The sequence below is a fragment of the Streptomyces sp. NPDC088707 genome (genome assembly GCF_044752725.1).
Lineage (GTDB): Bacteria > Actinomycetota > Actinomycetes > Streptomycetales > Streptomycetaceae > Streptomyces.
Window position 1 is genome coordinate 1,541,989 of sequence record NZ_JBIVLV010000001.1, and the last position, 55,981, is coordinate 1,597,969.

Below are 55,981 nucleotides of genomic sequence, written 5' to 3' on the forward strand. Positions count from 1 at the left end.
CGAGCTGGTGGCAGTGGTAGACGTACTGGCCGGTGTAGTCGCCCCAGGTCATGGCGATCCGTACGGTGTCGCCGGGGGCGATGACGACGGTGTCCTTGAGTCCCGCCTCGCCGGGGCCCACGGGCACGCCGTTGCGGTCCAGCACCCGGAACTGCACGAGGTGGGTGTGGAAGCTGTGGTGGATGTGGAAGTTCGGGGGCGGGATCGGGGCGTCGCCGTTGCGGATGGTCCAGATCTCGGTGCTGCCGACCACGGTCTCGACGTCGACGCGCTCGGGGTCGTACTGCAGTCCGTTGATCTGCGGCCGGGGTGCGAGGTCGAGCACGAACGCCCGCTCGGTGCCGGAGGTGGGGACCGGGGGGAGTTCGCTCAGCCGGCGGGGGACGCCGCTGAGGTCGAGCGCCTTGCGGACGACGTCGAAGCGCAGCACCTCGGGGCGTTCGGTGGCGGTGGCCGCGGTGTTCTCCAGGACGAGGGACGAGCCGACCCGGTAGCGGGAGAAGTCGACGACGATCTCGGCGCGCTCGGCACCGGCGAGGGTGATCTCGGTCCGCTCCACGGGCGCTTCGAGGAGGCCGCCGTCGGTGGCGATCTGCTGGAAGGCGGAGCCGTCGGCGAGGCGGAGGGTGATGTGCCGGTTGACGGAGACGTTGTAGAGCCGGAAGCGGTACCTGCGGGCGGCGACCTCGAAGTACGGCCGTTCCTTGCCGTTGACCAGCAGGTGGGGGCAGAGGTCCGGTCGCGTGTAGATGAGGGTGCCGTCCGCCTCGACGCGGGCGTCGCGGATGACCAGCGGCACGTCGTACCGGCCCCGGGGCAGCGGGAGCGCCGACTCCTCAGTGTCGCCCAGGAGGTAGGTGCCGTGCAGTCCCCGGTAGACGTTCTCCGCCTCCAGGTGGTGGGCATGGTCGTGGTACCAGAGGGAGGCGGCCCGCTGGGTGTTGGGGTAGCGGTACTCGCGGTGCGCGCCCGGCTCGATCACGTCCATCGGGAGGCCGTCGTGGGCCGAGGGCACGTGACCGCCGTGGAGGTGGACGGCGGCCCGCACGGGCAGGTCGTTGTACTGACGGATGATCACCTCCCGGTCGCGGAAGGCACGGAGGGTCGGTCCGGGGAGGCTGCCGTCGTACGTCCGCACCCGGGTCCTGACGCCCTTGACGAGCTCCGTCTCCGCCTCGCGCATGCGCATCGCGTAGACGTCCGCCCGCGCGGTGACCGAGACCGGCCGCAGCACACGGGGCAGCGGCATCGGGTGGGCGAAGACCTCGGACTCGGCGAGGGCGCCGAGGGCCGCGGGCGCCTGCTGACCCGCCGCGCCGTGCTCCCCGGCAGCCGCGTGGCCGCTGTGGCTGCCGGCAGCCGCGTGGCCGGCGACGGTCTGCCCGCCCTCCGGTCCGCCGATGGCGAACCCGGCGGGGACGAGGGCGACGGCGCCGCCCGCGACGGCGGCCTTCAGAAGGACTCTGCGATTCGGCTTCACAGGGCGGGAAGTTAGGCAGAAGTCCTCAACTGCCGCTCGACGGGCGCTAGAAGAGCCCTCACCTGGTGCGGAGCGGGGTGGCCGTTCTCCCTTGGCGGGAGCCCCGCGTCGGACCCCTTCGCCAGACGCTGCGGGCTGATTATGATCACCGGGTGAGAAGGGGGACTCATGATTCGCATACTCCTCGCCGAGGACATGCACATGGTGCGGGGGGCCCTTGCGGCCCTGCTGAGCCTCGAACCCGATCTGCTGGTCGTGGCCCAGGTCGAGCGCGGTGACTGCATCGTCTCGATGGCGGAGCGGCACCGCCCCGACGTGGCCGTGATTGACGTGGACCTGCCGGGAATGGACGGTATCGCCGCGTCCGAGGAGCTTCGGGAGCGGCTGCCGTCCTGTCGGACCCTGATCCTGACGAGCCTGGACCAGCCGGGCACCCTGCGGCGGGCGATGGCGGCCGGGGTCGGCGGCTATCTGCTGAAGGACGCCCCGCCCCACGAACTGGCAGCGGGGGTACGGCGGGTGGCGGCCGGACATCTGGCGGTCGCACCGGAGCTCGCGATGTCGGCATGGGAGAGCGGGGGGCAGCAGCCGCTGACGCCCCGGGAGACGACGGTGCTGCGGCTGGCCGCGGACGGCGCGGACGTGACCCAGATCGCCGAGCAGCTCCATCTGTCGGCGGGCACGGTCCGCAACTACCTGACGTCGATCGTCTCGAAACTCCACGCGCGTAACCGCCTGGACGCGGTGCGCATCGCGCGCGACGCCGGCTGGCTGTAGGGGGCGGGCGGGGGCTCGTCGGAGGGCGTCCCGCCCGCCGGACGTCTCAGCAGGCGCCCCGGGCCAGCGGCGGGGCCGGCACCCTCGGGGCGGTGTCGGCGGGGCTGCCGACGGGGCACTCGGCGATCAGATGGAACCAGCCCTCGCCGTCCTGCGAGGAGTCGAGCGTTCCGTCGACACCGGCCAGCCGCTCGGCGAGGTTGGCGAGACCGCTGCCGTTGCCCCCGTCGAACGGCACCGCCGCGAGTCCGCGGCCCGGGTGGGATCCGTCGTTGGAGACGGTGAGGGTGACGGCCCCCCTGCGCCGGCGCAGGGAGATCCGGCAGTGCCGGACCGTGGAGTGCCGCAGCATGTTGGTGACGGCCTCGCGCAGGACGGTGGCGAGGACCGCCTCCCGCCGCTTCCCCAGTTCTCCGACGAACGACTTCTCGACCGTGACGTCCACGTCGGCGGTGGTCAGGACCTTCTGGACGGCGACGAGTTCGTCGTCGAACACCATGTCGCGGTAGCCGCGCGCCACGGTCCGGACGTCGGCGAGGGCCTCCCGGGAGATGTCGAGCACCTCGACGATCTCGTCCCGGGCGCGGTCGTCGTGCAGGCCGATGAGCCGGTGGACGAGCTCGCTCTTGAGCGTGATCGCGGAGAGGCTGTAGCCGAGGAGGTCGTGCAGGTCGCGGGCGATGCGGAGGCGTTCCTCCGTGGCGGCGAGCCAGGCGGACTCGGCGCGCTTGCGTTCGAGTTCGATGATGAGGTCGACCAGCCGGGAGAGGCAGAAGACGATCAGCCCGGTCAGCAGGGTGGAGATCACGATGTACGTGAGGTCGACCGGACCGTAGCCGGAGGCGAGGGCGCTCCCCCCGTTGACGAGGGCGACCGAGACGAAGAGGACCCAGGCCAGCCTCCCGCGCACCAGGAGCAGGATCGAGCCGGCGAGGAAGCCCGCCATGCCGCCCCACATCACTCCGTAGAGGGGCAGCGGGCCGAAGGTGAGGACCGCCTGGAGTCCGAGCGTGAGTCTGCCGTACCGCTCCCGCAGCGCCCGGGTGCGCTGTGCGGAGTGGAACAGCTGGAGTAAGAAGAGGCAGCCGAAGGTCGCCAGTGAGGCGCCCAGGACCCCCTCGCTCTGGTGGGCGTCGAGGATGTTGAGCATCCCCATCACCCCGAAACCGGTCAGCACCGCCATCAGCATGCCGATGGCGAGGCGCTGCGGCAGGTGCTGCCATCTGGTCGCCGGCGGCTCCCCGCTCACGTCTCCCCCGGACCGCCTGTGGCCGCCGATCATGTCGCCCCCTCGACTCGATGGTGTTTCCGGTCGAAAGCCTAAGCCCCCGCGATTGAAGGGAGGTTACGGATTTCGAGCGCTCCGTGACCCCCCTCCGCCGGGCGGCGACACGTCGATCACCCGGGATGACAGCCGGGCGATCGAAGTCAAACAAACAGAGGAATCGGATTGAGTTCCTCGAATCGGGTCGGTTCGGACAGCCTGCCGAGCGACACGGGGACGTCGAAAAGACGACCTGGTGCGAAACGGGCCCAGAAATGTCTCATTCCGGGGACCACGACTTTCACCACCGGCAATCCGATATCCGGACGGGTCTGGTCGAGGACGAGAAGATCCATGCCCCTGGCCCGGACGGTTTCCTCGGCCCATGTCACGTCCGCCCGAAGATCCGTCGTGCGAATGGCGGGAAACGCCCCTGGACGGGCCGGTTCCGCGTGGCGGTCGGGGAGCAGGTACGGCTGGCCGGCCACCGTCGCTCCGCCCCACCAGCGCAGGAGTTCCGGGTCCCGCACCGCGTATCCCTCCCCCTCCCCCGCCCCGGCCACGGCCGGCATCAGCTGGTTCATCTCCGTGAGGGCCCGGCGCAGCGCGATGTGCGGGTCGCGGTGGGCCCCGAAGCCGAACATGATGTCCTCGGACCTCTTGTCGGTACGCCTGGACAGTGCGGCGAAGACCGGGACGCCGAAGTCCGAGGTGAGGTCGAGGGCCCAGACCTCGCGGCGCAGCTCCCGGTAGACGCCGATCAGTTCCTCGGCCCACCGGTCTCCGAACGAGGCGATGTCGACGGCGGGCATCCGGGTGCGGTTGTACCACCACAGTGCGACCGCGTCCCGCTCGACGACCTCGAGGAAGCCCTGGAGGACCGCGTCCTCCAGGCTGCTGCCGGCCGCGCTGCCGTTGGAGTCGGCGCGGACCGAAGCGCTCCCGGCGACGGGCGCCACCCCGGCCTCCATACCGGGGTCGAAGTAGAGGAGTCCGGTCGGCAGCAGGCGGTGACGCCGCTCGGTGAGGGACCAGACGGGCGTCCAGTCCACCGGCGCCGCGGGGTCGAAGGGCTCGGGGATCTGCTGGAACGCGCCCTGCCGGGCGTTCCAGTCGTGCCGGTCGCGGTACTGGCGGGGGTCGAAGAGCAGCATGCGGTCCGGGGTGACGGCCTCGTCGCCCAGCGCGCGGGCGCTGTCCCGCACCCGGGCCTCGTCGCCCTGGAGCGTGCCCGAGTACCGTTCGAGCGCCTCGCACAGCGCGCTGACCTCGGCCTCCAGGGCCGTCGTCCCCTTGCCACCGCTCACCGCCCGCAGGCCCGCGCGGAGTTCGGCGAGACGGGAGCCGCCGAGCGCCAGGTTGCGGCCGGAGGTGTAGCAGTGGAGGAAGGAGGGCGCCCGGGTGTCCCGGCGGATCTCCTTGACCACACCGGTCACCGGGCTCACCAGATGCCCCCAGCGGTCAAGGACCTCCTGGGGGCCGAGGGCGCGGTGACCGCCGCCGCTGAACGCCGCCTTCGGTCGGGAGCGCGGCTCGACCGGGCGCCGGGCCAGCGCCGCGACGAGGCCCGGGTCCCCGCAGGACGGGCACTGCGGGCGCCGCTCGACGGCGTGGTCGGCGGTGCTGAGGGCCAGTCCGTCGAGGGTGCGGACGGCGGACTGTCCTGCGGAGCGGTGCCCGGCCAGCCACTTGGCGGCCTCCAGCGCGACCAGCTGGAGCGCCGCGCCGCGGAAGGCCGGGTGCGAGACGCGGGGCCTGGGCACGGGGCCGGCGAGTCCGAGGGCCCGGCGCACAGGCTGCTCAGAGATCCGATGGGGGCGCAGGCGGTGGGCGAGACAGTGCCAGCAGGGGCCTTCGCCGGGTCGGAGGACGGGCCCGAGCCAGGCGGTGGCACCGTCGGGGCGCGCGAGGAGCCAGGGCAGGCCGAGGCGTCTCGACCGTGCGTCCACCTCGGCGAGTCCGGGTGCGAGGTAGTCGTCGGTGACCACGACGAGGAGGCCGACCGCGTTTCCTTCGGCGGTCGCTCCCCCGTCGGTGTCGCTCACCGTCAGTCCCGCGGTACGGAGGGCCTCCCGCAGCCCTCGGTCGTCCGCGCCGGCCACGGCGAGGACGGCGACCGCGGCCGGGGTTCCGTCGGCCGTCACTCCCGCCAGGTCCCAGTAGGCCGCCTGCTCCGGGGCGGGCGCGGAGCCGCGGGCGGGCCGGTCGTCGACCAGGCCCGCCCGCCGCAGGGCCGCCACCAGGGTGGCGACCTCGTCCCCCGTGAGGGCCGTCGTCAGCTCTCGCTGCAGAGCGGCCAGATCACGGGTGCCGTCCAGGAGCGGGGCGAGGGCCTCGAGACCGGGGGCTCTCAGGGCCGTCACCTCGCGCTCGGACAGCAGGTAGGTGGCGTCGTCGGGCACCACCTCGACCCTCAGGTGGCGCTTGAAGCCCAGGGGTCGGGGAGTGGTGCCGTCCGCCGTCGGGGTCGTCACACGCCGGCCGGAGCACCGTCGTGACCGGGGACCGGGCCCCACGTGAAGGTGACGAGGGCGACGGCCTCGTCGCCGGGGCGGTCGAGGTGGTCGATCCGAAGACCGGAGGTGTCAGGAACCGAGTTCGCGGAGATAACACCCTTGAAGGTGCCTGAATTTCTGTCCATGATAATTCTCCGTTAATTGTCGGACGCGCTCGGAGGATGCCGGGGACGGCACCGATGGCAGCGATTCTTCCGGCGGGCGACACGGTGGGACCAGTGTCCCCGTCACGGCCTGCGCCATGAATTCCTCACCCCTCTGACGGGGTATGAAGGCTTCATACCCGGGGCCGTGAATCAGGCACTGGGGCGGCGGGCTTTCTCCGTGCGATGCTCCTCGTGCCCCATTCCCCTGCGGAGGAAGAGCATGGACATCGAAATACTGGGACCCCTGGACGTACGGATGTCCGGCGAGTCCATCGTTCCAACCGCCGGCAAACCCCGTCAGATCCTCACGCTCCTCGCCCTGCGGGCCGGCTCCGTCGTGCCGGTCGCCACGCTCATGGACGAGGTGTGGGGTGATGCCATTCCGCGCAGCGCCAACACCACCCTGCAGACCTACATCCTCCAGGTGCGGCGGCGCATCGCCAGGGCCCTCGGTCCTGACGCCGCGGCCTCCGCCAAGGACGTGCTGGCCACGAGCTTCGGCGGCTACCGTCTGACCGCCCGCCCGGTGCACTGCGACATGACCGACTTCCACGATCTGGTGGCCCGGGGCGACGCCCGGCTCGCCGAGGACGACGCCAGGGCGGCCGCCGCCAGTCTGCGGCAGGCCCTCGCCCTGTGGCGCGGCCCCGCGCTCGTCGACGTTCCCATGGGCCGGGTCCTGGCCACCGAGGTGCTGGGCATGGACGAGGCCCGCACCCGGGCCCAGGAGTTGCGGATCGAGGCGGACCTCCGGCTCGGCCGGCACACGGCCCTGGTGGGCGAGCTCCGGATGCTCGTGTCCCAGCAGCCGCTGCACGAGAACCTGCGCGGCCAGCTGATGCTCGCCCTGTACCGCTCCGGTCACGCCTGGCGTGCGCTGGAGGCGTACCAGCATCTGCGCGAGACGCTCGTGGACGAGCTGGGCGTCGATCCCTCGCCGCGGCTGCAGAAGCTGCACCAGGCGGTGCTCGCCGGCGATCCCCGCCTGGAGAGCCTGGAGACCACCGCGGCCGGGGACTTCCTGCAGCACGCCGTGGGGTGAGCGGGTCGCGGCGGCCGTCCCCACCGCTGCCGCGACCCGCTCGTCGGTGGGCCGGGTCAGTTCTCCCGGGCTATCCGCGCGTACCGCACGTCGATCGACGCGCCCTGGCCCCACAAGCGGCTCTCCGGCCGGCTCTCCTCGTCGACGAAGGTCTGCGGCGTGGGCGAGCCGACCCGGGGCGCGTAGTAGAAGTCCGGCGTGGAGTCGAGCCTCACCAGCGCCTTGCCCTGCGGGCCCGCGGCCGCGTCGAGGACGGTGAACAGACCGAAGCCGCAGGTCAGCTGCTTCAGCTTGAGGCGCTCCTCGGTGCCGCCGTGGTCCAGGATCATGTACTTGCGGTCGAAGGCACGGGTGCCGATGCGGTCCGTGGACAGCACGGTCTTCCCGTTGACCTTCCAGCTGACCCGGGTGCCGCCGCCCTCCAGCCTGACCTGGAGCGTGGCGTACTCGCCGGGGGTGCGCTCGGCGACCGGGATCGCGTACGAGTAGGCGGCGTAGGTCTTGCCGGCCTCGGGCAGCCGCTCGTAGATGGCGAAGATCCGGTTGTTGATCACCGAGAAGTCGAAGATCGCCTTGGTGTCGAAGTCGGCGGTGACCACGGCGGCGGAGGCGAGCCGGACGTCGGTGTCCGGATGGGCCACGGCGGCGCCGAAGGGGTGCCGATCGGTGCCGTAGGTCCGGCCGCTCACCCGGGTCGTGCAGGTGAGGGCGCCGGTCGCCGGGACGTCGAAGCCGGGGGTGCCGGAGCTGGCGGTGGCGCGCGGGAAGGCGAGCCACTTGCCGTGGTCGCCGCTGCCGTGTCCGCCGTCGTCCTGCTGGCCGGTGGTGGTGCGGAAGGCGGGCTCGCCGGTGACGGCGTTCCGGCCGGCCGGGGTGACGTCGAGCCCCTCGGCCGAGGTGGTGACGACACCGTCGCCCTGCGGGAACTCGCCGCCGGCCTCGCCCAGGATCTGCCAGGTGTTCGTGGTGTCGAAACCGGTGCGGAAGTCGTCGGAGAGGAGCGTCCGCACGCCCCGGTCCTTCGCCTGGGCCGCCGGGTTGAACACCAGCGCGACCAGCGCCGCCGCCGCGGCGGCGGCGGCCGCCCTGCTTCTGATCCGTCGTGCCATGTCATCTCCCGTGAGGTGCGTGGATGTCCGGCACATCCTGGGCAGCGGCCCCTGAATTTCGCTCGAGAGGGCGCTCGACGTGCACTCGACCGGGCTTCGAGGGTGCGGGCCGAGCCTGAGCACCGTCAGTCCCGGAGGTACGGAGAGACACGGAGAGGAACCCGGTATGGATTCGTTGCTCGAGGTCAGCGACGAGGTCGCCACCGCGCTCGCGGAGCGGCGCCCTGTGGTCGCCCTGGAGTCCTCCCTCATCACCACCGACCCGTCGTCCGAGACCGCCTCGCTCATCGAGAAGGCGGTCCGGGACACGGGTGCGGTCCCCGCGACGGTCGGTGTGGCCGGCGGGCGTTTCGTGGTCGGTATGGACGAGTCCGTGATCGAGCGGTTCGCCACGACGAAGGGCATCCCCAAGATCAGTGCGCGGGACCTCGGTCCGGCGCTGGCCGGCGGCGGTCTCGGCGCCACCACGGTGGCCGGCACGATCGTCATCGCCGAGCGGGCCGGGATCGAGGTGTTCACCACCGCCGGCATCGGCGGTGTGCACCGGCGCGCGCAGGAGTCCTTCGACATCTCGGCGGACCTGCTGCAGTTCACCCGTACCCGGATCACGGTCGTCTCGGGCGGCGCCAAGTCCATCCTGGACGCGAAGCTGACGGCCGAGTACCTGGAGACCGCCGGCGTACCGGTGTTCGGCTACGGCACCGACCGGCTGCCCGCCTTCGTGGTGCGCGAGGCCGACGTGCCGGTGACCCGGGTCGACGACCTGGCGGTCGCCGCCCGCGCGGTCGACTTCCACTGGGAGGTCAACGGCGACTCCACGGTGCTGCTCACCTCCCCGATCGCGCGCGAGGACGCGCTCGACGGCGAGGAGCTGGAGCGGGTCATCGCCGAGGCGCTTGAACAGGCCGACCGGGACGGGGTGGTGGGGAACGCCATCAGCCCGTATCTGATGAAGGCGGTGGCGCGGTCGACCGGTGGGTCGATCGCGGCGGCGGGCCGCTCGCTGCTGCTCAGCACGGCGCGGGTGGCGGGCGAGTTCGCCGTCGAGCTGAGCAAGGTGCGGACGGGCGGCCGGTGACCGGTCCGGTGCGTGCCGTCCTGTTCGACCTGGACGGCACCCTGGCCGACACCCCTGGCGTCATCGCCCGGCTCACCGTCGAGGTCCTCGCAGGGCACGGCTTCTCGCCCGGCGAGGACGAGGTCCGGGCCACCGTGGGCCGGCCGCTCGACCGGAGCCTGGCGCGACTGACCGGGCTGCCCGCCGAGGATCCGGTCGTCCGGGACGCGAGGGCGGAGTACGGCCGTCGCTTCGGCGAGCATGTGCGTGCCGCCGGGCCCGACCTGCTGTATCCCGGCGTGGCCGCGCTGCTCGACCGACTGCGGGACGAGGGGCTCGCGCTGGCCGTGGCCACCTCGAAGGTGTACGCGGCGGCCGCCGCGATCGTGAGACTGACCGGTGTCGACGACCGCTTCGACGCCCTCGCCGGCGACGACACGGCGGCCCGCGGCAAGCCGCACCCCGACATGGCGCTGCATCTCGCCTCGGTGCTCTCCGTCGACCCGGCCTCCTGTGTGGTCGTGGGCGACGGGCTGCCCGACGTGGAGATGGGGCGGGCCGCGGGGATGCGGGTGGTCGGCGTCTCGTACGGGGTGACCGGGGCCGCGGAGCTGACCCGGGCCGGCGCGCACACCGTGGTGCACAGCCCCGCGGAGATCGCGGCGGCCGTCCTCGGCCGGCCGTGAGCCCTCCGACCGGGTCCGGACGGGCGCGCAGCCTGCCCGGACCGGCATGCCCCCCGCCCGGACGGGCGTGAATCCTCCCCGGGCGGCCGTGAATCCGAAGAACCTCCAGAAGGGTCCGTCATGGCGCGCAAGCGCATCCTCACCACACTGCTCCTGAGTGCCGCGCTGAGCGCGGCCACCCTGGCCGCGCCCTCCGCCCCGGCGGGCGCGGCGGAGACCGCGAAGGGCGGCCCGCGCCCCTACCGGGTCGTCTGGGACGACTTCCGGCACGGCTTCCGCACCACGGGCGCGGACGCCCCCTGGTTCCAGGTCGCGGGCGGCGGCTACAGGGCCGACGACGGGATCGTCACCACCTCGGGCCGCGGCCTGCGGGTGCGCTCACGGGGCGTCAACCCCCGTACCGGCGAGCCCGCGTTCACCCAGACGATCCCGCAGACCACCCCGAGCGGGGCGCCCGGCTCCGGCGACCACGCCAAGTGGCTCGCCTACACCAGCCACACCTCCTCGCACGGCTTCCCGGGCTTCGACGCGGTGCCCGGCCAGGTGCTGTCCTGCGAGACCACGCTGTCCGGCCGCACCTACGGAACCGCCGGCCATCCCTTCGGCGACGCGGTCGCGGACGGCGAGGACGATCCCCGGCTCGCCTCGGTGATGCTGAACACCATCGACAACGAGACGTCGACCGCCTTCGACTTCGTCGTCACCAACAAGCGCATCTACGCCTTCTACGGACGGCCGACGTTCGGGCGGGCGACGCTGGGCGACTACGCCTCGTTCGCCCACACGGTGCCGCTGGCGACCCGCAGGCCGGGCGCCGTCCACCGGCTCAAGATCGCCTACGACCGTTCCGCGGGTCTCGTCCGCTGGCTGATCGACGGCCGGGAGGTGCTGCGCGTCGACCGCATCGGCTTCCGTCTGGACCGCAGGACGCTGACGCTCGACGAGGGCGGTGTCGAGGGCCGGGTCGCGCCGCGCCAGCTCAACTGCGGGATGGGGCTGCTGTCCCTGCTCGACGGCTCGTACCCGACGGGCAAGGGTCTCGTCCGGCTCTCCGTCCAGACGAACTACTTCGAGCCGTCGGTCGGCGAACCGCGCCAGGAGTCCTTCGTCGACGAGCGGAGCGCCGAGACCAGCCGGATCTACGGGCAGGGCGGCGAGTTCCGGATGAAGAACCTCGTCGTGTCGAGCGTCAGGAACCGGCGATGACCCCGCTGTGGGAGGACGACTTCCAGGACCCGGCGGCCACCGCGGGCCGCTGGGCGCCGATGACCCTGGGCCCCTTCGTGCCGGACGACGCCGACATCCACGTCACGCCGTCGGAGGGGCTCAAGGTGACCGCCCGGGCCACCCACCCGGTGACCGGGGAGCCGGCGTTCGCCAACACCCTCGGGCAGGAGGACGCGCCCGGCGCGCTGCCCGGCGCCCTGGACGCCGTCAAGTGGCTGGTCTACGCGGACGTCACGACCCCGGGCGGGCTGCCCGGTTTCGGGGCTCCCGAGGACGGTGAACTCCGCTTCGACGCCTGGCTCTCGGCCCGTACGTACGGCACCGGGGGTCACCCCTTCGGCACGGCGGTCGAGGAGCCCCGGGCCGACTTCCGACTGGCGACGGCGGCGATGAACGCCGCCGACGTCGAGACCGGCCTCGCCTTCGACTTCTTCGTCACCGACCGGCGCATCTACGCGGTGCACGAGCGGCTCCCCATGCTGCGCCCGCACCTCGGCGGGTACGCCGCCTTCACGGCCGTGGTCCCGGTCGGCGACCGGGAGCCGGGCGACACCCACCGGCTGACCCTCGCGTACGACCGCTCCGCGGGCCGGGTGCGCTGGCTCGTCGACGGCGAGGAGCGGCACCGCGCCGAGCACCTCGGCCGGGTGCCGGACCGCCGGTACGTCGTGCTCGACCACGGCGGCGAGGACACCGATGTGACACCTCGTCAACTCAACGGCGGCCTGGGGATGTTCACCGCGCTCGACTGCGCCTCGCCGGGCGGCGGCCCGGCGCTCGTCCGGCTCACCACGGCCGACGGGCTGTACCGCGCGACGGACGGCGGCGGCCGGCCGCAGGTCTTCCTGGACGACAAGAGCCTGCCGGGCAACCGGCTGTTCGGCCAGGGCGCGGCGCTGAACGTCCGCCGGTTCACCGTCTCCGCCGTCCCGGCGGGCCGGTGAACGCCGGCGGGCCGGTGGACGCCGCCGGGCCGGGGGACGCCGCCGGGCCGGTGGACGCCGCCGGGCCGGGGGACGCCGCCGGGCCGGGGGACGCCCTCGGGCCGGGGGACGCCGTCAGGGCGGTCGACGTCGTCGGGGCCTGGACCCTCGTCTCGTATCTGGACGTGGACGGCGCGGGCGGCACCACGGAGGGCCCGCTCGGCCCCGCGCCGAGCGGGCTGCTGCTCTACAGCCCCACCGGTCACATGTCGGTCAGCATGGGACGGAAGGACGCCCCGCCTTCCGGTGACTCCTTCATGGGGTACGCGGGCCGCTGGCGGCTGGCGGACGGAGTGATGGTCCACGAGACAGACGTCAGCTCGCACGCGCACATGAGGGGCACCACCCAGCTGCGGGACGTGTCCCTGGCCGGCGACCTGCTCACGCTCGGCGGGACGGCGCAGGTGGGCGGACGCCCCCGGCGGCGCGTCCTGACCTGGCGCCGCGGCTGAACGGAACACCGGACGAAGAGAGTCGAGGAGGATCGGCATGCCCACGTACAAGGACGCCCCCGAGGGCTGGTGGCGCGAGTTCATCATGGCGGACCCGCCGCGGACGGCGAAGGCCGCCGTCGTACGCAAGGACGGCAGCCCGCACGTCGTGCCGGTCGGGGTGATCCTCGACGGCGACGAGATCGTCTACACGATGCAGAAGGACAGCGTGAAGGGCCGCTCGCTCCTGCGGGACGGGCGGATCGCGCTGCTCTGGGACGACGAGCGGCCCCCGTTCTCCTTCGTGCTCGTGCGGGGCCGGGCGACGCTCGACGAGAACGTGGACGAGCTGCGCCGCTGGACCGCCCGGATCGGCGGCCGGTACCACGGCCAGGCGCGCGAGGAGGAGTTCTCCGACCGCTTCACCATCCCGAACGGGGTCGTGGTCCGGGTGAAGATCGAGCAGGTCGTCGCCCGGGTCGACCTGTCGGACACGGTGAACGTCAAGCCGGAGGACTGACCGCCGTTAGCGGCGAAGGGCCGGACCCGCGGGAGAGCGGGTCCGGCCCTTCGCCGTGCAGCGCCGGCGGGTCAGCCGCCGAACAGGTCGTCGGCGACGGCCCGGCGCACCGTGGTGCGGCGGTCGTCCGTCTCCCGCCAGCGGTCGCCGTAGATGGCGTCGGTCATCGCCGGGAAGCGGAGGAAGTCGTGCGGGAAGCCGGCCGGGATCCGGCTGGCCTCCTCCAGCTCCGCCAGGTGGGCCGCGTCCAGGGAGACCTCGCAGGCGGCGAGGTTGTCGACGAGCTGGGACTCCTTGGTGGCGCCGATCAGCGGCACGACCGTGCCGGGCCGTGAGCGGAGCCAGGCGAGCGCCACCCGGGCCGGGCTCCAGCCGCCCTCCTTGGCGATCCGTACGACCTTCTCGACGATCTCGTCGCCGGGTCCCCGCCCCTCGCCCCAGGGCACGTGGTCGAGCCGGCCCGGCTCGCCGGCCAGGTACTTGCCGGTGAGCCGCCCGTCGGCGAGCGGCCCCCAGGCGAGCACCGGCAGGTCGAAGGCGTGCGCCATGGGGAGCAGTTCGCGCTCAGGGGTGCGCTCCAGGAGGTTGTAGCGGATCTGGAGCCCGGCGAACGCGGACCAGCCGCGCAGCTCCGCGAGGGTGTTGGCCTGGGCCACCTCCCAGGCCGGCCAGTCGGAGACGCCCACGTAGAGCACCTTGCCGGCGCGGACCTGGTCGTCCAGGGCGCGCATCACCTCGGGGACCGGGGTGAGGGTGTCACGGGCGTGCACCCACAGCAGGTCGATGCGGTCGGTGCCGAGCCGGCGCAGCGAGGCGTCGAGCGAGGCGACCAGGTTCTTGCGGTGGTTGCCCGCCGAGTTGGGGTCGCCCGGCCGCATCTGCATCGTGTACTTGGTGGAGAGGACGAACTCGTCCCGCCGACCGGCCAGCAGCTCGCCGAGGGTGGTCTCGGCGGAGCCCCGGCCGTACTCGTTGGCCGTGTCGAGGACATTGCCTCCGGCCTCGGCGTACCGGTCGAGGATGCCGGCGAGGGTGGTCCTCGGCAGCTTCCAGTCGTCGCCGAAGGTGAGGGTGCCGAGGGCGATCTCCGATATCCGCACCCCGGTCCTGCCCAGCAGTGTGTACCGCATCAGTCCGCCAGGCGCCGCACGGCGACGACGGGGATGCGGCGCTCGGTCTTGGACTGGTAGTCGGCGAGGGCCGGGACCTTCTCCGCGGACTCGGCGTAGAGCCGGTCGCGCTCGGCGCCCTCGACGACGACGGCGGTGGCCCGGTAGACCTCGGTGCCGGTCTCCACGGTCACCTCGGAGTTGACCAGGACGTTGTGGTACCAGGAGGGGTTCTGGGGGCCGCCGGCGTTGGTGGCGAAGACGAGGGTGCGGCCGTCCTCCTCCACGTACATGACGGGGCAGACGCGGCGACGGCCGCTCTTGGCCCCGGTGTGGGTGAGGAGGACGAGCGGCGCGCCCTCGAACATGCCGCCGACCTTGCCTCCGTTCGTCCGGAACTCCTGCACGACGGGGATGTTGTAGTCGCCGGGCTCGCCGGCGACGGGGGTGATCAGCTCTGTGTTCGACATGACGTCTTCCTTTTCAGGAGCTCGCTGGTTCTCGGAGGTTGTGCCACAGAAGACTCGAAGGTGACTCAAGCCGGGGTCTCGACGGGCGTCCTCCCGGCCGGTTCGGGCGCCCGCACGGCGACCAGGACCGTGACGGCGACCCCGGCTACGAGCAGCGTGCCGACCCCGGCGCCGAGCCGGAAGCCGGCGGTGCCGCTGTCGGCGGTGGTCCAGACGAGGGCGCCGAGGGCGGAGCCGAAGGCGACGCCCAGCTGGCGGACGAGGTTGGTGGTGCCGGCTGTCATGCCGAGCCGGTCGGGCGGTGTGTTGCCCATGGCGAGCACCTGGTTCTGGCCGTTGAACAGGCCGAATCCGAAGCCGAGGACGGCGAGCCGCCAGGCCAGGGAACCGGCCCCCGAGGAGCCGTCGACGGTCAGCATCAGGGCGGCGCCCGCGGTCGTCAGGAGGGCCCCGGTCAGCGCCACGCCCCTGGCTCCGAGCCGGTCGGCGGCCCGGCCGCCGAGGAGTCCGGCGACGGCCGTGGAGACGGCGAGCGCGATCAGGGCGAGCCCGGTCGTGCCGGCCGTGACGCCGAGGGTGTCCTGGAGCAGGAACGGCACCATGAACATGATCAGGAAGATGCCGAGGTAGGCCAGGATCAGGGCCAGATGGGGCCCGAGGACGCCCGGCGACCCGACGAGGCCGCGCACCGCGGCGGACTCCCTCTGCCGGCTCCAGGCGATGACCAGGGGCACCGCGAGAAGGGCCAACTGCCCCCAGGCCGCGCCTCGGTCGACCGCGGAGGTGAGGCCGAGGAGTACGGCGACGGCGGCGCCGCCCAGGGTGAGCGCCTCGACCAGCCAGCGGCGCTCCGGCCAGGGCAGCCGCTCCCCCTTGGGGAGTTCGCGGGCGGCCAGGGCGATGACGAGCGCGGCGGCGGGGACGCCGAGGTAGAAGATCCAGGGCCAGTCGGCGTGTTCGACGATCTGGCCGCCGAGGACGGGACCGGCGAGGCCGCCGAGCGTGCCGAAGAGCATGACGAGGCCGAAGGCGCGGCCGCGCGCCTCGGGGGCGACGGCGACCGTGGCGAGGACCGGGGTCAGCGCCATCATCACGACGGCGAAGCAGCCCTGGAGGGCCCGGGCGGCGATGAGCCAGCCGATGCTCGGGGCGAGCCCGCAGGCGACGGAGAAGAGGGCGAAGCCGCCGCACGCCAGGGTGAGGGCGCGCCGTGGGTCCGCCAGGTCGACCCAGCGTCCGGCGCACAGGCTGAGGCCGATGAGCGGGACGGCGTAGGCCAGGGAGACCCACTGGACGATCTCGGTGGTGGTGCCGAGACCGGAGCGGATGGTGGGCGCGGCGACACCGACGACGGAGGCGTCGAGCTGGGCGACGAAGACGGCGAGACCCGCGGCCGTCACGAGCCACCAGCGGCTCGGCGCGGGCGCGGCGGGCGTACTCATGGGGCCTCCTCGGACCTGGCGGTCGGTTGCGGGGGGGGAGCCGGAGCGCACGGGCGGGTACGGGCGGAACGCGGAGGCGGTAGGGCCGACAGCCGCGCGGCGGTCGGGCGGCGGTCGTTGCCGGGCCACGGCAACCGGGCCACGGCAGCCGGGCACCGCGCCCGGCGGACGGACCGCCGGGGCAGCGGCGGCCGACGATCGGCTCGTCGTGCAGCCCACCGGCCGGACCGCCGCCCCGCCCTTGAACCGGAGCGCCCTCCGCTTACGAGCGTATACGGAGGCTCCTCCGCTTCACAACTCGAAACGGAGAACTCTCCGATATGCTCGGGCCATGACCGAGCCGACCCCCGAGAGAGCCGACGCGGCCCGCAACCGCCGCAAGATCCTCGACGTCGCCGCCCGCATCGTGGCCGCGGAGGGCGCCGCCGATCTCTCCCTAGACGCCGTGGCCAAAGCCGCCGACGTCGGTGTCGGCACCGTCTACCGCCGCTTCGGCGACCGGGCCGGACTCGTCTTCGCCCTCCTGGAGGACCGCGAGCGCCGGTTCCGCGAGACGCTGTGCGGCCCCCCGCCGCTGGGCCCGGGGGCCCCTCCCCTGGAGCGGGCCCGCGCCTTCCTCCACGCCCTCGTCGACCTGGTCGTGGAACAGCGCGAGCTGCTGCTGCTCGCTGAGGCCAGCGCCCCGGCCGCCCGCTACGCGAGCGCTCCGTACGGCGCCCAGCACGCCCACCTCGCCGGTCTCCTCACCGAGCTGGCCCCGGACCGCGACGGCGACTGCCTCGCCGACGCGCTGCTCGCCCCCTTCACGCCCAGCCTCATCGCGTACCAACTCGACGAACGGGGCTTCGGCACCGACCGGATCAAGGCCGGCCTCGACGACCTGCTCCGCGGGCTCGCGGCCGGCGCCTGACGTCCGGGCCGCGAATCGATCCCTCCTCGAGCCCTGCGCGACCGCCGCCCGCCACCGTGGGCAGGACTGTGCGCAAGGCCGAAAAGGAGGCATCGACGATGCTGGACAATCTGCCCCCACGCCCGGAGTCGCCCCTCGACACCGGGGTCGCGGTGAGCGCCGTGCGCGCCGCCGAGGTGGCGGGCCGCCTCGCCGCCGAGACCGAGAGCCTGCGGCGGCTCCACCCCGAGGCGATGCGGGCCGTGCTGGACGCCGGCTTCGCCCGCCACTTCGTCCCCGTGGAACACGGCGGCCGGGCCGGGAACTTCGAGGAGCTGACCCGCGCGGTCGTCACCCTCGGCGAGTCGTGCACCGCCACCGCCTGGTGTGCCTCGCTGGCGGCGAACCTCGCCCGGATGGCCGCGTACCTTCCCGCGCAGGGCCGCAAGGACGTGTGGGACGAGGGGCCCGACACCCTCGTCGTCGGCTCCCTCTCCCCCTTCGGGACCGCCCAGCGGGCGCCGGGCGGCTACCGGCTGACCGGCCGCTGGCCGTACATCAGCGGTGTCGACTTCGCGGACTGGGCGCTGCTGTGCGGCACCCTCACCGGCGACGGCGCGCCGGTCCCGCTGGTCTTCGCCGTGCCCCGCGCCGAGTTCGACGTCGTCGAGAGCTGGGACAGCGTCGGCATGAGCGGCACCGGCAGCAACACCGTCGTGGTCGACCGGCTCCTCGTACCGGCGGAGCGCACCTTCCTCCGCGCCGACCTGCTCTCGGGCCGGCCGGCGGACTCCGAGGCCCCCTGTCACACCGTGCCCCTGGAAGCGGCGAACGGGCTGTCGTTCGCCGCCCCGCTGCTCGGCGCGGCCCGCGGCACCCAGCGGGCCTGGACGGAGCACGTGGCGGCGAAGACGGCGGCGACGGCCGGTCGGACCGGAGCCCCGGGCCCCAGCCGCGCGTCCTACGCCGACACCCTCGCCCGTTCGGTCGCCGAGATCGACTCCGCGCACCTGCTGCTCGAACGCTGCGCCGCCGTCGCCGACCGGGGCGCGGCGGTGACCCGTCTGGAGCGGACCCGGAACCTGCGCGACTGCGCGTACGCGGTGGAGCTGCTCGTCTCCGCCGTCGACCGGTTCTTCCGCACGGCCGGGACGAGCGGTCAGCTCACCGACCGACCGATCCAGCGTTTCTGGCGGGACGTGAACTCCGGCTCGACGCACATCGCGCTGCAGTTCGAGGCGGCGGCCGGTGCCTACGCGGAACAGCGGCTGTGAGCAGCACGACCAGCAGGCCGTCCGCCGCGGCGTAACCGCCCTCCAGCAGCGGCAGCCCCGCGGCGCCCCCCGGCACCGCGGGGCTGCCGGGCACTCCGGAGTCGCCGGGCACTCCGGGGTCGCCAGGTGCCACGCGGCCGCCAGGTGCCACCGCGCCGCCGGTTGCCGCGGCCCGCGGGTCCGCCGGTGCCGGCTCCGGCGACCCGGCCCGCGGAGACGGCTCCGCCGACCCGGCCGCCCCGTACGGCCGGCTGTTCGCCCGCTCGGGGGCCGGCGGCACCGCGACCGGTCGCACGGTGACCGCCGAGCGCTCCGGGTGGAATCGGACCTCGGCCGAGTGGAAACCCAGCGGGACGCGCGCCAGCGGATACCAGGCCTTGTACGCCGCCTCTTTGGCACAGAACAGCAGCGTGTCCCACGGCAGGCCGGGGACGGACGGCAGCGCGGCGAGACGGGCGTGCTCCGCCGGCAGGGCGATCCGGCGCAGCACCCCCGGACGCAGCGCGACGGCCGGCTCGGCGTCGATGCCGAGCGCGACCGTCGCATCCGCCGGGCCCACGACCGCCGCGCGGTAGCCCGCGCGGTGGGTGATGCTGCCGACGACCCCGGCCGGCCAGAGCGGTTCGCCGCGGCTGCCGCGCAGCAGCGGGCCGGGGGCGGCGCCGAGCCCGAGGAGTGCCCGGCGGGCGCACATCCGCGCGGTGGCGAACTCCGTCCAGCGCGCGTCGACGACACCCTCGGCGAGCTGCTCGTCCTCCTCCGCGTACAGCCAGGGCAGCGGCCCGGGACCGAGGGCCTCGGCCCCGGCCGCCCACGGGGGCAGCAGGCCGGCCAGCGGTCCCGGACGGCCGTCCCGACCGGGCGGGCCGGCGGTGTTCACGCGTAACAGGTGGGCAGCACACCGCCGTTGAACTCCACCAGCTCCCCGAAGATCCCCACCACGTCGAGCGGGCTCCCCAGGGGCTCGCCGGCCAGCTCCGCGTACGCCCGGTGGAGGTTTCCGACGAGCCGCTCCGGGTCCTGCCAGTGGCCGAACGGTCCGGGGGCGTACTCCCGCGCGGTCTGCAGCGGGGTCAGTCCCCCGGCCCGGCCCTGCTCGGCGATCCGGCGGACCCAGCGCAGGTACTCCGCCGTCTCCCGCAGCACCTCGGGACCGGAGACCGGACCGTGGCCGCCGACGATCACCCGCGGGCCGAGTTCGCCGAGCCGGTCGAGGGCGCGCAGGCTGCCCTCGATCGAGCCCATGAGGACGAACGGCGTGCAGCCGGGCATGACGACGTCGCCGGCGAAGAGGACCCGCTCACGGGCCAGCCAGACGAGGGTGTCGTTGGTGGTGTGCGCCGGGCCGGGGTGGAACAGCTCGGCCCGGTGCCCCTCCCCCAGGTGGAGGGTGAGGCGGTCCTTGTACGTGAGGTGGGGCAGGGTCACCGACACGTCGCCCCAGTGCACCCCTGGCCACAGGCCGGTGAGGCCGAGCCCGGCGGCGGCGGCCTCGTCGCGCAGCCGCTCGTGGGCGACGACGGCCGCCCGGCCGTCGCCGACGACGGCGTTCCCGAAGGTGTGGTCGCCGTGGAAGTGGGTGTTGACCACGAGGCGGACGGGCGCCGGAGTGAGCGCGCCGACGGCCGCGCGCAGCGCGCGCGCCCGGTCCTCGGTGGCGGTGGTGTCGACCACGGTGACCCCGTCGTCGCCGATCAGCACCCCGGAGTTGCTCACGCACCAGCCGCCGTCGGGCTGGATGTACGCGTACACCCCGGAGGCGAGTTCCTCCGTACGGGGCGGCCCCGGGGCCGCGCCGGGCCTCTCCGTACGGGGCGGCCCCGGCGGCGCGACGGGGGCCGACCGGTCCGGGGCCGCCCCGGGCAGGGTCTCCGTCACCGGACGGCCTCCCCGAGGCTCTCGACGTGCCGCCGGGCCTCACCGAGGGTGCGGCGGCTGTTGCCGCCGAGGGCGTCGCGCACCAGCCGGCGAGCCGACTCCAGGGTGGTTCCGGGGCCGAAGACCCCTTCCAGCGCGCCGGGATCGAGCGCCACCTGATGACGGGCGGTCACCAGGGTTCCCGCCGGTGTCTCCTCGAAGAGCCACTCGCCGGTGTGGCCGAGCAGCCCGCGGGGAACGGTGGTCTGCTTGTAGACGATCCGGCGGTCGGCGAAGCAGAGCCGCACGGACTGGGTGGCGTGCACCGAACCGTCGGCCCCCTTCGTCCTCATGTCCATGGTCTGCACCTCGACATCGGTGCCGGCCGGGGACTCGGGCGCGGTCTCCACGTCGAGCGCGGCCACGTGCGGCAGCCGGGCGGGCCACAGGTCGGCGCGGTAGAGGAAGTCGTACACCTCGCTCACCGGCCCGTCGACGAGCAGGGCGTCGCTGAAGGAGAAGATCAGCTCCTCGGGGGCCTGCGGGCGCTCGGCCCACGCCTTGACCGCCGCGATCTCCTCCCTGCTGTTGTGGTCGAGCGCCGCCTCGATGCGGTCGCCGACCTCCTGGCCGCCCTCGGTCGCCCACGCGTGGTGCAGCGCGAGCCGGTGCGTCGTCGCGGGGGTGCCGGGCTCCGTGCCGAAGGACCAGTGGCCGCTCATCCGGACGATCGGGGCCGCAGGCTCCTGCTGGGCGAAGTCCACCCGCAGGGCGGCCGGATCGAGGGTGCGGCGCGAGGTCCAGCTGCGGACCCCGGTGCCGACCACCGCCCAGAGCCGGATGCGCTCGTCGGTGGCGCCCAGGCCCGCGAACGGGCGCGGCGGCGCCCCGACGACGGGCTCGGCGCCGGTGGCGGACGGCGAGGCGGGCTCGGAGGCCGGCGCGACCTGCGCCGGGGCCGCGTCGAGCACCTGCGACCAGATGCACGGCGAGAAGAGCAGGGGCCAGTGCAGCACGTCGGCGACGAGCCGGTACGCGTTCTCCGGCGGGGCGTCCAGGTCGGCCGTGTGCACGGCGGAGCGGGCGTCGGGTCCGGGCATGGGGGCTCCCATCAGTAGTTCCCCAGTCCGCCGCAGACGTTGAGCGCCTGCGCGGTGATGGCGGCGGCGGTGTCCGAGACGAGGTAGCCGACGAGCCCGGCGACCTCTTCCGGTTCGGTGTAGCGGCCGAGCGGGATCTTGGCCTCGAAGCGCTCCAGGACGGCTTCCTCGGTGGTGTCCCAGATCCGCGCGTAGTGGCTGCGGACGTTCGCGGCCATCGGGGTCTCGACGTACCCCGGGCAGACGGCGTTGACGGTGATGCCGCTCTTGGCGAGCTCAAGGCCGAGGGCCTTGGTGAAGCCGACGACGGCGTGCTTGGACGCCGAGTACGGGGCCCCGAACACGACGCCCTGCTTGCCTCCGGTGGAGGCGATGTTGATGATCCGGCCGCTGGACAGCTCGCGCATCCGGCCGGTGGTGAGAACCTGCTTGGTCACCAGGAACACGCTGTTGAGGTTCGTGTCGATGACGGCGTACCAGAGCTCGTCGGGGATCTCCGCGGTGACACCGCCGCCGCTGCGGCCGGCGTTGTTCACCAGGACCTCGACCGGGCCGTACCGCTCGACGGCGGCCGCCACCCAGTCGCGCACACTCTCCGGCGAGGTCACGTCGCAGGCGGCGCCGTCCGCCTCGTAGCCGCGGCCGCGCAGATCCTTGACGGTGTCGGCGACGGCGGACGCGTCGCGGGCACAGAGGAAGACCGGGTGCCCGCGCTCGGCGAGCACCGAGGCGACCGAGAGACCGATGCCGCGGGTGGCTCCGGTGACGAGGGCGACACCGCGTCCGCCGGGTGCTGATGTGGTCATGGCTGCTGCTCCTCGTACGGGGAGAGGGAAAGGGGATACGGGGGGCCGGAACGGAAGGCGGCGCGCCCGCCGTCGCGTTCCCGTCCGCACAGTCCGGGAACGCGACGGCAGGCGGCGCGCGACCGCGACGGCCCCGCCGCGCCGCGCGTCACGCGGCGGTGGCGGGCACCACGTTGACGCGGTCCAGGAACTCGCGCGGCGTCACGATCGACGTGACCTCGTCGTCGGTGAGCTCGGCGCCGAAGCGCTGCCCGGCGAGGGCCGCCGCCTCCAGGAGGGCGAGGGAGTCGTAGCCGAGGTCGGTGAACGGGGTGTCGAGGGCGTCCGCCGCCAGGCCGGTCGTCTCGTCCTCCCCCGCGCACTCGGCAAGGATCTTCTTCAGGTCGTCGAAGGTCATCAGGCTCATGTCGGACCTCTCTGCGGTCTGGTCGGAGCGGGAAACGGTCGGAACAGCGGAACGGTGGGTGGTGGTTCAGCGGGCGGAGCGCGGCGCGCGGACCACGACGGCCGAGTTGAAGCCGCCGTACCCGCGGGCGAGGACCAGGGCGGTCCGCACCCGCGCCTCGCGCGGCACGTCCCGCACCAGGTCGAGGCGGTGCCGGGCGACCGGGCGCTCGATGTGGAAGGTGGGCGGCAGGACGCCGTCGCGGATGGCGAGCAGGGCCGCCGCCACGTCCAGCGGCGGGCCGCCTCCGGTCAGCCGGCCGGTGAGCGTCTTGGGCGCGGTCACGGGGACCCCGTACGGCCCGAAGATCTCCTCGACGGCGGCGGCCTCGGCGTCGTCCAGCTCGGGCACGGCCGCCGCGTCGGCGAAGACCACGTCCACCTCGCCGGGGGTGACACCGGCCCGTTCGAGGGCGGTGCGGGCGGCGCGCCCGAGACCGGCCGGCCGGCCGGAGCCCGGCTTCGGATCGAAGGTCGCCCCGTAGCCGGCGATCTCGCCGTACGGGGTGGCGCCGCGCGCGGCGGCGGAACCGGCGTCCTCCAGGACCAGGATGGCCCCGCCCTCGCCCGGCACGTACCCGGCCGCCCGGGTGTCGAAGGGCAGATAGGCGGCGCGCGGGTCGGTGGCGCGGGAGAGCCGTCCACTGGCGATGTGCGAGACCAGGCCCCACGGGTCGAGCGCGGACTCCACTCCCCCGGTGACGGAGAGGACTCCGCCGCCGCGCAGGGTGCGGCAGGCGTGGCCGATGGCGTCGAGGCCGCCGGCCTGCTCGCCGACCAGGACGCCGCTCGGGCCGCGCAGACCCTTGCGGATGGAGATCTGGCCGGTGTTGACCGCGTAGAACCAGGCGAAGGACTCGTAGACGCTGACCCGCTGCGGACCCTCCGTCCAGAGCTTGCGGATCTCCCGGTGGGTGAACTCGAAGCCGCCGGTGGCGTTGGAGGTGACGACTCCCATCCCGTACTCGGGCATCGACTCGAGGTCCGCGCCGGACTCGGCGAGGGCGCGGTCGGCCGCGGTCAGCGCGAGCCGGGTCACCCGGTCCGTCTGGGGCAGCAGCCGGCCGGGCAGGTGCTCGGCGGCGTCGAAGCCGGTGATCCGTCCGACGAGGGTGGTCGGGTACGAGGAGGCGTCGTAGTCCTCCACGGTCCTGATCCCGTGCTCGCCGCTCAGGGTGGCCCGCCACCAGCTCTCGGTGTCGAGGCCGTTGGGGGCGATCACCCCGATGCCGGTGACGACGGGAGCGGACCGCTCCGCGCCGGTCGACCCGGCGGCGGTCGTGGCGGGAAGGGTCGTGGCGGCGTCGGTGGTGGTGGGAGCGCTCATCGGCCCGCCTCCTCGCGGGTGAGGACCATCGCGGACTGGAAGCCTCCGAAGCCGCTGCCCACGCTGAGGACGGCGTCGACCTTCCGCTCGCGCGCCTCGTTCGGCACGTAGTCGAGGTCGCACTCGGGGTCGGGTTCATGCAGGTTGGCGGTGGGCGGGACCACTCCGTGCTCCATGGCGAGGGCGCAGGCCGCGATCTCGATCGACCCGATCGCGCCGAGGGAGTGGCCGACCATCGACTTGATGGAACTGATGGGGACGTCGTACGCGTGGGCGCCCAGGGTCTCCTTGAACGCGCCGGTCTCGTGCCGGTCGTTCTGCTTGGTTCCGGAGCCGTGCGCGTTGACGTAGTCCACGCCCTGCGGGGCGAGTCGCGCCTCGTTCATGGCGTGCCGGATCGCCTCGGCCATCTCGCGGCCGTCGGCCTTGAGACCGGTCATGTGGTACGCGTTGCAGCGCGTGGCGTAGCCGCCGATCACGCCGTAGATGTGCGCGCCCCGGGCCTTGGCGTGCTCGACCTCCTCCAGGACGAACATCGCGGCCCCCTCGGCGAGGACGAAGCCGTTGCGCGTGCGGTCGAAGGGCCGGGAGGCGTGCTCCGGGTCGTCGTTGCGCGGCGTCGTCGCCTTGATCGCGTCGAAGCAGGCCGCGGCGATCGGCGAGATCGGGGTGTCTGCGGCGCCGGCGATCATCACGTCGGCGCTGCCCTCCGCGATCAGGTCACGCGCGTAGCCCACGGAGTCGAGTCCCGAGGTGCAGCCGGTGGACACCACCGTCGCCGGGCCCTCGGCCCCGCACGCCCACGCCACCTCGGCCGCGAGCGAGCTCGGTACGAACGCGTCGTAGAGGTGCGGCGAGACGTAGCCGCTGTCCACCTCCCACAACCGTCCGCTGTCGCTGAGCACGAGGTACTCGCGCTCGAGGCCGGTCGTACCGCCGACCGCGCTGCCGACGCTGACCCCGACCCGGTGCGGGTCGAGTTCGGCGAAGTCCAGTCCGCTGTCGGCCAGGCACTCGTGGGCGCTGACGACGGCGAACTGCGCGGCCCGGTCCATCCGCCGTATCTCCCGCGGCCCCAGACCGTGCCGTTCCGGCACGAAGTCCACCTCCGCCGCCACCTGGGAGCGAAAGCGCGAGGCGTCGAAGAAGGAGATGGTCCGCGTCGCCGTGCGTCCGGCTGTCAGCTGCTCCCAGAAGGCCTTCTTGCCCACACCTCCCGGTGCCACTACTCCGATGCCGGTGATGGCCACACGTCGGTTCACTGGACGAGCCCCCTCCTGAGTGGACGATGTCGACGACTGTGTGCGGGCGCCCTCAAAGCCCGCTCGAGTCCCGCTGGCGCGAACTGCACTGCCCGGCAGAGGACTTGGGCGACCGCAGCGGGGCGCCCGCTCCCTCCAGCGCGGTTCCAGTCCCCGTCGAGGCGGCCCGGTGAGGCTGGGGTCGCCCCTCCGGGCCCGCCGGGTCCGGACGCCCGACCCGGGAGGCCGTGAAGTGATGTCCCGCCGCACCGTCCTGCTGCTGCCCGGCCAGGGTGCGCAGCGCGAACGCATGGCCGCCGGCCTGTACGAGGCGGTGCCGGAGTTCGCGGCGCCGATGGACTCGTTCCTGGCGGCCCTGGGGCCGGAGGGCGCCCGGCTGCGCGAGGAGTGGCTGCGGCCCGCGCCCAACCCGTCGCTCGACGACGCCCTGGTGTCGCAGCCCCTGCTCTTCGGGGTCGGACACGCGCTCGGCCGGTGCGTGACGGCACTGAGCGGTCACGCCCCCGACGTGCTGCTCGGCCACAGCGTCGGCGAGCTGGCCGCGGCCGCCCTCGCCGGGGTGTTCTCGCCCGGGGACGCGGCGCAGGTCATGGCCGCCCGCCGCAGGGCCCTCGCCGGCCGCACCGGCGGCGGCATGCTGGCCGTCGGCGCCGCCGTGGCCGATGTGGAGCCGCTGCTCACGCCGGGGGCGGCGGTCGCCGCGGTCAACGGACCGCGGCAGACCGTCCTCGCGGGACCCTCCGGCGCCCTCAGCCGGACCTCCGAACGACTCGCGGCGGCAGGAATGGTCGTCCGCGCGCTGCGCTCCGGACACGCCTTCCACTCACCGTCCCTCGCCGGGGCCGCCGAGACATACGCGCGGGCGCTGTCCCACGTACCGCTGCGCGCCCCGGCGAGGCCGCTGCTCTCGACCCGTACGGCGCGGTGGCTGCGTGCGGAGGAGGCGACCGATCCCGGCTTCTGGGCAGGCCAGTTGGCGCTGCCGGTGCTGTACTGGCCCGCGCTGCGGGCGCTGCTCGACGGCACGCCCGACGGACCCGACACGGGTCTGATCCTGCTCGACGCGAGCGCGGACCGATCGCTGACCGCCCCGGCACGCCGGCATCCGTCCGTCAGGTCGGGGACGAGCGTGGTCGTCCCGCTGCTGGCCGGACCGGCCGGCGGCGACGACCTCGGCGCGCTCGGGGAGGCCCTGGACGTCCTGGCGAGCCACCGGGTCCGGACGTCCCCACGCGTCCGGACCCGCGCGGCTCAGGCGACCGCGAGCTGATCGGAGACGTACGCGATGAGCGCGGCGGGCGTCTTCAGCTCGTCGAGCTTCTCGTCGGGGACGGTGACGGGGAAGTCGTCCTGGATGCGCACCACGATCTCGTAGACCGTGAGCGAGTCGTAGCCGAGATCGGCGAACTCCTTGTCCAGGACGGACTCCTCGAGCGCGGCGGCCTCGGCGCCGTCGAAGCAGGCGTCCACGATGGCGCGGAACTCGGCGAGGGTGAAGGCGGCGGTCATGGACGGTCCTCCAGAGAATGGGTGGCGATCGGCGCGTGTCACGGTCGTCGAGCCCCCTCGAAGCATGCTCGAACAGGGCTCGGACGGGCGGGGGCCCGGGGCGACGGGGGCGGGGCGGTCCGGGGCCACCGGGGCGCGGGCGGGCGGTGGGCTCAGCCGTCGCTCGACCACCTCTCCAGGCCGTCGGGGCAGGCTCGGTGCCCACGTCGAGCACCGCACCCGAGGGAGCACGCACCATGGCCGAGACCGTGTCCACGCCCGTGACCGCCGATGTGTACGTGGAGGTCCAGCAGTTCTACGCACGGCAGATGCGTCTGCTCGACGGCAACGACTTCGCGGGCTTCGGCGCCACGTTCACCGAGGACGGCGTGTTCACTCCCGCCGGCGCCGGCGCCCTGGAGGGCCCCGCGCTGATCGCCAAGGCCGCCGAGGCGGCCGCGGGCCGCTTCCACGGCGGTCAGCCGCGTCACTGGTTCGACATGCTCACGGTGGAGAGCGACGGTCACGAGGCCCTGCACACCGCCTACTACGCCGTCGTGAGCGTCACCTCCGCCGACGGCTCCAACCGGCTGGAGCAGAGCGTCACCGTCCAGGACGTCCTGGTCCGCACCGAGGCCGGGCTCCGCAACAGCTCCCGCGTCATCCGCCGCGACGACCACCTGGCCGCGGAGGCGGCCGCATAGGCGTCGCGAGCCGCCTCAGTCCTCCCTACCCGTACCGCAGAAAGGCCCTCAGTGAGCTCCTCGCACCCCGCCCCCACCGCGAATGCCATGCGCCGTGCTCTGAAGCGGGCCAGGGACGGGGTCGCGCTCGATGTCGGTGAGGCGGCCGTGCTGTTGCGGGCGCGGGGGGAGGATCTGGCGGATCTGGTCGCGTCCGCGGGGCGGGTGCGGGATGCCGGGCTCGCGGCGGCCGGGCGGCCGGGTGTCATCACGTACTCCAAGAGTGTGTTCATACCGCTGACCCGCCTGTGCCGGGACAAGTGCCACTACTGCACCTTCGTCACCGTCCCCGGCAGGCTCCGCCGCGACGGGCACGGGATGTTCATGTCGCCGGACGAGGTCCTCGACGTCGCCCGGCGCGGCGCGGAGCTGGGCTGCAAGGAGGCGCTGATCACCCTCGGGGACAAGCCCGAGGACCGCTGGCCCGAGGCCCGTGAATGGCTCGACGCCCACGGATACGACGACACCATCGCCTATGTCCGGGCGATGGCCATCCGCATCCTGGAGGAGACGGGGCTGCTGCCGCACCTGAACCCCGGGGTGATGTCGTGGACGGACTTCCAGCGGCTCAAGCCCGTCGCGCCGTCGATGGGGATGATGCTGGAGACGACCGCGACCCGCCTGTGGTCGGAGCCCGGCGGCCCCCACCACGGCTCCCCGGACAAGGAGCCCGCCGTCCGCCTCCGTGTCCTTGAGGATGCGGGGCGGTCCTCGGTCCCCTTCACCTCCGGGCTGCTGCTTGGGATCGGGGAGACGCTGGAGGAGCGGGCGGAGTCGCTGTTCGCGCTGCGGCGGGTCTCGCGGGCGTATCACTCCGTCCAGGAGCTGATCATCCAGAACTTCCGTGCCAAACCGGACACGGCCATGCGCGGCATGCCGGACGCCGAGCTCGACGACCTGGTCGCGACCGTCGCCGTCGCCCGGCACATCATGGGCCCCTCCGCCTGCCTGCAGGCCCCGCCCAACCTCGTCGACTCCGCCTACGAGCGCCTCATCGCCGCCGGCATCGACGACTGGGGCGGCGTCTCCCCCCTCACCATCGACCACGTCAACCCCGAACGCCCCTGGCCCCGCATCGAGGAACTCGCGGAGAAGTCCCGCGCCGCCGGCTTCGAGCTGCGCGAACGGCTCTGCGTGTATCCGGAGTTCATCACCCGGGGTGAGCCGTGGCTCGATCCGCGTCTCCTCCCGCACGTCCGCGCCCTCGCCGATCCGGCCACCGGCCTGGCGAATCCTGACGCCCCGGTGCGTGGTCTGCCGTGGCAGGAGCCGGACGAGGCGTTCACCGCGTCCGGCCGGACCGATCTGCACGCCACCATCGACACCACCGGCCGCACCCGTGACCGCCGTGACGACTTCGACGAGGTCTACGGCGACTGGGAGGCGCTCCGGGAGGCAGCCGCCCCCGGGATGGTGCCCGAGCGTGTCGACTCCGACGTCCGCGAGGCCCTCGCCGTCGCCGCCGACGACCCCACCAAGCTCACCGACGCCCAGGCGCTGGCGCTGCTCCACGCCGACGGCCCGGCGCTCGACGCGCTGACCCGTATCGCCGACGACGTGCGGAAGTCCGTCTCCGGTGACGATGTGACGTACATCGTGACGCGGAACATCAACTTCACCAACGTCTGCTACACCGGCTGCCGCTTCTGCGCCTTCGCCCAGCGCCGCACCGACGCCGACGCCTACACCCTCTCCCTCGACCAGGTCGCCGACCGCGCCGAACAGGCCTGGAACGTCGGTGCCGTCGAGGTCTGCATGCAGGGCGGCATCCACCCCGACCTGCCCGGCACCGCCTACTTCGACATCGCCCGCGCCGTCAAACAGCGTGTCCCCGGCATGCACGTGCACGCCTTCTCACCCATGGAAGTCGTCAACGGCGCCACGAGGACGGGCCTTTCGATCCGCGAATGGCTCACCGCCGCCAAGGAAGCCGGGCTCGACTCCATCCCCGGCACCGCCGCCGAGATCCTCGACGACGAAGTCCGCTGGGTCCTGACCAAGGGCAAACTCCCCACCGCCACCTGGATCGAGGTCGTCACCACCGCCCACGAACTCGGCATCCGCTCCTCCTCCACGATGATGTACGGACATGTCGACCAGCCCCGCCACTGGCTCGGCCACCTCCGCACCCTCTCGCGCATCCAGCAGGAGACCGGAGGATTCACCGAGTTCGTCACCCTCCCCTTCATCCACACCAACGCACCCGTCTACCTCGCCGGCATCGCCCGCCCCGGCCCCACCCACCGCGACAACCGCGCCGTCATCGCCATGGCCCGCCTCCTCCTGCACCCCCACATCCCCAACATCCAGACCAGCTGGGTCAAACTCGGCACCGAAGGCGCCGCCGACATGCTCCGCTCCGGCGCCAACGACCTCGGCGGCACCCTCATGGAGGAGACCATCTCCCGCATGGCCGGATCCAGCTACGGCTCCTACCGGTCCATCCGCGACCTCGAAGCCATCGCCGCAACAGCAGGCCGCCCCGCCAAACCCCGGACCACCCTCTACGGCGCCGTACCGGAGGAACGACAGCGCACGGCACACGCCTCCGACGGACACCTCCCGGAACTGCTGCCTCTGCTGGGAGGCTGACGGATGATCACGACCGCCGGATGGACCGTGCTGCTTCCCGTCAAGCCGTTCCCCCTCGCCAAGAGCCGGCTCGCCGCCTGGGCCGGTGACAGCCGGACCGACTGGGCCCGGGCCTTCTTCCTCGACACGCTGCGGTCGGTCTCCCGTACGCCGGAGGTCTCGCGGATCGTCGTCGTGACCGCCGACCCGTCGGCCCGCGCCCTGGCCCGGGAGCGCGGTGCCGAGTGCGTCGAGGAGCTGTCCCCGCGCGGGCTGAACTCCGCCGTCCGGGCCGGTGCGGCCCGGGCCTCGGTCCGTGGTGCCCGTGCGGTCGCCGTCCTCACGGCCGATCTTCCCGCGCTCCGTCCCGAGGAGCTCACCAGGGTTCTCGGCGCCGCGGCCGGTCACCGGCGGGCCTTTCTCACCGATCACACGGGCATCGGCACCACCGTCCTGGCGGCCCGGGTCCCCACTCTTCTGACGCCCCGCTTCGAGGGGGCCTCGCGGCAGCGCCACGCGGCGAGCGGGGCGGTGGAACTGGACGTGGCGGAGGTTCCGGGGGCACGTCTGGACATCGACACACCGGACGATCTCGTGGCCGCCCGCGCCCTGGGCCTCGGGGCGCACTCGCGTGCGGTGGACGGCCGGCGAAGGGGAGCGCTCTCGGTCAGGGGGGACGTATAGGCTGCTTTGGAAGCATCCGTCCCCCGCGCACCTCAGGAGACTCGTCGGTGACCGTCACGCTCGCCCAGCTCGAGACCGCCCCCCAGTCCGAGCACCAGGACCTCGCCGACGCTCCCCAGGGGGCAACCGTCCAGGCCCCCGCCACCCGCGCCGACCGCCCGGACCTGGCGGAGGACGCCGACGCGGACACCCCGGACCTGGCGGAAGACGCCGACGCGGACACCCCGAGCCTGGCCGAGTCGCCGGACACCGCCGACCTGGACCCCGTCGTCGTCCGTGACGCCCAGGACTTCGGGGTCTACGCCCGCACCGGCGGCTGGACCTTCGCCCTCAAGGTGGCGCGCAGCGTCCGTCCCGGCGGACAGGCCGCCGAGGGGACGGCCGCGGCGAAGGTCTCGGCGAAGGCGTTCGCCGAGCTCGCGGGGTGCTCGCCGGAGCGGGTCATGCGCTACTACAAGGCCTGGGACATGGCGGCCGACGACGGTCTCGTCCCGCAGTTCGAGGTGCTCGTTCCCGGCGAGGACATCGAGCTGCCCGACGCGGACGTCTGGCTGTCGTACTACACCTCGCGCAACAGCGCCTCGTCCGTGCGGGGCCAGGCGATCAGCGCGGCGGCCGAGGCGGAGGGCATCCGGCCGACGAAGGCCCTGGAGGTGGCCGAGAACCCGACGGCGCTGCGGGCCGCGATCCTCGCCGACCCGGGGACGGCGGAGGCGGCGCGCGGCGCACTGCTCGACCGGATGAAGGAGGACCCGGCCCTGCAGACCGAGATGGCCCGCGCCATCGCGCGTACCGACGATCTGAAGAAGGCCGTGGCGAGCGAGGCGAAGGCGGCCGACCGCATCGGGTACGTGCGCCAGATCGTCGAGAACGGCCAGATCAGGACGCCGGCCGGGCAGACCGTGGAGGCGCCGGCCGAGCTGCGGGCCGAGGCCGAGAGGCATCTGTCGCTCCTCGACGAGCTCGACGACTCGGAGGAGGCGGGCGAGTGGGCCGGTGAGGCGTACGACACGGTCAAGGGCCTGGTCGCGAAGGCGGTCGAGGAGGATCCGGCGCTGCGGGTCCAGGAGCGGCGGACGAAGTTCTACAGCAGCCTGCAGAAGGCGACGAAGGTCTTCGAGGAGCTGACTCTCGACGAGGTCCTGGAGGAGGAGATCTTCGAGGACGACATGCTCCAGCGGCTCGAAGCCCTCCAGGAGGCGATCAGCTCCTGCATCAGCACGCTGCGCAGGGCGACGACCGCCTCCTGACCCCCGGGAGGGGGCTCCTCAGTCCTGGTGGCCGAGCTGGAGGTCGCGCTCGGTGCGGCCGCCGCCGGCCATCTGGAGGACGGTCGCGACGGGCGGGTATCCGGCGGCGATGACGGTGTACTCGCCGGAGGACAGGTCCACGAAGCGGAAGGTGCCGTCGGGACCGGTGGTGAGGGTGTCGACGACGTTGCCGGCGGCGTCGAGCAGGGTGACCCGGGCGTCCTCGACGGGGCGGCCGCCGCCTGCCCGTACGGTGCCGCGCAGCACCGCCCCGCCGGCGAGTTCGATGTCCTGGCGGGTCTCGCGGGAGGACTGGACGCTGACGGGGAGCGCCGCGGGCCGGAAGGCGGGGGCGCTGGCGGCGAGTGTGTACTCGCCGGCGACCAGTTCAGAGATGACGTACCCGCCCTCGCGTCCGCTGCGGGTGGAGGCGACGACCTCGCCGCGTACGTCGGTGAGGGTGACGGCCGCGTCCCGTACGGGTGTCCCGTCGGCGGTGACGACGCTGCCCGCGAGCCGGCCGGCGCCGCCGAGGACGACGTCGAGTTCGACGGGCCGGTCGCCGACGGTGACGGAGACGGCCTGGGGCTGGTGTCCGCCGGCCGCGGCGATGAGGACGTACGCGCCGTTGCCGGGGACGCTCAGCGCGTACCGCCCGTCCTCGCCGCTGGCGCCCCGGCCGACCTGCCGGCCCTGGACGTCGATGAGGGTGAGGGCGGCGCGGGGGACGCGGCTGCCGTCGTGGTGCTGGACGGTGCCGCAGACGGGGAGTCCGGAGTGCGGGGCGGCGAAGGGGGCGGGCGCGGGGGCGGCGTGCCGGGCGTGCGGGACGGCCTGGACGCTGCCGGACTCGTCGGCTCCGGTGGCCTCGGTGGTGGGGCTGTGGTGGGTCACCAGCGGTTTCTCCTTGAGGAAGAAGGCGAGGACGAGGCCGAGCACGAGGACCGGCACGAGGTAGAGGAAGATGCGCGGCATCGCGTCCGCGTAGGCCTGGATGTAGGCGTCGCGTACGGCGGGCGGCAGGGTGTGCACCGTCTGCGGGGTGATGGACTCGGCGGGCGGCAGGGAGGTCGCGCCGCCGGCGAGGACGCCGGCGAGCCGGTCGCCGAGGGCGTCGTCGAGCCGGGAGGCGAAGAGGGTGCCGAAGACGGCGGCGCCGACGCTGCCGCCGATCTGGCGGAAGTAGTTGTGGGCGCTGGTGGCGGTGCCGAGGTCACTGGGGCGTACGGAGTTCTGTACGGCGAGGACGAGCACCGGCATGACGAGGCCGATGCCGGTGCCGAGGACGGCCTGCCAGAGGCTGTGCTGGAGGCGCGGGGTGTCGGCGTCCATGCGGGAGAGCAGCCACATGCCGAGGGCGGAGAGGGCACCGCCGAGCAGCGGGTAGATCTTGTAGTGGCCGGTGCGGCTGATGAGTTGGCCGGAGACGACGGAGGCGATGACGATGCCGCCCATGAGGGGCAGCATCAGGAGGCCGGACTCGGTGGCGGTGGCACCCTCGACCATCTGCAGGAAGCTGGGGAGGTAGCTGGCGGCGCCGAAGAGCGCGATGCCGACGACGGCGCCGACGAGGGCGGTCACGGTGAAGACGGAGTCGCGGAACAGCCTGAGCGGGATGAGGGGTTCGGGTGCGTAGTGCTCGACGACCAGGAAGAGCAGGGTGGTTCCGGCGGCGCCGCAGGCGAGGGCGATGACGACGCGGGAGTCCCAGGCGTACTCGGTGCCGCCCCAACTGGTGAGCAGGACCAGGCAGGTGGAGGCGGCGGCGAGGAGGAGGGCGCCGAGGACGTCGAAGCGGGCGCGTGCCGTGGGCTTGGGGAGTTCGAGGACGACGGCGACGACGGCGAGGGTGACGAGCCCGAAGGGCACGTTGAAGTAGAAGCACCAGCGCCAGGAGACGTGGTCGGTGAAGAAGCCGCCGAGCAGGGGTCCCGCGACGGAGGCGAGGCCGAAGGCGGCGCCGATCAGGCCCATGTAGCGGCCGCGTTCGCGGGCCGGGACGATGTCGGCGATGATCGCCTGGACGCCGATCATCAGGCCTCCGGCGCCGATGCCCTGGATGGCGCGGAAGGCGATGAGTTCGTCCATGCTGCGGGACCAGCCGGCGAGTCCGGAGCCGATGACGAAGACGACGATGGCGAAGAGGAAGACGCCCTTGCGGCCGAGGAGGTCGCCGAGCTTTCCGTAGACCGGCAGGCCGATGGTGGCGGTCAGCAGGTAGGCGGTGATGGCCCAGGACATCCGGTCGAGACCCTGGAGTTCGCCGACGATCTTCGGCAGGGCGGTGGCGACGATCATCTGCTCGAGCGCGGCGAGGAGCAGGGCGAGCATCAGGCCGCAGAAGACGAGCCGGACGCGGCGGGGGTCGAGGTGGTCGGCCCGGGCGGGGTGGGGCGGTGGGGTGGGTTCGGTGGGCGGGCCGCCCGCGGCGAGCGGTGCCGCGCCCCCCGTGTCCGCCGGCACCTCTCCGTCCTCGGCGGATTTCACGATCGTGATCGCACCCACGTACCTGCTCCCCTCGTCACGGCGTCTGCGCCGCGCCATTCTTCGCATTGCGCGCGAAGGGGGAGCAAGTCGGGCGGTACGGGAGGTCAGTGGTGTCCGAAGGTCCGAACGGTCCTGCGGTGTGGCGTACTTGGGTCGCTCATCAGCGCGTTTACGAGGGGGCCCGCGCCCCCGGCGCACAGGGGGCGCCGTGACGGGGGTGCGGGCGGTCCACTCGAATCGGTGAACGCTCCGGGCGTTACTTCTCGACCTCGTCCGCCAGCTTGGCGAGGACCGCGTCGTAGATGCGGCCGAGGCCCTTGGGCGCGAAGGTGCGCTCGAAGAAGCCGCCGACGCCGCCGGCGCCGTCCCAGACCGTGGTGACGACGGCGCGGGACTTGCCCTCGCCCGCCGGGGTCACGAGCCAGGTGGTGACCATGGAGGAGTTGCGGTCCTTCTCGACGAGCTGCCCGTCGGTGGGCTCGGTGACCTCCAGGAGGCAGTCGCGGACGCGCTTGCTCGTGGCCTGCAGCTTCCAGTGGACGAGGGTGCCCTCGCCGTCGCCGCCCTCGCGCACCTCGTACTCGCTGAAGTGCTCGGGGAGCAGCTTCGCGCGCGTGCCGCTGTAGTCGGCCAGCGCGTCGAACACCGTCTCCGCGTCGGCGGCGATGATCCGTTCCGTGGTGGCCTCGACCTGCGCCATGGACTTCCTCCAGCTCGTGGTTCCTCAGGGGTGTGGGCCTAGAGAACCACGTGGGCTCCGGGGTGCGAAATCCGGGTTGCAACGATCAAGGGAACAGGTGTTCTATTCTGAGTGAACGGTCGACGCAGAGCCATCGAGGAGGCGCCCATGCGCTGGGACAATCTGGGCGACACCCCCGCCGCTCCCGCCGACATCGCCCTGTTCGGCACGGACGCGGTGACCACCCGGACCTTCGACACCCCCGAGTTCCGCGGCATCACCTTCCACGAGGTACGGGCCCGCTCGATCCTCAACAGGGTGCCCGGCGCCTCCCGGATGCCGTTCGAGTGGACGGTCAACCCCTACCGGGGGTGCACGCACGCGTGTGTCTACTGCTTCGCCCGCAAGACCCACAGCTACCTCGACCTCGACACCGGGCTCGGCTTCGACTCCCAGATCGTCGTCAAGATCAACGCCCCGGAGCTCCTGGCCCGCCAGCTCTCCTCCGCCCGCTGGCAGGGCGCGCACATCGCGATGGGCACCAACGTCGACTGCTACCAGCGGGCCGAAGGCCGGTACGCCCTGATGCCGGGCATCCTCACCGCCCTGCGCGACCGCGCCAACCCCTTCTCGATCCTCACCAAGGGCACGCTGATCCTGCGGGACCTGGAGCTGCTCACCCAGGCCGCCCGGGTCACCGAGGTCGGCATCTCCGTCTCCGTCGGCTTCACCGATCAGGAGCTGTGGCGCACGATCGAGCCCGGCACCCCCTCCCCGCAGCGCAGGCTCGACGTGGTCCGGACGCTCGGCGCGCACGGCATCGACTGCGGGGTCCTGATGGCGCCGGTGGTGCCCTTCCTCGGCGACCGGCCCGAGCAGCTCCGCGACACGGTCCGCGCGATCGCCGAGGCCGGGGCGAGCTCGGTCACCCCGCTGGTACTGCACCTGCGGCCGGGCGCCCGCGAGTGGTTCATGCAGTGGCTGCGGCGCCACCACCCCGGACTGGTGCGGCGGTACGAGCGGATGTACGCGGACGGGGCCTACGCGCCCACGTGGTACCAGCGCCGGATCACCCGTCAGGTGCACGAGCTGGCCGCCGAGTTCGGCATCGGACCCGCGCACCGGGGTGCGACGCGCCGCGTCCCCGTACCGGAGGAGCCGTCCCTCGCGGCCGCCCCCGAGCAGCTCACCCTCCTCTGAGCACGCTCCTCCGATCATCGGACCGGTCACCTGACACGCCGTCGGATCCCCCTCCGTTCGGGTCAACTCTCGGCGAAACAGGTCCTCTCCACCCCGGTTCGGGACACAAACGCCCTATGACCCCACGCGCAGGAATGCTGATCGCCGCAGGAGCGCTGGTCGCCGGGACGGTCACCGTCCTGCCCGCCGCCCCCGCGGGCGCCGGTGAACCGGCCCCCCGTCCCTTCCCCACGCTCGCCTGGACCGGCTGCGCCACCGAGGCGTACCCGAAGCTCCAGTGCGCCACCCTCAAGGTGCCGCTCAACCACGACGACCCGGCCGGGCGGACCGTCACGCTCGCCCTCACCCGGATCCCGCACACCGCGAAGACCTTCCAGGGGCCGCTGCTCGTGAACCCGGGCGGGCCCGGTGGCAGCGGCCGCGGCATGGCCGGGTACGTGGCGTCCTCGCTGCCCCCGAAGGTCGCCGCCGAGTACGACGTCATCGGCTTCGACCCGCGCGGGGTCGGCAAGAGCGAGCCCGCCCTCGACTGCAGGCCCGGCCACTTCGCCCCGGTCCGCCCGGACTCGGTGCCGGGCGACGCCGCCGCCGAGCGGCTCGCGATCGAGCGGGCGCAGGCCTTCGCCTCGGCCTGCGGCAAGAAGTACGCGGACGTGCTGCCGTACATCGACACGGTGAGCACCGCCCGGGACATGGACGTCATCCGGCGCGCACTCGGCGCCCAGAAGATCAACTACCTCGGCTACTCCTACGGCACCTACCTGGGGGCCGTGTACGCGCGGCTGCACCCGGACCGGGTGCGGCGGATGGCGCTGGACTCCGTCGTGAACCCGCACGGCGTCTGGTACGAGGACAACATCGCGCAGGACTACGCCTTCGACACCCGGCACAAGGACTTCATGGCCTGGGTGGCCAAGCAGGACTCCGTGTACAAGCTGGGCGCCGACCCGGCGGCGGTCGAGGCGGCCTGGTACCGGATGCGCGACGCGCTGCGCACCAAGCCGGCCGGCGGGAAGGTCGGGCCGGGCGAGCTGGAGGACACGTATCTGCCCGGCGGGTACTACAACGGCTACTGGCCCCGTCTGGCGAAGGCGTTCGCCGCGTACGTCAACGACGCGGACGCGGTGCCGCTCACGGAGGCGTACGAGCGGTACGGCGAGGCCGACGCGGCCGCCGACAACGGCTACTCGGTCTACACGAGCGTGCAGTGCCGGGACGCGGCGTGGCCCCGTGACTGGAGCGTGTGGCGCAAGGACAACTGGGACGTGCACGCCAAGGCACCCTTCTCCACCTGGAACAACGCCTGGTACAACGCGCCGTGCGCGTTCTGGCCGGTGGAGTCGCTCACGCCGCCGGACGTCAGCAACGACCAGGTGCCGCCGGTCCTCATCCTCCAGGCCACGGACGACGCGGCGACCCCGTACGAGGGCGGGGTCGCCCTGCACCGGCTGATGCGGGGTTCCAGCCTGGTCGTGGAGGAGGGCGGCGGGAACCACGGCGTGACCCTCGGCGGGAACACGTGCATGGACGAGCACCTGTCCGCCTACCTCGCCACGGGCGAGGTCCCGCGCGCCGAGGGCGACGCCGAGGTGGACGCGGTCTGCGCGACGCTGCCCGAGCCGAAGCCCGAGCCGGCGACCCGGACCGCCCCGACCGCGGCCGAGTCCGCGGGCGGCGCGCTGCACGGGTTCCTCGGCCACGTGCGCTGACGTTCCCGGGTCACACACAATGCCCGCGCCCCCTGGGGCGCGGGCATTGTCAGTGCCGTGGGCGAGGATGTGGGACATGACGAGCCACCTGACCCACGTGCCCGCTCCCGACGGGATCGCCGCCACCCCGCAGTACAGCCATGTCGTCTGGGGGACGGGCCGCTTCGTCGCGATATCCGGCCAGTGCGCGTTCGACGCCTCGGGCGCGGTGGTCGGGGCGGGTGACGCGATGGCGCAGGCCCGTCAGGTCTTCGCGAACCTGGACCGCTGCCTCGCGGCGGCGGGCGCCGGGTTCCAGGACGTGGTGAAGCTGACGTACTACGTCACGGACGTCGCCCACCTCCCCGCCGTACGGGAGGCCAGGGACGCCCGTTTCGCGGGGGCGCCGCTGCCGGCGAGCTCGGCGGTCCAGGTGTCGGCGCTCGTCCGCCCGGAACTTCTCGTGGAGATCGAGGCGTTCGCGCTGGTGCCGGAGCGCAGGCCGGAGGCCGGGGCCGACGGTGCGGGCCGCCCGGTGCTCCGCTCAGTGGGTGGAGCCGAGTCGGCCCAGTGACGCTTCCGCCGCGGCGCCGAGCCGGGGGTGCGGGAGCGCGGCCTCCAGAGCGGGGCGGGCCCGGGGGTCCCCGAGGGCGCCCAGGCCCTCGACGCAGGCGAGGCCGACCCGCCAGTGGGGGTCGGCGGCGGGCAGGCGCCGTTCGAGGACGGTGATCAGCGCCGGTACGGACTCGGGGGCGCGGAGGGCGGCGAGCAGCCGGATCGGCAACAGGGCGTAGGCGACGCGGCGTTCGTTGGTGGCGAGGGCGGCGGCCGCGCGGGCGGTACGGGGGTCGCCGAGCCGGGTCAGGGCGTGGGCGGCGGTGACGCAGCGCTCGGGGTCGCGGTGGTTGAGGAGGAGCACCAGGGCCTCGAAGGCGCGCGGGTCGCCCGTGACACCGAGGGCGTAGGCGGCGATCTCGCGGGCCCAGAGGGGCTGTCCGGGCGCGGTGAGGACGTGGTGCAGTTCCTCGGGATCGGTGGTTTCCGCGAGCTGTTCGAATGCCGCCGGAACGGTTCCGGAGTCATTCTCGATCTCATCCCGCAATCGATCGATCATCGAGCAGAATTCCGGATCCTCGGCGTATTCCATGAATCCGAGCCTATCCGCGATCCAGATCACATTTTCCTCAACTTCCCGGGACTGGCGCGCTCGTTACCCGCCGGTTAGTCTCAGGTGAGCGGGGCACCCCCCGCATCTCACAACGGCCTGGTGACGCAGCCGTTGTGGGTGTTTGTCGGTTCGGCAGTTTCGACGTGGCTCCGGGACAGAGTCCGTCGCCCCTTTTCCTCCAGGGCATCGCCCTTTCTCCGGGCAGAGCCCTCGCTCTTTCCCGCGCCCTCTCATGCGCGCACTGCCCTCAGTCGTCACTCTTCCTCTCAGGAGTCCCCTGATGGACACCCCTCTCTCCACCATCGCCGTCGTCGGTCTCGGCACCATGGGCACCGGTATCGCCGATGTCCTGGTCCGCGCCGGCCGCGAGGTCATCGGCATCGACATCAGCGACACCGCCGCCGCCCAGGCCGTCGCCGCCCTGGAGGCCTCCACCGCCCGTGCGGTGGCCCGCGAGCGGATCACCGAGGAGGAGCGGCAGGACGTCCTGGCCCGCTTCCGTACCTTCTCCGACCTCCAGGCGGCCGCGGAGGCCGACCTCGTCATCGAGGTCGTGCCCGAGTCGTACGAGGCGAAGCAGGAGGTGTTCCGGGCCCTCGACGGCATCGTCCGGCCCGGCACGATCGTCGCCACCGGCACGAACGCGCTCTCCGTCACCCGGCTCGCCGCCGACTCGGCGCACCCCGAGCGGGTCCTCGGCCTGCACTTCTTCACCCCGGTCCAGGCGATGAAGCTGGTCGAGGTGGTCTCCTCCGTGCTGACCGACCCGCGGGCCGTCGACGCCGTCACCCGGCTCGCCCTCGACCTGGGCAAGGAGCCGGTGGCGGTCGGCGACCGGGCCGGTTTCATCGCGGACGGGCTGCTCTTCGGCTACCTGAACCAGGCCGCCGCCATGTACGAGGCCAAGTACGCGTCCCGCGAGGACATCGACGCGGCGATGAAGCTGGGCTGCGGTCTGCCGATGGGCCCGCTGGCGCTGCTCGACCTGATCGGCGTCGACACCGCCCGTACGGTCCTCGAGGCCATGTACACGGACTCCCACGACCGGCTGCACGCCCCGGCCCCGATCCTCAAGCAGCTCAGCGAGGCGGGTCTGACCGGCCGCAAGTCGGGCCGCGGCTTCTACACCTACGAGGCGCCGGGCTCCGGCGAGGTCGTGCGGGACGCGCTGACCCCGCTGGGCTCCGCGGAAGCGGCCGGTGGCCGTGAGGTCCGCTCGGTCGGCGTCGCCGGCTCGGGCACCATGGCCTCCGGCATCGCCGAGGTCTTCGCGAAGGCCGGGTACCAGGTCGTCCTCGCCGCCCGCTCGCAGGAGAAGGCGGACACGGCGAAGGCCCGGATCGCCAAGTCGCTGGCCCGCTCGGTCGACAAGGGCCGGATGACGGGCGAGGCGCGCGACGCGACGCTGGCCCTGATCACCCCGGCCGGCACGCTGGACGCCTTCGCCGACGTGGACCTGGCCCTGGAGGCGGTCGCCGAGGACCTGGAGGTCAAGCAGGAGCTGTTCGCGCGGCTCGACAAGATCTGCAAGCCGGGCGCGGTGCTCGCCACCACGACCTCCTCACTGCCGGTCGTGGCCTGCGCCCGCGCCACCTCGCGCCCGCAGGACGTCATCGGGATGCACTTCTTCAACCCGGCGCCGGCCATGAAGCTGGTCGAGATCGTCCGCACGGTGCTGACCGGCGACGACGTCCACGCGACCGTCCGCGAGGTCACCACGAAGATCCGCAAGCACCCGGTGGACTGCGGCGACCGGGCCGGTTTCATCGTGAACGCGCTGCTCTTCCCGTACCTGAACAACGCGATCAAGATGGTCCAGGAGCACTACGCGACCCTGGACGACATCGACGCCGCGATGAAGCTGGGCGGCGGCTACCCGATGGGCCCGTTCGAACTGCTCGACGTGGTCGGTCTGGACGTGTCGCTCGCGATCGAGCAGGTGTTGCACCGCGAGTTCCGGGACCCGGGCCTTGCCCCGGCCCCGCTCCTGGAGCACCTGGTGGCGGCGGGCTGCCTGGGTCGCAAGACGGGGCGCGGCTTCCGCGAATATGCCCGACGCTGAGCCGGGAGCGGCCGGCTGGGGTGGTCTGCTGAGCCCTCCGGGCACCTTCGGTGTCCCGGGGGGCTCCCCGCCCCCACCTGGGCACACTCCCCCTCCGATGCAGTACGTTCGGACCATGCCCAAGGCCGCGAAGACACCCCGTGCCACGTCCCCGTCCGACGCTCCGGAGAGCGCGGCGGGCACTCGTGCCGCCGCGCAGCGGCTCAAGATGCGCCGGGAGCTGGCCACGGCCGCGATGGAGCTCTTCGCGAGCAAGGGGTACGAGGCCACGACGGTCGACGAGATCGCCGCCCGGGCGGGGGTCGCGCGGCGGACGTTCTTCCGGCACTTCCGGTCCAAGGAAGAGGCGATCTTCCCGGATCACGACGACACCCTGGTGCGGGCTGAGGCGGTCCTGAACGCGGCCCCGCCGCACGAGCACCCGCTCGACACGGTGTGCCGGGGCATCAAGGAAGTCATGAAGATGTACGCGGGCTCGCCCGCGGTGTCCGTGGAGCGCTACCGGCTCACCCGCGAGGTGCCGACCCTGCGGGAGCGGGAGATCGCCTCGGTGGCCCGCTACGAGCGGTTGTTCACCCGCTATCTGCTCGGCCACTTCGACGAGCGCGACCACCACGACGGGAACGACGACCCGCTGCTCGCCGAGGTGGCGGCCTCCGCGGTCGTCACGGCCCACAACCACGTCCTGCGCCGCTGGCTGCGGGCGGGCGGGCAGGGCGACGTGGAGACGCAGCTGGACCACGCCTTCGCGATCGTCCGGGAGACCTTCGGCTCGGGCATAGGCGCGGGCCGCCCGGCCCCTTCCCCGTCCTCCCAGGGGACCACCGAGCCGGCCCCGGCCGTCCGGGCCTCCACCACGGGTGACGTGGTGGTGGCCGTGGCACGGACGGACGCTCCGCTCGACGAGGTCATGCGCACGATCCAGCAGGCGCTGACGAAGACCTGACCGGGGCCCCCTCCTCGGGGTTCGACCCCTCATCCGCACTTCTCACGGCGAAAGCCGCCGACTCACGGCGCAGGCCGCCCCTCCCCCGGGGCGGCCTTCGCCCGTTTTGACCTGCGATTCGATCGATCATCGCTCACATGTGACCGGCAGATTGCATATGAGTGAAATTGTTGGCACGCAGTGCCTTGTCACGTGACACGGCGTGCCATACGTTGATGTTGTCCGGGCGGTCGGCGCGCAGAGGTCTCCTCGTGCGCCGGCTGTCCCCACAAGCAATCGTGATCGTGCGCCCGGACGCCTGCGTCACAGGCACCCACCGCGCCCACCAGGCGCAGCCCGCACCACCCCGCCGAACCGACGGCACACCTCCACAGCAGCAGCCCCAGACGTAACCCTCAGCGCGTCCCCCCTCAGGACGCCGCACCGCCGGAGGCAACCCCGTGAAGGACATCCTGGACGCGATCCAGTCCTCGGACTCCACGTCCGCCGACTTCGCGAACATCCCGCTCCCCGAGTCGTACCGCGCCATCACCGTCCACAAGGACGAGGCGGAGATGTTCGCCGGGCTCGCCAGCCGCGACAAGGACCCGCGCAAGTCGCTGCACCTCGACACCGTGCCGGTGCCCGAGCTCGGCCCGGGCGAGGCCCTGGTCGCCGTCATGGCCAGCTCCGTGAACTACAACTCGGTCTGGACCTCGATCTTCGAGCCCGTCTCGACCTTCGGCTTCCTGGAGCGCTACGGCCGGCTCAGCGACCTCAGCAAGCGCCACGACCTGCCGTACCACGTCATCGGCTCCGACCTCGCGGGCGTCGTGCTCCGCACCGGCCCCGGCGTGAACTCGTGGAAGCCCGGTGACGAGGTCGTCGCGCACTGCCTCTCGGTCGAGCTGGAGTCCTCGGACGGCCACAACGACACGATGCTCGACCCCGAGCAGCGCATCTGGGGCTTCGAGACCAACTTCGGCGGCCTTGCGGAGATCGCCCTGGTCAAGTCGAACCAGCTGATGCCGAAGCCCGACCACCTGAGCTGGGAGGAGGCGGCGTCCCCGGGCCTCGTCAACTCCACCGCGTACCGCCAGCTGGTCTCCCGCAACGGCGCCGGCATGAAGCAGGGCGACAACGTCCTCATCTGGGGCGCGAGCGGTGGACTCGGCTCGTACGCCACGCAGTTCGCCCTGGCCGGCGGCGCCAACCCGATCTGTGTCGTCTCCTCCCCCGAGAAGGCCGACATCTGCCGGGCGATGGGCGCCGAGGCGGTCATCGACCGCAACGCCGAGGGCTACAAGTTCTGGAAGGACGAGCACACCCAGGACCCGAAGGAGTGGAAGCGCTTCGGCAAGCGCATCCGCGAGCTCACCGGCGGCGAGGACATCGACATCGTCTTCGAGCACCCGGGCCGCGAGACCTTCGGCGCGAGCGTCTACGTCACCCGCAAGGGCGGCACCATCACCACCTGCGCCTCCACCTCGGGCTACATGCACGAGTACGACAACCGCTACCTGTGGATGTCGCTCAAGCGCATCATCGGCTCGCACTTCGCCAACTACCGCGAGGCGTGGGAGGCCAACCGCCTGATCGCCAAGGGCAAGATCCACCCCACGCTGTCGAAGGTCTACTCCCTGGAGGACACCGGCCAGGCCGCCTACGACGTCCACCGCAACCTGCACCAGGGCAAGGTCGGCGTCCTCGCGCTCGCGCCCGAGGAGGGCCTCGGCGTCCGCAACCCGGAGCTGCGCGCCCAGCACATCGACGCCATCAACCGCTTCCGCAACATCTGAGCCCGGGACCATAGATGACTGAGCGCCAGAAGGACCGGCCGTGGCTCATGCGGACGTACGCCGGTCACTCGACCGCCGAGGCGTCCAACGAGCTGTACCGGCGCAACCTCGCCAAGGGTCAGACCGGCCTCTCGGTCGCGTTCGACCTGCCGACGCAGACGGGCTACGACCCCGACCACATCCTCGCCCGCGGCGAGGTCGGCCGGGTCGGCGTCCCCGTCTCGCACCTCGGTGACATGCGGCGGCTGTTCCAGGACATCCCCCTGGACCAGATGAACACCTCGATGACCATCAACGCCACGGCGATGTGGCTCCTGGCGCTCTACCAGGTGGTCGCCGAGGAGCAGGGTGCGGACGTCACCCGGCTCCAGGGCACCACCCAGAACGACATCGTGAAGGAGTACCTGTCGCGCGGGACGCACGTCTTCCCGCCCGGCCCCTCCCTCCGCCTCACGACGGACATGATCACCTACACGGTGAACAACATCCCGAAGTGGAACCCGATCAACATCTGCAGCTACCACCTGCAGGAGGCCGGGGCCACCCCGGTCCAGGAGATCTCGTACGCGATGTCCACCGCGATCGCCGTGCTCGACGCGGTGTTCGCCTCGGGTCAGGTCCCGGAGGACCGCAAGGGCGAGGTCGTCGCCCGTATCTCCTTCTTCGTGAACGCGGGCGTCCGCTTCATCGAGGAGATGTGCAAGATGCGCGCCTTCGGCCGCATCTGGGACAAGGTCACCCGCGAGCGGTACGGCATCGAGAACGAGAAGCAGCGCCGGTTCCGCTACGGCGTGCAGGTCAACTCCCTCGGCCTGACCGAGGCCCAGCCGGAGAACAACGTCCAGCGGATCGTCCTGGAGATGCTGGCCGTCACCCTCTCCAAGGACGCCCGCGCGCGCGCCGTGCAGCTGCCCGCCTGGAACGAGGCGCTCGGTCTGCCCCGGCCGTGGGACCAGCAGTGGTCGCTCCGCATCCAGCAGGTCCTGGCCCACGAGTCCGACCTCCTGGAGTACGAGGACATCTTCGCCGGCTCGCACGTCATCGAGGCCAAGGTCGACTCGCTCGTCGAGGAGTGCCTGGCCGAGATCGAGCGGATCCAGGAGATGGGCGGCGCGATGGCCGCCGTCGAGTCCGGCTACCTCAAGTCGCAGCTCGTCTCCTCGCACGCCGAGCGGCGCGCCCGGATCGAGGCCGGCGACGAGAAGATCATCGGCGTCAACATCTTCCAGGCGACCGAGGAGAACCCCCTCACCGCCGACCTGGACACCGCCATCATGACGGTGGACCCGGCGAACGAGGCGCGGGTGGTCGCGGCCCTCCACGAGTGGCGCGACAACCGCGACGAGACCCGCGCCCAGGAATCCCTGGCGACGCTGAAGGCGACGGCTGCCGGCGACGGCAACCTCTTCGCCGCCACCCTGGAGTGCGCGCGTGCGGGCGTCACGACCGGGGAGTGGTCCTGGGCGCTGCGGGACGTCTTCGGCGAGTTCCGCGCCCCGACGGGCGTGTCGTCGGCCCCGGTCGCGGTGACGGCCGAGGCGGGCACGCCGCTGGCCCTCGTACGGGACAAGGTGGCGCGGACCGCCGAGGAGATGGGCGTCGGGCGGCTGCGGCTGCTCGTCGGCAAGCCGGGCCTGGACGGGCACTCCAACGGGGCCGAGCAGATCGCCGTACGCGCGCGTGACGCCGGTTTCGAGGTGGTCTACCAGGGCATCCGGCTGACGCCCGAGCAGATCGTGAGCGCGGCCCTCGCGGAGGACGTGCACTGCGTGGGCCTGTCGATCCTCTCCGGCTCGCACGCCGAGCTGGTGCCGGACGTCCTCGACCGCCTCCGCGAGGCGGGCGCGGCCGACGTGCCGGTCATCGTCGGCGGGATCATCCCGAACGCCGACGCCGCAGAACTGAAGCGTGCGGGTGTGGCCGCCGTCTTCACACCGAAGGACTTCGGTATCACGGAGATCATCGGACGTATCGTCGACGAGATCCGGACAGCGAACAAGCTCCACCCCCTTGAAAGTACGGAGGTCCCCGCATGACCAGCCCCGTGAACCGCCTGCGTCCGCGCCGCTCCTGCCTGGCGGTCCCCGGTTCCAACCCGCGCTTCCTGGAGAAGGCCCAGGGTCTCGCCGCCGACCAGGTCTTCCTGGACCTGGAGGACGCGTGCGCCCCGCTGGCCAAGCCCGAGGCCCGGCACACCATCGTGAAGTTCCTGAACGAGGGCGACTGGACCGGCAAGACCCGGGTCGTCCGCGTCAACGACTGGACGACCCACTGGACGTACCGTGACGTCGTCACTGTCGTCGAGGGCGCCGGCCAGAACCTCGACTGCATCATGCTGCCGAAGGTCCAGGACGCCCAGCAGATCGTGGCGCTCGACCTCCTGCTGACCCAGATCGAGAAGACGATGGGCTTCGAGGTCGGCAAGATCGGCATCGAGGCGCAGATCGAGAACGCCCAGGGCCTCACGAACGTCAACGCGATCGCGCAGGCCTCCCAGCGCGTCGAGACGATCATCTTCGGCCCGGCCGACTTCATGGCCTCCATCAACATGAAGTCGCTGGTCGTGGGCGAGCAGCCGCCCGGCTACCCGGCGGACGCGTACCACCACATCCTGATGAGCATCCTGATGGCCGCCCGCGCCAACAACCTCCAGGCGATCGACGGCCCGTACCTCCAGATCCGCAACCAGGAGGGCTACAAGGCGGTCGCGCAGCGCGCCGCCGCCCTCGGTTTCGACGGCAAGTGGGTGCTGCACCCGGACCAGGTCGCCGCCGCGAACGAGATCTTCTCGCCCTCGCAGGAGGACTACGACCACGCCGAGCTGATCCTCGACGCGTACGACTACTACACGTCCGAGGCCGGCGGGAAGAAGGGCTCCGCGATGCTCGGCGACGAGATGATCGACGAGGCCTCCCGCAAGATGGCCCTGGTCATCTCGGGCAAGGGCCGTGCCGCCGGCATGCAGCGCACCAGCAAGTTCGAGATCCCGGAGGCCTGAGTCCGATGCAGTTCGGCCGTACCTACGAAGAGTTCGAAGTCGGTGCCGTCTACAAGCACTGGCCCGGAAAGACGGTCACGGAGTACGACGACCACCTCTTCTGTCTGCTGACGATGAACCACCATCCGCTGCACATGGATGTGAACTACGCCGAGAACACGACGGATTTCGGCAGGAACGTCGTCGTCGGCAACTACATCTACTCGCTGCTGCTCGGCATGTCCGTGCCGGACGTCTCCGGCAAGGCCATCGCCAACCTGGAGATCGAGTCGCTGCGGCACGTGGCGCCGACCTTCCACGGCGACACGATCTACGGCGAGACCACGGTCCTCGACAAGACCCCGTCGAAGTCGAAGAACGACCGCGGCATCGTCTACGTCGAGACCAAGGGCTACAAGCAGGACGGCACCCTCGTGTGTGTCTTCCGCCGCAAGGTGATGGTCCCCACCGAGACGTACATCAAGGAGCGCGGCGGCGAGCAGCCCGGCCGCCCCGAGCTGATCGAGCCCGCCAAGAAGACGGAGAAGTAGCCATGGCCCGACTCGCCCAGACCGCCGGGCTCACGGACGTCCAGCAGGAGATCCTCAAGACCGTCCGGGAGTTCGTCGACAAGGAGATCATCCCGGTCGCCACCGAGCTGGAGCACCGCGACGAGTACCCCCAGCAGATCGTCGACGGGCTCAAGGAGCTCGGCCTCTTCGGTCTGATGATCCCCGAGGAGTACGGGGGTCTGGGTGAGTCGCTCCTCACCTACGCGCTGTGCGTGGAGGAGATCGCACGTGGCTGGATGTCGGTCTCCGGCATCATCAACACGCACTTCATCGTGGCGTACATGCTGAAGCAGCACGGCACCCAGGAGCAGAAGGACTACTTCCTTCCGCGGATGGCGGCCGGCGAGACCCGTGGCGCGTTCTCGATGTCGGAGCCGGGCCTCGGCTCGGACGTGTCGGCGATCACGTCGAAGGCGGTCAAGGACGGCGACGAGTACGTCCTGAACGGCCAGAAGATGTGGCTGACCAACGGCGGGACGTCAACGCTGGTCGCCGTTCTCGTCCGAAGTGACGAAGGACACCCGGAGGGCACCGCCCCCCACAAGTCGATGACGACCTTCCTCGTCGAGAAGGAGCCCGGCTTCGGAGAGGTCCGCCCCGGCCTCACCATCCCCGGGAAGATCGACAAGATGGGTTACAAGGGCGTCGACACCACCGAGCTCATCATGGACGGACTGCGCATTCCGGCCAATCGGGTCCTCGGTGGGGCCACCGGCCGAGGGTTTTACCAAATGATGGACGGCGTCGAGGTCGGCCGGGTGAACGTGGCGGCCCGTGGCTGCGGCGTCGCTCAGCGTGCCTTCGAGCTCGGTGTCTCGTATGCCCAGCAACGTCACACTTTCGGCAAGGCGATCGCCCAGCACCAGGCGATTCAGTTCAAGCTGGCCGAGATGGCTACCAAGGTCGAGGCCGCTCATGCGATGATGGTGAACGCAGCACGCAAAAAGGACTCCGGGGAACGAAACGACCTTGAAGCAGGGATGGCGAAGTACCTCGCCTCCGAATACTGCAAGGAGGTCGTCGAGGATGCCTTCCGCATCCACGGCGGCTACGGGTTCTCCAAGGAGTACGAGATCGAGCGCCTCTACCGCGAGGCGCCGATGCTGCTCATCGGTGAAGGTACCGCCGAGATCCAGAAAATGATCATTGGTCGTCGGCTGCTCGAGGAGTACCGATTCCAGGGTTGATTGTCGGTTTTGAGTCGTTTCGGCCGCGAAGAAGATCACACCCTGTGTTCGTCTTCCGGCCGTCGACTCGGTTCCTGGCTTACCCAGTTGCGCCCCGCAACCGATAGCATCGAGGGAAAGCCGCCGTCCCCCGTTGCCAGTGCGGCATCATCCGCTACGAAGGTCATCCATGCCCCACAGCCAAACCTCTGCACACCGCGACAGCCTCACGGGCGTACGCATTGCGCGCGGAGCATCGCCGTGGCTTCTGCCGACCGTCGCCACCGCGGCGCTCAGCCTCGTGCGCGCGCGCAAGTCGAGGCGGGCCGCGGCCATCGCCGTGCCGACCACCGCGCTCGCGGCCGGCATGCTGTGGTTCTTCCGCGACCCCGAGCGTGAGATCGCTCAGGGCCGGGTCATCTCCCCCGCCGACGGTGTGGTGCAGAGCATCATGCCGTGGAAGGACGGGCGCACCCGGGTCGCCATCTTCATGAGCCCGCTGAACGTCCACGTCAACCGCGCGCCGCTGGCCGGCACCGTGACGTCCGTGGAGCACGTTCCCGGCGGGTTCGTCCCGGCGTTCAACAAGGAGAGCGAGAACAACGAGCGCGTTGTCTGGCACTTCGACACCGAGCTCGGCGACATCGAGATGGTGCAGATCGCGGGCGCCGTCGCCCGGCGCATCGTGCCGTACATCCCGCAGGGGACCAAGGTCGAGCAGGGTGACCGCATCGGTCTGATCCGCTTCGGCTCGCGTGTCGACATCTACCTCCCCGAGGGTGTCGAGGTCGCCGTCGAGGTCGGCCAGGCCACCACAGCGGGGGTGACTCGCATTGACCGTGATTGATCCCGACACACGGGCCGCCGACTGGGTCGCCGGCACCGACACGGACGGGTCCGAAGAGGCCGAGGAGATGCCGCTGTCGTTGAGGCTGTCCATAGCGGACGCGCTCACGCTCGGTAACGCCACGTGTGGATTCATGGCGGTGTACTTCACCACCACGGGCATCCTCATCCCGCACCTCACGGGCAGCACGGAGACCGGCATGGCGCGCAACAGCGCCGCCACGGCCGTGATCCTGATGCTGGCCGCGGCGATCTTCGACCTGTTCGACGGCATCGTGGCGCGCAAGCTGCGCTCCTCCCCGATGGGCGCCGAGCTCGACAACCTCTCGGACCTGATCAGCTTCGGTCTGGCCCCGGCCTACTTCGTACTCGTGTACGGCATGGTCACGCCCGGCGCGCAGCAGAAGGTCTCGGCGGTCGCCGCGATCGTGGTGCTGCTCGCGGTGGTGCTGCGGCTGGCGAGATTCTCCTGCGTGACCATGAAGGACGGCATGTTCCAGGGCATGCCGAGCCCCTTCGGCGCGCTGACGGTGGTCTCGATCGTGCTTCTGGAGCTGCCGTTCATCCCGACGCTGCTCGCGATCATCGGCGTCGCCTGGCTGATGGTGAGCCGGGTCGAGTACCCCAAGCCGCGGGGCATCCTCGCGGTGGCGATGCTCAGCTGGATCGTCGGCGCGATGGGCATGCTGGCGGCCTGGGCCTTCGACGCTCCGGGCGGACAGTTCCTGCTCCAGACCGGGTGCGCGCTCCAGGTCGTGATGGGCGCCGTGATCCCCCTCTTCGCGACGGCCCGTCGGGTGAACACCTTCCGCGGCAACCGGCGTGAGAGCCGGGAGGCGCGGGCGGCACAGCTGCCCTAGCGCGGCACGCGTGCGTACGGGAAGGGCCCCGGAGGCGATGTCGCCTCCGGGGCCCTTCCCCTTCCCCCGGGCTAGCCGAGGCGCTTGTAGTACAGCGTGGTCGCGCGCAGGACACCCGCCGGGTCGGCGGCGAAGTCCGGGATCGTGCCGGCGGCCGTCCAGCCCGCGCCCCGGTAGAGGCGCTCGGCGGGGCTGTCGGTCTGGGTGTCCAGGACGAGCAGGGTGAGACCGGTGGCGGCGGCGTGGGCCTCGGCCGTGGCGAGGAGCCGGTACCCGAGGCCTCCGCCGCGGGCCGAGCGGTGCACCAGGAGACGGGAGATCTCGCCGCGGTGCCCGCCGTTGGCCGCGCCCCCGCGGACGAGGGTGACCACGCCCGAGAGGCGCCCGTCGGGGCCGTGGGCCGCCCAGACGTCCCGTACGCCCTCGGCCGCCTCCTCCGCGACGCGCGCCCACCAGGCGGCCGCCTCGGAGGCCGTGACGGACGCCAGGAAGCCGACGGAGGCGCCGGAGTCCACGGCGTCGAGGAGGAGCCCGGCGAGACCGGCGGAGGCATGCGCCCGTACGGCCTCGGGAGTGAGGCGCTCGATGACGTCGAACGGCTTCTCCAGGCACAGGAGGTCGGGCCGCTCGTCCCACGAGGCGACGGTCCCGAAGCCGAGGCTCCGGTAGAGAGCGAGCGGCTCCTCCCGCCACGACCACACCGTGAGGCGTACGGCGGGCGCTCCGGAGGCCGCGGCGCGGCGCAGGGCCTCGGACATGAGGGCCTTCGCGAGGCCCTTCCGCCGGGCTTCCGGCTCGACCCAGAGCCGCTTGATCTCGGGCGCCCGGCCCTCGTACGGGGCCTTGAGGACGACGCATCCGGCCGGGAGGTCCTCGCCGGGCGGGGTGGCGAGCAGGACCGTGTCGGCGGTGAAGGCGGCGGCCGGGTCCTCGGCCTCGCCCCGGTATACGGCCGGAAGCGCGGCGACCGCCGCCACGGGCGTCCCCTTCTCGGCCTGGTTGGCCAGGTGGTACGCGCCCAGCAGGTCGGGAAGACGCGGGTGGGAACGGTTCTCCTCGATCGATGCGTTCATGGCCCTGAGCCTCACACCGTCTTGTTTCCGGCGTGTGACCGGTACGCGCCGGGCGGCGCCGTGGCCGCCGTGCTCGCCGGGGATCCGGCGGCCCGGTTCCTCGGAGGCACGGCGGCCGACGACGCGGTGAGTTCCTTCGTGCACGTGGCCGACGCGGCGGAGGCCGCCGTACGGGCTCTCGCGTGGCCCTCGGGGCGCGTACAACGTGGTGGACGACGCGCCCGCGCCCGGCCACGCCTGGCTGCCGGTCCTCGCGGAGGCCCTGGGGGGTGCCGGCCCCGGCGCGGAGCGGGGGCGGGGCGCCCTGGGCCCGGGGCGCCCGGGCCCGTGCCCTGGGCTGGGCCCCGGCCCGCCCGTCCTGGCGGACGGGCTTCGCGGACCGGGACCGGGGCTGACCCCGGCTGGGCCGGGCGGGCCCGGGGCGCTTCGGGTCAGCCCGGGTCCCGGTCCGGGCCGGGTCGTTACGGGGTGTACGACTTCGCGGCGTCGGCGACGAAGGGCTGCCTGACGGTGCGCATGCCGCCGGGGACCTTCTTGTCCGGCTGGATGATGACGGACTCCCGGGACGACGGCGCCTTGGGGTCGCCGAGGTTGTGGCTCATCCCGAAGCCGGCGTCGTAGGACGTCAGCGTCAGGAGCGCCTTGTCGACGCCGTCGCGGGTGAGGTCCTTGCTCTCGCAGGCCTTCTTCAGGGCCTCGCCGAAGACGCTCGCCGCGGTCCAGCCGGCGACGATGCCGTTGTCGAGGGTGTCGCTCGGGTAGGCGGCCTTGTAGTCGGCGACGAGCTTCTGCGCGGTCGGGGTGTCCGCGCCGATAGGGAGGCTCGGGGAGGCGAACCAGTACATCTTCTCCAGGGCGGGACCGGCCTGGGTGCCGAGCAGCTGCGGTGCGAAGGCGGAGTTGTTGCCGACGACGGGGATCCTGAGGCCGGTGGCGGCGGCGACTCCGACGAGGGAGGCGGCCTGGCGGGGGCCCGCGCTGATGACGACGGCCTTCACCCCGGCCTGCTTGAGTGCCGCGACCTGCGCCGACATGTCGTTGTCGGTGGGCTTGATCTTCTGCTCGACGACGGTCAGGCCCGCCTTCTCCGCCGCGTGCTTCGAGCCCTTGAGGGCGTTCTCGCCGTAGTCGCCCTCGAAGTAGACGTGGCCGAGCTTGTCGCCCGACTTCAGGCCCTTCTCCTTGAGCAGGAAGTCGACGGCGTTGATGGTCTCGACGTCGTACGTGGCGCCCAGGACGCGGATGTACGGGGAGCCGAGCAGCGAGGCCGACCAGGCCTGCGGGAGGACGAGGCCCTTGTCCTTGACGTCCACCCGGGGCTTGACGGCGGCGACGAACGGGGAGCCGATGAACTGGGCGAAGCCGACGACCTTCGGCTCCAGTTCGGTGTAGGCGGCGAGCGCCTTCTGCGGGTCGTAGCCGTGGTCGCGGACCGTCAGCTCCAGCTGCCGGCCGCAGATCCCGCCGGCGGCGTTGACCTGCTTCACGTACAGCTGCTGGGCCTGGGTAACGCTCTTGCCGAGGGTGGCGTACACGCCGGTCATGTCGGTGAGCGCGCCGAGCGAGATCGTCTTGTCGGTGACGCCCTCGCCGGTCTTCACCCCGCCCGCGCCGGTCTGCTTGCCGTCGCCGGACTTCGCCTTCGAGCTGCATCCGGCGGCGGTGAGGGCGACCAGTGCGGCGAGCGCGGCGGCCAGGCCCCGCACGGCCTGTCGTCGGTGGTTCATCGTGCCTCCCCTGAGGGTTCGGTGGTGGTCGGGATGTTCGGGGTGTTCGGGGTGTGCGTGGGGGTCTCGGGGGTCTCGCCGCTTCCGGCCCTTCCGGGCCTTCGCGCGGCCAGCCGGGCCAGGCCTCCGGGCAGGAACAGGACCACCGCGACGACGGCGGCGCCGTACAGGTAGCGCGCGGCCTCCCCCGGTGCGATGCCGCCCGTTCCCGGGGCGGAGACCAGCGGGAGCGCGTCGCTGTAGCGGTTCAGGATCTGGGGCAGGAGGGAGACGAAGACGCCTCCGGCGACCGCTCCCGCGACCGAGCCGAGACCGCCGATGACGATCATGGCGAGGTATTCGAGGGAGAGCGCCATGCCGAAGTACTCCGGCACCGTGCGCTGGAAGACCAGGGCGAGCAGGACGCCCGCGAGGCCCGCGTACATGGAGGACAGGACGAACACGGCACCGCGGTAGCGGGCGACCGGGATGCCCATGACGCCGGCGGCGATCCGGTGGTCGCGGATGGCGTTCATCGCCCGTCCGGGGCGGCCCCTGAGGACACCGCGGGCGAAGAGCACACCGCCGAGGAGCAGGATCAGACCGAGGTACCAGAGCTTCTCCACCGCCCCGAACGGCACCTGGGCGACGAGGAGTTCGGTGTCGTCGAAGGTGAGCCCGAAGAGGGACAGCGGCGGGACCGCGCGGCCGTTGTAGCCGCCCGTGAGGTCATGGGCGTTGAAGAGCACGTGCTGGCCGATGAAGATCAGCGCGAGCGTGGCGATGCCGAGGTACGCGCCCCGCAGCCGCCCCGCGATGGGGCTGAACACCCCGCCGGCCAGGCCCGAGAGGGCGACGGCGAGGACGGCGGCGAGCCAGCCGGGCAGGCCGAGTCCGGCGAGCCCGTCGGTGCCGTCCCCGGCGAAGGCGCAGTAGCCGTAGGCGCCGACGGCGAGGAAGAAGGCGTGCCCCATGGAGAGCTGTCCGGTGGCGCCGGTCAGCAGGTTGATGCCGATCGCGCCGATGGCGGCGGCCATCGCGAACAGGCCGGCCTGGAGCCAGAACCGGTCCAGGTAGAACGGCAGGACGAGGAGGACGAGACAGGCGGCGGCCCCCGCGTACACCGCGGTGCTGCCGACCCGCAGGCCGCTCCGGGCGAGGGTCTCAGACACGGGCGAGCTCCTTCGTGCCGAAGAGTCCGGCCGGACGGATCAGGAGCACCGCGACCATGACGAGATACGGGGCCAGATCGCCGATCCCCCGGCCGAGGAACGCCAGGTCGCTCTGGTAGCCGGTGGCGAGGGACTCGGTGACGCCGACGAGGAGCCCGCCGACGAGGGCGCCCGTGGTGGAGTCGAGGCCGCCGAGGATGGCGGCGGGGAAGGCCTTGAGCGCGGCGAGCGAGGTGGCCCGCTCGAGTCCCGGGGTCGGGAAGACGGTGAGGAAGAGCGCGGCGACGGCGGCGAGACCGCCGGCCACCGCCCAGGCGCCGATCGAGACCCGCCCGAGCCGGATGCCCATGAGGGCGGCGGTCTCCTGGTTCTCGGCGGCTGCCCGCATGGCGACGCCCCAGGACGTGTACCGGAAGGCGAGCAGGAACGCGGTGATGAGGAGGGCCGCCGCGAGCAGCGCGGCGATCCGGGTCTCCGCGATGGTGACCCCGCCGACGGTGACGACGGCGTCGCCCCACGGGTCGCCGAGGGCGAGGATGTCGGTGCCGATCCGGCGGGTCAGCTCGGTGGCGAGGAGGATGTCGACGCCGATGGTGACGATGGCGAGGACGCTGTGGTCGGTGCCCCGGTGGCGGCGCATCACGAGGAACTCGACGGCCGCGCCGACCACCGCCGCGCCCGCGATGCCGGCGAGCAGGGCGGGCCAGAAGCCGATCTCGTCGTGGAGGACGGCGGTGACGTAGCCGCCGGCGAGGAGAAGGGAGGCGTGGGCGAAGTTGACGACCTCGGTGGCCCGGAAGATGACCACGAAGCCGAGGGCGATGAGGGCGTAGATCGAGCCCAGTGAGATGCCGTTGATCAGGAACTCGGCGAAGGTGCTCACGCGGCGGACTCCTCTCCGAGGTAGGCGCGGACGACCGCCGGGTCGTTCTGGACGTCGGCGGGTGCCCCGTCGGCGATCCGGCGGCCGAAGTCGAGGACGGTGACGGAGTCGGCGAGCCGCATCACCAGGCCCATGTCGTGCTCGACGAGGAGCACCGAGATCCCGAGGCTGTCGCGGACCCCGGCGATGACCGAGGCGGTGCGGCGCCGCTCGTCGGCGGTCATCCCGGCGACGGGCTCGTCGAGGAGCAGCAGCTTCGGCTCCATGCAGAGCGCGCGGGCCAGTTCGGCGAGCTTCTGCTGTCCGTACGGGAGCGAGCCCGCCGGCCGCGCGAGCTGCTGCTCCAGGCCGACGAAGGCGGCGATCTCCCGCACCCGGGCGCGGTGGCGCGCCTCCTCGCGGGCGGCGGAGGGAAGGCGGAGCCCGGCGGCGACGAAGCCGGTGCGGGTCAGCCGGTGGCGGCCCAGCATCAGGCTGTCCTCGACGGTGGCGCGGGGCGGCAGCGCCAGGTTCTGGAAGATCCGGCCGACACCGAGGTCCGCGATCCGGTGCGGGGGCAGGGCGGTCAGCTCGTGCGGGCCGAGGCGGACGGAGCCCTCGGTGGCCCGGTAGACACCGGACAGGACGTTGAAACAGGTGGACTTCCCGGCGCCGTTGGGCCCGATGAGGGCGTGCACGGTGCCGGGCCGGACGGTGAAGCCGACGGCGTCGAGCGCGGTGAGGCCGGCGAAACGGACGGTGAGGTCACGCACTTCGAGGGCGGG

The 55,981-nt window shown here is 72.4% G+C and carries 51 protein-coding genes (2 of these 51 running past the window's edge); 27 read left to right on the top strand and 24 right to left on the bottom strand.

The window, feature by feature from the left end:
• Positions 1 to 1,480, bottom strand: the 5' portion of a protein-coding gene (locus ACIP84_RS06885; protein WP_401795361.1) for a multicopper oxidase family protein. 50 nt of this gene lie to the left of the window's left edge; only the first 1,480 of its 1,530 coding nucleotides appear in the window; it begins with the start codon at positions 1,478 to 1,480; its stop codon lies beyond the left edge, outside the window.
• A gap of 168 nt (positions 1,481 to 1,648) precedes the next feature.
• On the opposite strand from ACIP84_RS06885, the gene ACIP84_RS06890 reads away from it, so the two are divergent.
• Positions 1,649 to 2,257 carry a DNA-binding response regulator gene (locus ACIP84_RS06890; RefSeq protein WP_266970885.1) on the top strand — a complete coding sequence of 203 codons (609 nt, stop codon included), beginning with the start codon at positions 1,649 to 1,651 and terminating at the stop codon, positions 2,255 to 2,257.
• A gap of 46 nt (positions 2,258 to 2,303) precedes the next feature.
• On the opposite strand, the gene ACIP84_RS06895 is transcribed toward ACIP84_RS06890, so the two are convergent.
• The 3 genes from ACIP84_RS06895 to ACIP84_RS06905 all read right to left on the bottom strand — a co-directional run bounded on the left by ACIP84_RS06895 (position 2,304) and on the right by ACIP84_RS06905 (position 6,162).
• Entirely contained in the window at positions 2,304 to 3,506 is a 1,203-nt protein-coding gene (locus tag ACIP84_RS06895; RefSeq protein ID WP_401795363.1) for a sensor histidine kinase, read from the bottom strand.
• A 179-nt stretch (positions 3,507 to 3,685) separates the two neighbouring features.
• Positions 3,686 to 5,995 (bottom strand): TOMM precursor leader peptide-binding protein, encoded by a 2,310-nt coding sequence (locus ACIP84_RS06900; RefSeq protein ID WP_401795366.1) that lies wholly within the window; start codon positions 5,993 to 5,995, stop codon positions 3,686 to 3,688.
• Positions 5,992 to 6,162 carry a hypothetical protein gene (locus ACIP84_RS06905; RefSeq protein ID WP_355958817.1) on the bottom strand — a complete coding sequence of 57 codons (171 nt, stop codon included), beginning with the start codon at positions 6,160 to 6,162 and terminating at the stop codon, positions 5,992 to 5,994. Before ACIP84_RS06905 ends, ACIP84_RS06900 begins: the two co-directional genes overlap by 4 nt.
• 241 nt (positions 6,163 to 6,403) lie before the next feature.
• Between ACIP84_RS06905 and ACIP84_RS06910 the strand changes: the two genes are divergently transcribed.
• Positions 6,404 to 7,225 (top strand): BTAD domain-containing putative transcriptional regulator, encoded by an 822-nt coding sequence (locus ACIP84_RS06910; protein WP_401795369.1) that lies wholly within the window; start codon positions 6,404 to 6,406, stop codon positions 7,223 to 7,225.
• 56 nt (positions 7,226 to 7,281) lie between these two features.
• Here ACIP84_RS06910 and ACIP84_RS06915 read toward each other — a convergent pair whose 3' ends face one another.
• A complete protein-coding gene (locus ACIP84_RS06915; protein ID WP_401795372.1) occupies positions 7,282 to 8,334 on the bottom strand; it encodes a DUF6081 family protein in 1,053 nt (350 codons plus the stop codon).
• 166 nt (positions 8,335 to 8,500) lie between these two features.
• Between ACIP84_RS06915 and ACIP84_RS06920 the strand changes: the two genes are divergently transcribed.
• From ACIP84_RS06920 to ACIP84_RS06945, 6 genes are all read left to right on the top strand, one after another.
• Entirely contained in the window at positions 8,501 to 9,412 is a 912-nt protein-coding gene (locus ACIP84_RS06920) for a pseudouridine-5'-phosphate glycosidase (protein ID WP_401795375.1), read from the top strand.
• Positions 9,409 to 10,077 (top strand): HAD family hydrolase, encoded by a 669-nt coding sequence (locus tag ACIP84_RS06925; protein WP_401795378.1) that lies wholly within the window; start codon positions 9,409 to 9,411, stop codon positions 10,075 to 10,077. The genes ACIP84_RS06920 and ACIP84_RS06925 overlap by 4 nt, the downstream gene beginning before the upstream one ends.
• A 120-nt stretch (positions 10,078 to 10,197) precedes the next feature.
• Positions 10,198 to 11,283, top strand: a complete 1,086-nt coding sequence (locus tag ACIP84_RS06930) for a DUF6081 family protein (protein ID WP_355958809.1) — start codon at positions 10,198 to 10,200, stop codon at positions 11,281 to 11,283.
• Positions 11,280 to 12,248, top strand: a complete 969-nt coding sequence (locus tag ACIP84_RS06935) for a DUF6081 family protein (protein WP_401795382.1) — start codon at positions 11,280 to 11,282, stop codon at positions 12,246 to 12,248. The genes ACIP84_RS06930 and ACIP84_RS06935 overlap by 4 nt, the downstream gene beginning before the upstream one ends.
• Positions 12,245 to 12,739 carry a lipocalin-like domain-containing protein gene (locus ACIP84_RS06940; RefSeq protein WP_401795384.1) on the top strand — a complete coding sequence of 165 codons (495 nt, stop codon included), beginning with the start codon at positions 12,245 to 12,247 and terminating at the stop codon, positions 12,737 to 12,739. Before ACIP84_RS06935 ends, ACIP84_RS06940 begins: the two co-directional genes overlap by 4 nt.
• Before the next feature lie 37 nt (positions 12,740 to 12,776).
• Positions 12,777 to 13,238, top strand: coding sequence for a PPOX class F420-dependent oxidoreductase (locus ACIP84_RS06945; protein WP_401795386.1), 462 nt, complete (start codon positions 12,777 to 12,779; stop codon positions 13,236 to 13,238).
• A gap of 71 nt (positions 13,239 to 13,309) precedes the next feature.
• On the opposite strand, the gene ACIP84_RS06950 is transcribed toward ACIP84_RS06945, so the two are convergent.
• From ACIP84_RS06950 to ACIP84_RS06960, 3 genes are all read right to left on the bottom strand, one after another.
• On the bottom strand, positions 13,310 to 14,368 hold the full coding sequence (locus ACIP84_RS06950; protein ID WP_401795388.1) for an aldo/keto reductase: 1,059 nt from the start codon (positions 14,366 to 14,368) through the stop codon (positions 13,310 to 13,312).
• Positions 14,368 to 14,817: a nitroreductase family deazaflavin-dependent oxidoreductase gene (locus tag ACIP84_RS06955; RefSeq protein WP_209497617.1), complete on the bottom strand. Its 450-nt coding sequence runs from the start codon at positions 14,815 to 14,817 to the stop codon at positions 14,368 to 14,370. The genes ACIP84_RS06950 and ACIP84_RS06955 overlap by 1 nt, the downstream gene beginning before the upstream one ends.
• 65 nt (positions 14,818 to 14,882) lie before the next feature.
• On the bottom strand, positions 14,883 to 16,259 hold the full coding sequence (locus ACIP84_RS06960) for an MFS transporter (RefSeq protein WP_401795390.1): 1,377 nt from the start codon (positions 16,257 to 16,259) through the stop codon (positions 14,883 to 14,885).
• Positions 16,260 to 16,590: 331 nt separating this feature from the next.
• On the opposite strand from ACIP84_RS06960, the gene ACIP84_RS06965 reads away from it, so the two are divergent.
• Positions 16,591 to 17,169 (top strand): TetR/AcrR family transcriptional regulator, encoded by a 579-nt coding sequence (locus ACIP84_RS06965; RefSeq protein ID WP_401795392.1) that lies wholly within the window; start codon positions 16,591 to 16,593, stop codon positions 17,167 to 17,169.
• Positions 17,170 to 17,267: 98 nt separating this feature from the next.
• Positions 17,268 to 18,422: an acyl-CoA dehydrogenase family protein gene (locus ACIP84_RS06970; RefSeq protein ID WP_355958796.1), complete on the top strand. Its 1,155-nt coding sequence runs from the start codon at positions 17,268 to 17,270 to the stop codon at positions 18,420 to 18,422.
• Here ACIP84_RS06970 and ACIP84_RS06975 read toward each other — a convergent pair.
• The 7 genes from ACIP84_RS06975 to ACIP84_RS07005 form a co-directional block, all read right to left on the bottom strand.
• Positions 18,313 to 19,302 carry a 4'-phosphopantetheinyl transferase gene (locus ACIP84_RS06975; protein WP_401795394.1) on the bottom strand — a complete coding sequence of 330 codons (990 nt, stop codon included), beginning with the start codon at positions 19,300 to 19,302 and terminating at the stop codon, positions 18,313 to 18,315. The genes ACIP84_RS06970 and ACIP84_RS06975 overlap by 110 nt on opposite strands.
• The gene (locus ACIP84_RS06980; protein WP_401795716.1) at positions 19,299 to 20,174 is read right to left on the bottom strand and encodes an MBL fold metallo-hydrolase; all 876 of its coding nucleotides are present in this window, start codon (positions 20,172 to 20,174) and stop codon (positions 19,299 to 19,301) included. The genes ACIP84_RS06975 and ACIP84_RS06980 overlap by 4 nt, the downstream gene beginning before the upstream one ends.
• A gap of 122 nt (positions 20,175 to 20,296) precedes the next feature.
• On the bottom strand, positions 20,297 to 21,379 hold the full coding sequence (locus ACIP84_RS06985; RefSeq protein ID WP_401795397.1) for an aromatase/cyclase: 1,083 nt from the start codon (positions 21,377 to 21,379) through the stop codon (positions 20,297 to 20,299).
• Between the two features lie 11 nt (positions 21,380 to 21,390).
• Entirely contained in the window at positions 21,391 to 22,185 is a 795-nt protein-coding gene (fabG, locus tag ACIP84_RS06990) for a 3-oxoacyl-ACP reductase FabG (RefSeq protein ID WP_401795401.1), read from the bottom strand.
• A gap of 148 nt (positions 22,186 to 22,333) precedes the next feature.
• Positions 22,334 to 22,591 carry a phosphopantetheine-binding protein gene (locus tag ACIP84_RS06995; protein WP_401795404.1) on the bottom strand — a complete coding sequence of 86 codons (258 nt, stop codon included), beginning with the start codon at positions 22,589 to 22,591 and terminating at the stop codon, positions 22,334 to 22,336.
• Between the two features lie 66 nt (positions 22,592 to 22,657).
• Positions 22,658 to 23,956, bottom strand: coding sequence for a ketosynthase chain-length factor (locus ACIP84_RS07000; protein WP_401795407.1), 1,299 nt, complete (start codon positions 23,954 to 23,956; stop codon positions 22,658 to 22,660).
• Positions 23,953 to 25,218, bottom strand: a complete 1,266-nt coding sequence (locus ACIP84_RS07005; protein WP_355958785.1) for a beta-ketoacyl-[acyl-carrier-protein] synthase family protein — start codon at positions 25,216 to 25,218, stop codon at positions 23,953 to 23,955. The genes ACIP84_RS07000 and ACIP84_RS07005 overlap by 4 nt, the downstream gene beginning before the upstream one ends.
• A 235-nt stretch (positions 25,219 to 25,453) precedes the next feature.
• Between ACIP84_RS07005 and ACIP84_RS07010 the strand changes: the two genes are divergently transcribed.
• Positions 25,454 to 26,488 carry an acyltransferase domain-containing protein gene (locus tag ACIP84_RS07010; RefSeq protein WP_401795410.1) on the top strand — a complete coding sequence of 345 codons (1,035 nt, stop codon included), beginning with the start codon at positions 25,454 to 25,456 and terminating at the stop codon, positions 26,486 to 26,488.
• Here ACIP84_RS07010 and ACIP84_RS07015 read toward each other — a convergent pair.
• Positions 26,470 to 26,727 (bottom strand): phosphopantetheine-binding protein, encoded by a 258-nt coding sequence (locus ACIP84_RS07015; RefSeq protein ID WP_401795413.1) that lies wholly within the window; start codon positions 26,725 to 26,727, stop codon positions 26,470 to 26,472. The two genes, ACIP84_RS07010 and ACIP84_RS07015, sit on opposite strands and share 19 nt — an antisense overlap.
• Before the next feature lie 236 nt (positions 26,728 to 26,963).
• On the opposite strand from ACIP84_RS07015, the gene ACIP84_RS07020 reads away from it, so the two are divergent.
• The 4 genes from ACIP84_RS07020 (at position 26,964) to ACIP84_RS07035 (ending at position 31,954) form a co-directional block, all read left to right on the top strand.
• Positions 26,964 to 27,410 (top strand): nuclear transport factor 2 family protein, encoded by a 447-nt coding sequence (locus ACIP84_RS07020; RefSeq protein WP_401795416.1) that lies wholly within the window; start codon positions 26,964 to 26,966, stop codon positions 27,408 to 27,410.
• 87 nt (positions 27,411 to 27,497) lie between these two features.
• Positions 27,498 to 30,041, top strand: a complete 2,544-nt coding sequence (locus ACIP84_RS07025; protein ID WP_401795419.1) for a bifunctional FO biosynthesis protein CofGH — start codon at positions 27,498 to 27,500, stop codon at positions 30,039 to 30,041.
• 3 nt (positions 30,042 to 30,044) lie between these two features.
• Positions 30,045 to 30,704 (top strand): 2-phospho-L-lactate guanylyltransferase, encoded by a 660-nt coding sequence (cofC, locus tag ACIP84_RS07030; RefSeq protein ID WP_401795422.1) that lies wholly within the window; start codon positions 30,045 to 30,047, stop codon positions 30,702 to 30,704.
• Positions 30,705 to 30,934: 230 nt separating this feature from the next.
• Complete coding sequence (locus tag ACIP84_RS07035) at positions 30,935 to 31,954, top strand: hypothetical protein (RefSeq protein WP_401795719.1); 1,020 nt, start codon at positions 30,935 to 30,937, stop codon at positions 31,952 to 31,954.
• A gap of 18 nt (positions 31,955 to 31,972) precedes the next feature.
• Here the strand turns inward: ACIP84_RS07035 and ACIP84_RS07040 are convergent, their stop codons facing one another.
• Together ACIP84_RS07040 and ACIP84_RS07045 are read right to left on the bottom strand one after the other, a co-directional pair.
• The gene (locus ACIP84_RS07040) at positions 31,973 to 34,459 is read right to left on the bottom strand and encodes an MFS transporter (protein ID WP_401795425.1); all 2,487 of its coding nucleotides are present in this window, start codon (positions 34,457 to 34,459) and stop codon (positions 31,973 to 31,975) included.
• A gap of 238 nt (positions 34,460 to 34,697) precedes the next feature.
• A complete protein-coding gene (locus tag ACIP84_RS07045; RefSeq protein ID WP_073907439.1) occupies positions 34,698 to 35,141 on the bottom strand; it encodes an SRPBCC family protein in 444 nt (147 codons plus the stop codon).
• A 147-nt stretch (positions 35,142 to 35,288) separates the two neighbouring features.
• Here ACIP84_RS07045 and ACIP84_RS07050 point away from each other — a divergent pair, with 147 nt between their 5' ends.
• From ACIP84_RS07050 to ACIP84_RS07060, 3 genes are all read left to right on the top strand, one after another.
• Positions 35,289 to 36,320, top strand: coding sequence for an Rv2578c family radical SAM protein (locus ACIP84_RS07050; protein WP_401795428.1), 1,032 nt, complete (start codon positions 35,289 to 35,291; stop codon positions 36,318 to 36,320).
• A 116-nt stretch (positions 36,321 to 36,436) separates the two neighbouring features.
• Entirely contained in the window at positions 36,437 to 38,029 is a 1,593-nt protein-coding gene (locus tag ACIP84_RS07055) for an alpha/beta hydrolase (RefSeq protein WP_355965555.1), read from the top strand.
• Positions 38,030 to 38,105: 76 nt separating this feature from the next.
• Positions 38,106 to 38,582: a RidA family protein gene (locus ACIP84_RS07060; RefSeq protein ID WP_401795431.1), complete on the top strand. Its 477-nt coding sequence runs from the start codon at positions 38,106 to 38,108 to the stop codon at positions 38,580 to 38,582.
• Here ACIP84_RS07060 and ACIP84_RS07065 read toward each other — a convergent pair.
• Positions 38,553 to 39,155, bottom strand: a complete 603-nt coding sequence (locus tag ACIP84_RS07065) for a HEAT repeat domain-containing protein (RefSeq protein WP_355965552.1) — start codon at positions 39,153 to 39,155, stop codon at positions 38,553 to 38,555. The genes ACIP84_RS07060 and ACIP84_RS07065 overlap by 30 nt on opposite strands.
• Before the next feature lie 301 nt (positions 39,156 to 39,456).
• Between ACIP84_RS07065 and ACIP84_RS07070 the strand changes: the two genes are divergently transcribed.
• The 9 genes from ACIP84_RS07070 (at position 39,457) to pssA (ending at position 50,383) form a co-directional block, all read left to right on the top strand.
• Positions 39,457 to 41,238: a 3-hydroxyacyl-CoA dehydrogenase family protein gene (locus ACIP84_RS07070; RefSeq protein ID WP_401795434.1), complete on the top strand. Its 1,782-nt coding sequence runs from the start codon at positions 39,457 to 39,459 to the stop codon at positions 41,236 to 41,238.
• Between the two features lie 115 nt (positions 41,239 to 41,353).
• Positions 41,354 to 42,184: a TetR family transcriptional regulator gene (locus ACIP84_RS07075; protein WP_355965549.1), complete on the top strand. Its 831-nt coding sequence runs from the start codon at positions 41,354 to 41,356 to the stop codon at positions 42,182 to 42,184.
• A gap of 440 nt (positions 42,185 to 42,624) precedes the next feature.
• A complete protein-coding gene (gene ccrA, locus ACIP84_RS07080) occupies positions 42,625 to 43,962 on the top strand; it encodes a crotonyl-CoA carboxylase/reductase (RefSeq protein WP_401795437.1) in 1,338 nt (445 codons plus the stop codon).
• A gap of 14 nt (positions 43,963 to 43,976) precedes the next feature.
• Positions 43,977 to 45,998 (top strand): protein meaA, encoded by a 2,022-nt coding sequence (locus ACIP84_RS07085; protein WP_401795440.1) that lies wholly within the window; start codon positions 43,977 to 43,979, stop codon positions 45,996 to 45,998.
• On the top strand, positions 45,995 to 46,960 hold the full coding sequence (locus ACIP84_RS07090) for a CoA ester lyase (RefSeq protein WP_015037486.1): 966 nt from the start codon (positions 45,995 to 45,997) through the stop codon (positions 46,958 to 46,960). Before ACIP84_RS07085 ends, ACIP84_RS07090 begins: the two co-directional genes overlap by 4 nt.
• A 5-nt stretch (positions 46,961 to 46,965) precedes the next feature.
• Entirely contained in the window at positions 46,966 to 47,490 is a 525-nt protein-coding gene (locus ACIP84_RS07095) for a MaoC family dehydratase (RefSeq protein ID WP_209497594.1), read from the top strand.
• 2 nt (positions 47,491 to 47,492) lie between these two features.
• Positions 47,493 to 48,698 carry an acyl-CoA dehydrogenase family protein gene (locus tag ACIP84_RS07100; protein WP_355965544.1) on the top strand — a complete coding sequence of 402 codons (1,206 nt, stop codon included), beginning with the start codon at positions 47,493 to 47,495 and terminating at the stop codon, positions 48,696 to 48,698.
• Between the two features lie 169 nt (positions 48,699 to 48,867).
• Complete coding sequence (locus ACIP84_RS07105) at positions 48,868 to 49,524, top strand: phosphatidylserine decarboxylase (RefSeq protein WP_015037483.1); 657 nt, start codon at positions 48,868 to 48,870, stop codon at positions 49,522 to 49,524.
• Positions 49,517 to 50,383: a CDP-diacylglycerol--serine O-phosphatidyltransferase gene (pssA, locus tag ACIP84_RS07110; RefSeq protein ID WP_355965569.1), complete on the top strand. Its 867-nt coding sequence runs from the start codon at positions 49,517 to 49,519 to the stop codon at positions 50,381 to 50,383. The genes ACIP84_RS07105 and pssA overlap by 8 nt, the downstream gene beginning before the upstream one ends.
• Before the next feature lie 71 nt (positions 50,384 to 50,454).
• Here pssA and ACIP84_RS07115 read toward each other — a convergent pair whose 3' ends face one another.
• The 5 genes from ACIP84_RS07115 to ACIP84_RS07135 all read right to left on the bottom strand — a co-directional run.
• On the bottom strand, positions 50,455 to 51,456 hold the full coding sequence (locus tag ACIP84_RS07115) for a GNAT family N-acetyltransferase (protein ID WP_401795445.1): 1,002 nt from the start codon (positions 51,454 to 51,456) through the stop codon (positions 50,455 to 50,457).
• Positions 51,457 to 51,917: 461 nt separating this feature from the next.
• Positions 51,918 to 53,183: an ABC transporter substrate-binding protein gene (locus tag ACIP84_RS07120; RefSeq protein ID WP_401795448.1), complete on the bottom strand. Its 1,266-nt coding sequence runs from the start codon at positions 53,181 to 53,183 to the stop codon at positions 51,918 to 51,920.
• Positions 53,180 to 54,334 carry a branched-chain amino acid ABC transporter permease gene (locus tag ACIP84_RS07125; RefSeq protein ID WP_401795451.1) on the bottom strand — a complete coding sequence of 385 codons (1,155 nt, stop codon included), beginning with the start codon at positions 54,332 to 54,334 and terminating at the stop codon, positions 53,180 to 53,182. Before ACIP84_RS07125 ends, ACIP84_RS07120 begins: the two co-directional genes overlap by 4 nt.
• Complete coding sequence (locus ACIP84_RS07130) at positions 54,327 to 55,217, bottom strand: branched-chain amino acid ABC transporter permease (protein ID WP_355965537.1); 891 nt, start codon at positions 55,215 to 55,217, stop codon at positions 54,327 to 54,329. The genes ACIP84_RS07125 and ACIP84_RS07130 overlap by 8 nt, the downstream gene beginning before the upstream one ends.
• Positions 55,214 to 55,981: the 3' portion of an ABC transporter ATP-binding protein gene (locus tag ACIP84_RS07135; protein WP_401795454.1), read on the bottom strand. Its footprint extends 63 nt past the window's final position; 768 of the gene's 831 nt are visible here — the last part of the coding sequence; its start codon lies off the right edge, out of view; the stop codon is at positions 55,214 to 55,216. Before ACIP84_RS07135 ends, ACIP84_RS07130 begins: the two co-directional genes overlap by 4 nt.

Bases quoted from the DNA above. Each gene is read 5' to 3' on its own strand.
- ACIP84_RS06890 (WP_266970885.1), top strand. From the start codon at position 1,649: ATGATTCGCATACTCCTCGCCGAGGACATGCACATGGTGCGGGGGGCC.
- ACIP84_RS06905 (WP_355958817.1), bottom strand. From the start codon at position 6,162: ATGGACAGAAATTCAGGCACCTTCAAGGGTGTTATCTCCGCGAACTCG.
- ACIP84_RS06910 (WP_401795369.1), top strand. From the start codon at position 6,404: ATGGACATCGAAATACTGGGACCCCTGGACGTACGGATGTCCGGCGAG.
- ACIP84_RS06915 (WP_401795372.1), bottom strand. From the start codon at position 8,334: ATGGCACGACGGATCAGAAGCAGGGCGGCCGCCGCCGCCGCGGCGGCG.
- ACIP84_RS06920 (WP_401795375.1), top strand. From the start codon at position 8,501: ATGGATTCGTTGCTCGAGGTCAGCGACGAGGTCGCCACCGCGCTCGCG.
- ACIP84_RS06930 (WP_355958809.1), top strand. From the start codon at position 10,198: ATGGCGCGCAAGCGCATCCTCACCACACTGCTCCTGAGTGCCGCGCTG.
- ACIP84_RS06935 (WP_401795382.1), top strand. From the start codon at position 11,280: ATGACCCCGCTGTGGGAGGACGACTTCCAGGACCCGGCGGCCACCGCG.
- ACIP84_RS06945 (WP_401795386.1), top strand. From the start codon at position 12,777: ATGCCCACGTACAAGGACGCCCCCGAGGGCTGGTGGCGCGAGTTCATC.
- ACIP84_RS06950 (WP_401795388.1), bottom strand. From the start codon at position 14,368: ATGCGGTACACACTGCTGGGCAGGACCGGGGTGCGGATATCGGAGATC.
- ACIP84_RS06955 (WP_209497617.1), bottom strand. From the start codon at position 14,817: ATGTCGAACACAGAGCTGATCACCCCCGTCGCCGGCGAGCCCGGCGAC.
- ACIP84_RS06960 (WP_401795390.1), bottom strand. From the start codon at position 16,259: ATGAGTACGCCCGCCGCGCCCGCGCCGAGCCGCTGGTGGCTCGTGACG.
- ACIP84_RS06965 (WP_401795392.1), top strand. From the start codon at position 16,591: ATGACCGAGCCGACCCCCGAGAGAGCCGACGCGGCCCGCAACCGCCGC.
- ACIP84_RS06970 (WP_355958796.1), top strand. From the start codon at position 17,268: ATGCTGGACAATCTGCCCCCACGCCCGGAGTCGCCCCTCGACACCGGG.
- ACIP84_RS06985 (WP_401795397.1), bottom strand. From the start codon at position 21,379: ATGCCCGGACCCGACGCCCGCTCCGCCGTGCACACGGCCGACCTGGAC.
- fabG (WP_401795401.1), bottom strand. From the start codon at position 22,185: ATGACCACATCAGCACCCGGCGGACGCGGTGTCGCCCTCGTCACCGGA.
- ACIP84_RS06995 (WP_401795404.1), bottom strand. From the start codon at position 22,591: ATGAGCCTGATGACCTTCGACGACCTGAAGAAGATCCTTGCCGAGTGC.
- ACIP84_RS07000 (WP_401795407.1), bottom strand. From the start codon at position 23,956: ATGAGCGCTCCCACCACCACCGACGCCGCCACGACCCTTCCCGCCACG.
- ACIP84_RS07010 (WP_401795410.1), top strand. From the start codon at position 25,454: ATGTCCCGCCGCACCGTCCTGCTGCTGCCCGGCCAGGGTGCGCAGCGC.
- ACIP84_RS07015 (WP_401795413.1), bottom strand. From the start codon at position 26,727: ATGACCGCCGCCTTCACCCTCGCCGAGTTCCGCGCCATCGTGGACGCC.
- ACIP84_RS07020 (WP_401795416.1), top strand. From the start codon at position 26,964: ATGGCCGAGACCGTGTCCACGCCCGTGACCGCCGATGTGTACGTGGAG.
- ACIP84_RS07025 (WP_401795419.1), top strand. From the start codon at position 27,498: ATGCGCCGTGCTCTGAAGCGGGCCAGGGACGGGGTCGCGCTCGATGTC.
- cofC (WP_401795422.1), top strand. From the start codon at position 30,045: ATGATCACGACCGCCGGATGGACCGTGCTGCTTCCCGTCAAGCCGTTC.
- ACIP84_RS07045 (WP_073907439.1), bottom strand. From the start codon at position 35,141: ATGGCGCAGGTCGAGGCCACCACGGAACGGATCATCGCCGCCGACGCG.
- ACIP84_RS07050 (WP_401795428.1), top strand. From the start codon at position 35,289: ATGCGCTGGGACAATCTGGGCGACACCCCCGCCGCTCCCGCCGACATC.
- ACIP84_RS07055 (WP_355965555.1), top strand. From the start codon at position 36,437: ATGACCCCACGCGCAGGAATGCTGATCGCCGCAGGAGCGCTGGTCGCC.
- ACIP84_RS07060 (WP_401795431.1), top strand. From the start codon at position 38,106: ATGACGAGCCACCTGACCCACGTGCCCGCTCCCGACGGGATCGCCGCC.
- ACIP84_RS07065 (WP_355965552.1), bottom strand. From the start codon at position 39,155: ATGGAATACGCCGAGGATCCGGAATTCTGCTCGATGATCGATCGATTG.
- ACIP84_RS07070 (WP_401795434.1), top strand. From the start codon at position 39,457: ATGGACACCCCTCTCTCCACCATCGCCGTCGTCGGTCTCGGCACCATG.
- ACIP84_RS07075 (WP_355965549.1), top strand. From the start codon at position 41,354: ATGCCCAAGGCCGCGAAGACACCCCGTGCCACGTCCCCGTCCGACGCT.
- ACIP84_RS07085 (WP_401795440.1), top strand. From the start codon at position 43,977: ATGACTGAGCGCCAGAAGGACCGGCCGTGGCTCATGCGGACGTACGCC.
- ACIP84_RS07090 (WP_015037486.1), top strand. From the start codon at position 45,995: ATGACCAGCCCCGTGAACCGCCTGCGTCCGCGCCGCTCCTGCCTGGCG.
- ACIP84_RS07095 (WP_209497594.1), top strand. From the start codon at position 46,966: ATGCAGTTCGGCCGTACCTACGAAGAGTTCGAAGTCGGTGCCGTCTAC.
- ACIP84_RS07100 (WP_355965544.1), top strand. From the start codon at position 47,493: ATGGCCCGACTCGCCCAGACCGCCGGGCTCACGGACGTCCAGCAGGAG.
- ACIP84_RS07105 (WP_015037483.1), top strand. From the start codon at position 48,868: ATGCCCCACAGCCAAACCTCTGCACACCGCGACAGCCTCACGGGCGTA.
- ACIP84_RS07115 (WP_401795445.1), bottom strand. From the start codon at position 51,456: ATGAACGCATCGATCGAGGAGAACCGTTCCCACCCGCGTCTTCCCGAC.
- ACIP84_RS07120 (WP_401795448.1), bottom strand. From the start codon at position 53,183: ATGAACCACCGACGACAGGCCGTGCGGGGCCTGGCCGCCGCGCTCGCC.